We start from the raw sequence: 56,783 nt of genomic DNA, 5'->3' as shown, positions 1-56,783 counted from the left end.
CTCTCCGGCCTCGCGCTGACCGCGGCGACGGCCTATGCCGCCTCCGAACCCCGGCCGAGCTCGGCCTCGATCCGGACGCCGGACTTCGACGAGAGCGTGCAATGGTACCGGGACAATCTGGGCTTCCGGCTGATCGGCAGCCAGAGCCTCGTTCCTGGGCGGCGGGCCGTTCTGGAGCGAAGCGGCTTCCTTCTGGAGATCAACGAGACGGACCACGTCCTGCAGCCGGAGCCCGACAGCACGGCCGCCGTTCAGCCCACGAGGGCGCCTGTCGTCAGCATCCTCGTTCCCGACGTGGACCGGGAGGTCGCCCGCCTGCGCCGCACCGGCGTCGACATTCTCCAGCTTCCCGAGGATGAGCTCGACGGCACCTACCGGACGGCCCAGATCCAGGACAACGGCCGCCATCGGATCGAACTGCGCGAGCCCCTCGACCCTGTGGCGGGCTTCAACGCCAGCGGACGGTGAGGGCGCGAAAGAATTCTCATGGGGGAGGGAATAGGGCTCCCTGCCGGGTGTCTTTTGGAAGCGGTCACAATCGACCTCAGGAGGATACCCATGAAAGAGTTACTACGCCCCGTCATCCTGGCCGGAGCCCTCGTCGCGGCATCCGTCGCGTTCGCTCAAACGGCGGCTCCCGCGAAGGTGGCGGATACGAGCAAGGGCAAGGCTCTCGTCGATGCCAAGGGCATGACGCTCTACACCTTCGACCGTGACGCGGGCGGCAAGTCGGCCTGCAACGGCCAATGCGCCCAGAACTGGCCGCCGCTGATGGCGGCTGCAGGTGCTGCGGCCTCCGGCGACTGGAGCGTCGTCACCCGCGACGACGGGTCCAAGCAATGGGCCTACAAGAGCAAGCCGCTCTATCTCTGGGTGAAGGACACCAAGCCGGGCGAGGTCACGGGCGATGGCGTCAACAATGTCTGGCACATCGCGATGCCGTAGAATATCGGCCTTGCAGAGGCTGGCGGCCCGTCGTTGAATGGGTCGGCAACCGAGGACAGACCTTGGACGAGATCGCCTCCCTTCTCGAACCGCAGATTCCGGCATTGAGACGCTATGCCTGGGCCCTGCTGCGGGATGACGAGGGCGCGGACGATCTCGTCCAGGATACCCTGGAACGGGCCATCGGCCGCTGGGGCCAGCGTCGCGACGGGGACCTGAGGGCCTGGCTTTTCGCCATTCAGCGCAACCTGTTCCTCAACGGCCTGCGCCAGCGCCGCTCGCGCGGCGCCCATGTGAGCGACGAGGCCCTGAACGATCTTCCGGCGCCCGGCATCAGCCCGGAAAGTCATGCCGGGTTGCGCGACATTCTGATGGGCCTCGACGCGCTGCCTGAGGAGCAGCGCTCGATCCTGCTCCTGGTCGGCGTCGAGGACCTGTCCTACGAGCAGGCCGCAAAGGTGCTGGACGTTCCCATCGGCACCGTGATGTCGCGCCTGAGCCGGGCGCGGGCACGCTTGAGGGATTTCATGGATAACGGGCGTAGTGCCGTCTTGAGGAGAGTGAAGTGACGGGCGAGCGACCCATCGGAGAGGACGACCTGCAGGCCTTCGTCGACGGCAGGCTCCCGTCCGCCCGGTTCGAGGCGATCAAGGTCTATCTGGCGGACCAGCCGTCCCTTGCCGAACAGGTGGAGCGCGAGATCGAGCTGCGCGACGCCCTGCGCGCGAGGCTGGCCTTCAAGGCGCAGGAGCCCGTTCCCTCGCGCCTGCGGGTCGCCAACATCCTCGCATCCCGGCGCCGTGCGCCGATGGTTCGTCCAGCCGTTGCCGCGGCAATCGCCTGGCTCGCGATCGGCGGCGTTCTGGGCGGTTTCGGGGGCGTGTGGTGGGCTTCCGCGTCGCGCGGGCAGGACGAGATGGCGAATGCCGCTGGCACGGCCATCGCCGCCCACCGCATCTATGTGAGCGAGCGGCTGCATCCGGTCGAGGTGGCCGCCGATCAGGAAGCCCATCTCGTGCAGTGGCTGTCGCGCCGGGTCGGCAAGCCGCTCGTGGCACCGAACCTCAATCCCCAGGGCTACCGGCTCATCGGCGGGCGGCTCCTGCCCGCGGGCAACGAGGCCGCGGCGCTCTTCATGTACGAGAATGCCGCCGGCGGCCGCCTGACGCTTTATACGCGCTCGGGCGGAAGTGAACCGCACACGGCATTCCGGTTCGAAACGCAGGATGGCGTCTCCGCCTTCTCCTGGATCGACAACGGGTTGTCCTATGTAGTCACGGCGAAGGTCGACCGCGGAGAGCTCCTGCCCATCGCCGAGACGATCTACAAGCAGTTCGAGGCTACGAACGACGCCGCGAAGAGTCGTTCGTAGCCGTCGCCGTCAGGCGAAGACGGCCGGGTTGGGGCCGACGCGGCCGCCCGCATCGTCGAGCCGCTCGATCGCGCTCACGTCCTCCGCATCGAGCTTGAAGCCGAACACGTCGAGATTCTCGCGGATGCGCGAAGGCGTCACGGATTTCGGAATTGCGATGAGGCCCTGGTCCAGATGCCAGCGAAGGATCACCTGCGCCGGCGTCCTGCCGTGCTTGCGCGCGATTCCGGCGATTGCCTCGTTCTCGAAAAGCGTGCCTTGTCCGAGCGGGCTCCAGGATTCCGTCGCGATTCCGTTCGCCTTGTGGAACGCCCGCAGCTCCTTCTGCTGGAAGAACGGATGCAGCTCGATCTGGTTGACGGACGGCGTCACGCCGGTCTCGTCGATCAACCGCTGCAGGTTCGGAATCATGAAGTTCGACACGCCGATCGATTTCGCGCGGCCCTCTTCCTTCAGCTTGATCAGCGCGCGCCAGGTGTCGCGATAGGCTTCGCTGCCCGCCACCGGCCAGTGGATGAGGTAGAGATCGACATTGTCGAGCTTGAGGCGGGCAAGGCTCTCGTCGAAAGCGCGCAGCGTCTCGTCGTAGCCGTGACGGTCGTTCCAGACCTTGGTGGTGATGAAGAGTTCGTCACGGGACACGGGGGCTGCCGCAATGGCTTCTCCGACGCCCTCCTCGTTGCCGTAGATGGACGCGGTATCGATCGAGCGGTAGCCCGCTTTGATCGCTTCGCCGACCGTGCTCGCGGCTTCCTCGTTGGTCACCCGCCAGACGCCGTAGCCCAGTTGCGGCATCGCATTGCCGTCGTTCAGGCGGATCGTGGGAATGGTCGACATAGGCTGCTCCATGGAAGTTGCGGCAGAACGGTCGCGATGACGCGGGATTAGCAGATAGTGACTGGGCGAGGCCGGCGCCATGCCGGAACCGGCATGGACACCCTGCGTTGCAAGCTTAACGGCCGGCCACTCTCACATAGGAGCTCTTCTTGCACATTCCAGACGCGCGGAAGGGCACGCCCGACCCGACCCTCGACGAGGCTGAGTTCCGCAGGCGGTTTCTGCAGCAGTTCCAGGATCCGGCCTACGAGCCGCTGGGAAGCGAGCTCAAGCGCATTGCCGATGCGGCCTGGGATGCCTACAGCCATCACCGCAAGAGCCCGAAGACCCGCAAGGCCGGCCCGGGCTTCGCCGATCCGGATTACGATCTCGCCGTCGACTGGATCGCTGCAAAAGACGCGATCGACCTTGCGCAGACACGACACGAGGATCCGAGCGGCCCGGCCCGCTTCCTGCTAGTCTCGGCTTCGTCGCGCAGCGAGCATACCTGTCCCGGCGAGATGTCGAAAAGCTATCGCCTGGTGGAGATCGCCAAAGAGGTTCTCGCAAACGCGGAGAACACGGAAGTCGAGGTGCTCGAGCTGAGCCGCCTCGCGGCGGAGTACGGGCGCCACATCCATCCTTGCAAGGCCTGCTTCTCGACCGCGGCGGCTCTGTGTCATTGGCCGTGCTCCTGCTATCCGAACTACTCGCTCGGGCAGACGCACGATTGGATGAACGAGATCTATCCCAGCTGGGTCGCGGCGCACGGCGTCATGATCGTTACGCCGGTCAATTGGTATCAGGTGACGTCGCCCCTGAAGCTGATGATGGATCGGCTCGTCTGCGCCGATGGCGGCAACCCGGATCCGACATCGACGCAGGGCAAGAAGACGGATATCGCCAAGGAGATGGAACTGAAGGGTTGGGATTACCCCAAGCATCTTGCCGGCCGGCTGTTCTCCGTCGTCGTGCACGGCGATACCGAGGGCGCGGAAAGCGTCCGCCGCAGCCTGTCCGACTGGCTGCGCGCCATGGATCTCGTGCCGGCCGGGACAGCGGCGGAGATCGACCGCTATATCGGCTACTGGCAGCCTTACGCGACGAGCCATGAGGAACTCGACCGGGATCGGGCGATTCAGGACGAGGTGCGCAACGCGGCCCTGGCCCTTCTGGAGGCGGTGAAAGCCAAACGGACGGGGCAACTGGTGACAGCCGGGGAGGACTTGAAAGAGCCGCGACAGAAGTAATCGTTGTGTCGGCTTCCCGACAGGAAAATCGGGGGTATCGGCTCGATCCTCCCTGAAACAATAGTTCAGATCAGGTAAATATTCAGGTAACGTTTCATCCGCGCCATTTAAAAAGCGCTCCGAGACGTGAAGCGATCCCAAGGAAAGGTCGTAGAGTAAGGGGGCGTTCCATGCAGACTGCTTTGCTCTCTGGCCGACAGAAAGCCAGCAGCCCTTTCGCGGAGCTGAACGATCAGAACTGCCGCACGCTGATCGAGCTAAGTCCCGATGCTTTGATCGTTCATGACGGCGAGGTGGTCGTCCTCGCCAATCTCGCGACCGCCCATCTCGTCGGCGCCCATTCCATGGATGAGGTCATCGGCTATCCGATCCTGGAGTTCGTGGCGGCGCGCTCTCGAAGCTTCGTGGAAGAGCGCATCCATCAGATGCATCGGACAGGCTATGCGCCGCTGGTCGACGAGACATGGCATCGTCTCGACGGGTCGGAGGTTGAGGTCGAAGTTGCTGCGAGGCATATGCCCTGGCTCGCGCCGAAGGCCGCCATGGTCATAGCGCGGGATGTGACCGAGCGGCGGCGATGGGAAGCCGAGCGCGAGAAGCTTCTGGCGGAGAAGGAACTCCTGATGCGCGAGGTGCATCATCGCGTCGCCAACAGCCTGCAGCTGGTTCGCAGCATGCTGAACCTTCAAGCCCGCGGCTCCGACAACGAGGCGGTCAAAATTCAGTTGAGCGAAGCCTCGGCCCGCATCGGAACCATCGGCATTCTCCATTCGCGTCTCCAGCAGGACAGCTCCGTCGTGGAAGGGGAGGTTCAGCCTTACATCGAAGGGGTCATGACGGATCTGCGCAGCTCGCTGGGCGAGACATACCAGCGGCCGATCATCCTGGATCCCGGAGAGATGCCCCCGCTGACCCTGAAGGCGGACGTGCTCGTCGCGCTCGGTCTCATCACCACGGAGGCAGTCACGAACTCGATCAAATACGGATCGGGAAACATCAAGGTGCGGCTGGCGAAGACCGATGCCTGCCTGGAAATCAGCGTCGAGGACGAGGGCAAGGGTTTCCCGAAGGATTTCGATGCGGCGAAGGATGGGCGCGGGCTCGGCATGCGCATGATCGCAACGCTCGCGAGGTCCCGTGGTGGCAGCGTCACGTTCGGCTCGGGCCTGGCTGAGGCCGGAGTTTCGTCGAGCCGCATCGCCGCGACGATTCCGCTCTGAAGGTTTGACGTCCTGCAGTGCAGAGGACGAAAGCCGACAATGAGCCGGCCCGAACGGGCCGGCTCGGTAGTGTGGCTCTACTTGGGAGCCGACTTGATCTCGGCATCCCATTTTTTGAGCAGTCGTGTGCGTTCGGCGACGGAGCCGTATTTGGCGGTGTCGTAATTGATCAGCTTCATCTCGGACAGCTTCGGTGCATCGGCTGAGACGGGGGCGTTCTTGTTGGATGCGATCGAGTAGATCTTCAGGTCCGCGCCGACGAGCTTCTGTGCGTCGGCCGAGAGGGCCCAGTCCACGAACTTCTGAGCCGTTTCGATATTCTTGCCGCCCTTCACAACCGAGATCGAGCCCGTTTCGTAGCCGGTGCCCTCGCAGGGCGCGAGGGTTTTGACGGGCGCTCCGTCGGCGATCATCGTCACCATGTCGTGCATGAAGGCGATGGCGATCCCCGTCTCGCCGAGCGCCACGGCCTTGACGGGAGCAGCGCCCGACTTGGTGTACTGATTGACGTTCCTGTGCAGGCTCTTCAGGTAGTCGAAGGCCTTGTCCTCACCCATCAGCTGCACGAGCGAGGCCAGGAAGACATAGGCAGTGCCGGACGAGTTCGGATCCGAGACCTGCACCTCGTCGCGGTATTTCGGATCGAGCAGATCGGCCCAGCATTTGGGCTCGGGAAGCCCGCGGCTCTGGAGCACCTTCGTGTTGTAGCCGATGCCGAGCGCGCCGAGATAGGTGCCTGTCGCCCGATAGCCCGATTGTTCCGCAAAGCGTTGCGCCCAGTCGTGCAGCTCAGGAAGTTTCGGCGACTTGTATTCCACCGTCAGCCCTTCCTCGGCCGCCTGGATGTGGGAATCGCCCGGTCCGCCCCACCAGATATCGGCGCGCGGGTTGGCGGCTTCCGCCCGGATTTGCGCCAGGGTCTCGCCGGTGCTCTTGCGCACCATCGTTGCCTTGGCGCCGGTCGCCTTCTCGAAGGCGGCGACGCCGACGCGGCACTGCTCTTCGAGAATGGAGCAATAGATGGTGATCGGCGCCTGAGCCTGCGCCGCGAAGGGCGCGGCGCAGACCGCCGCAGTCAGGGCAAGGCCCATCCATGAGAGTCGCATAAGTTTCCTCCTTGAGGCCGGCATTCCTGTGCCGTGCCTCTTGTCGTCACGAAAGACGATGCGATGGGAAACTTAGCCGGCTTCTTTGTCAAGGTGCGGGCTGATGTCGAAGCGCGCCGCCGCCGGACGAACAAAAGGCCGGGCGTTGGCCCGGCCTCAAAGTCTGGTCGATCAATCTCGCCCTCATCCTGAGGGGCTGGCTCATAAATCTCTCCCTGATCCTTCGAGACGCCGCCTCCGGCGGCCCTCAGGATGAGGGCTTAGGGGAGGCCGAATACTGAGCCCGCCTCGAGGAAGGGGAGGGATCCAGCGCTTTCAATTACCCATAGATTTGCGCCCCAATCCTAGCGCCGAGTTCGATATCCATCAGGCGGGATAGTCCTCTCCACATGACGGTGTTTCCTGGCGGAGGATCATGGCCACGGGCAAGGTAGCCGCCCATGCGGGCGATCTTAGTTAAATAGTAGGCGAGCGTCTTGCTCCGCAGCAGCACCTGGCCCTTGTCTCGCACCAGCTCGTCGAGCAGGTCCATTTCCAAGTCCGTCAAGGCCAGCCGCGGCGGCACGTCCGGAACAACACGATTGAGCATCGTCATCCAGAAGATCCGCCAGCTCAGGATGCAGTAGATGCTGAGCAGGTTCACCAGGCGCTCGGCCGTTCTCAGCTTGGTCTCCTCCGCTCGGCACCCGGACTTGAGGATCTTGTGGAACAGCTCGACCTTCCAGCGCATGGCGTACCAGTCGAGCATCTGGATCGCGTCCGCGCGGGATCGTACCGGCAGATCCGTGATCAGCTTCCAGTCGATCCGCGCCCGGTCTTTGGGTGGATGACGCTCCTGTGCGTGGATCACCGTCAGGCTCAGGGCTGGATAGCGCTTCTGCTTGCCGATCGGAGGCAGGATGTGGATCCGGCGGTATTTGAGCTCTACGGTGGCAAGGCTCACATCGCCTTTCGGGCTGCGAACTTCGACCTGATGCCGTCCTTTGACCTTCACCTCTGCCATCTCGTCCGCGATGGTGTGCTGGCCATCGCCCGCCAACCGATCCACGCAGGTTCGGACCAGGAAGTGCGTGCTCAGAGCCTGAGCCGTGCAGAAGAACTCGTCGATGTCGTTCTCCCGGTCGCCGATATGGATGCAGCGCTCAGGAGCACCGAACAGCGCCACGGACTGCCTCATGCACTCCAGCCAGCGGATACTCTCCTTCTGATCGATGGGCACCCGGGTCGGGTTGATCTTGCGTTTGAGCGTCCGGGCGCCCTTGAACTGAGGCCTCGTCCAAAACTTGATCGCCGAAAGCCCCAGCGGCAGCCCATCCGCGGTCACAGCCAGGCAAGAGTGCATGAGCAGCCCGCAGACCGTGTGCATCCTGGAGCGACCTTCCTTGTCCCGGCCGCTGTTGACCCGGCGGGTCGCACCAATCCGTTCAGGCTGTGCTCTTTCGTAGGACAGTTCGGTTGTGTCCTGAATGACCAAGATAGGGCCACCGAAGGCGGCAAAGCGGGTTCGGGTGGCTTGGAAATGGCCCTGAAGGATCTCATGGTCGGAAACTTTGGGATTGGACAGGAAGCGGTAGGCCGCTTTGGTGTTAGCCCAATCCTGGCAGGCCAGCGGAAGGCTGCCGCCAATGGCACCGGCCATGTGGGTCAGGAGCTTGCGCAGGCGCTGGCCGAGACGATTGTCCCGAAAGCGGCACCCAGCGAGTTCCTGATCGACCCAGGAAATAACATTGGCTGCCTCTCCCAGAGGATGCGTCGGAAGAGACGTCTTTGTCATGGCCCAGCTCCCGCGCCGCCTCGTGGGAGCGAATAGGAGGCCGTCCGGCGTATGCCCGGCGCGCAGAGATCAGCGAGATCACGGGAAAGCCGAGACAGAGCCCTGTCCATGGGACACCTCTCACAGATGAGGAGATGCTCACCAAGGAATCACGCTTGGTGCTGGTCAGGCAAGCACTGCTGCTAAGTCAGAAATGTGGGTAATTGAAAGGATCCAGCGGCGCTTACCAGCTGGTGAGCACCGAGCCCTTGAACTTCTCCTCGATGAACGCCTTCACCTCGGGGGTGTGGTAGGACTCGACGAGGGCCTTCACCCACGGCTTGTTCTTGTCCTCGCTACGCACTGCGATGAGGTTCACGTAGGGACCCTTCGGGTTCTCGCGGGCGATCGGATCCTTTACCGGATCGAGGCCGCCGGATGTCGCATAATTGGTGTTGATGATGGCGGCATCGACGTCGGCGAGCACACGCGGTCCCTGGGCGGCTTCGATTTCGACGAACTTCAGCTTCTTGGTGTTCTCGGTCACGTCGAGGGGCGTCGGCTTGTAGCCCGTGCCGTCCTTCAGCTTGATCAGTCCCTTGTCCTGCAGCAGCAGAAGCGCGCGGCCGCCATTGGTGGGATCGTTGGGGATCGAGATCGTCGCGCCGCTCGGCAGGGCGTCGAGGCTCTTGTGCTTCTTCGAGTAGATGCCGATCGGGAAGTTCACGGTGAGCCCGACGCTCTCGATCTTGAAGCCGCGGTCGGCGACCTGGTTGTCGAGATAGGGCTGGTTCTGGAACGAGTTCGCCTCGATGTCGCCGCCGGCGAGCGCCGTGTTCGGCACCACGTAGTCGGAGAACTCGACGATCTTTATGTCGAGGCCCTTCTTGGCCGCGATCGGCTTTACGGCTTCGAGGATCTGCGCATGCGGGCCGGGCGTGGCGCCGATGCGGACGGTCTGCGTCTGCTGCGCGAGAGCGGGCAGGGCGGCGAGAGAGAGGACGGCGGCAAGGCCGAGTTTCTTCAGGGACATTCTTGTTACTCCTTGTGCGATGCTTTTTGTGGATGTCAGGCGTGGCGGATGCGCTTGTTGAGGTGGCGCGCGAGCCGGTCGCCGATGCTCTGCACCGCCTGGACGAGGACGATCAGCACGACCACCACGGCGAGCATCATCTCGGGCATGAAACGCTGGTAGCCGTAGCGGATGCCGAGATCGCCCAAGCCTCCGCCGCCCACCGCGCCGACCATGGCCGAGAAGCCGAGGAGAGACACGACGGCAAGCGTGAGGCCGAGCACGATGCCGGGCAGGGCTTCGGGGATCAGCACCTTGCGCACGATCTGGATCGGCGTGGCGCCGAAGGCGCGGGCGGCTTCGATCAGGCCCTGGTCCACCTCACGGATCGCGCCTTCGATGAGGCGCGCGATGAAGGGTGTTGCGGCAATGGTCAGCGGCACGATGGCGGCATTGGTGCCGATGGAGGTGCCGGCGATCAGGCGGGTGAAGGGAATGATCGCGACGACGAGAATGATGAAAGGCGTCGAGCGGGTCGCGTTGACGATCACGCCCATGACGCGGTTGACCCACGGCGCCGCGAAGAGCTCGCCCTTGCCGGAGGTGGCGAGGAACACGCCGAGGGGCAGGCCTAAGGCCGTGGCGATGAGCGCCGCCACGGCGACCATGTAGAGCGTTTCGCCGGTGGAATTGGCGATGAGGTTGATCATCTCAGGCGACATGGCCGAGAACCTCCGTATCGAGACCGTGCTTGTTCAGGAAATCGAGGGTGACGGCGAGGGATTGCTCCGGCACGCCGACCACGAGAGTGCCGAAGGGGCGGCCTGCGATCTCGTCCACCGAGCCGGAGAGGATGTTCGTCTCGATGTTGAGATCGCGTGCAAGCCGCGACAGGACCGGGTCCGTGGCATGCGGGCCGCGGAAGCCGATGCGGATGACCGCCTGGCTGCCGGGCGTCGCCTCGTGCGTGAGCCGGTTCTGGACGTAAGGCGGCAGGGCACGGCCGGATTCGTCGGCGAGGAAGGAGCGGGTCACCTCGTGGTGCGGACGGGTGAAGACCTCGAACACGTCGCCCTGCTCGACGATCCGCCCGCCCTCGATCACCGCGACCTCGCGGGCGATGTTGCGGATCACCGCCATCTCGTGGGTGATGAGCAGGATCGTCAGGCCGAGCTCGTCGTTGATGCGTGCGAGCAGGTCAAGGATCGAGCGGGTGGTTTCCGGGTCGAGGGCCGAGGTCGCCTCGTCGGAGAGAAGAACCTTGGGCTTGGTGGCGAGCGCACGGGCAATGCCGACGCGCTGCTTCTGGCCGCCGGAAAGTTCCGACGGGTAGCGATTGCGCTTGTCGGTGAGGCCGACGAGGGCGAGAAGCTCCTCGACCCGCGTCCTGATCTCCGCCTTGTCATAGCCCGCGACCTCGAGCGGCAGGGCGATGTTCTGAGCCGCCGTGCGCGAGGAGAGCAGGTTGAAGTGCTGGAAGATCATGCCGATGGAGCGGCGGGCGTGGCGAAGAGCCGCCTCGGGAAGGGCCGCGATGTCGGCACCGTCGACGATGACCTTGCCGGAGGAGGGCTTTTCCAGGCCGTTGACCAGGCGGATCAGGGTCGACTTGCCCGCGCCCGACCGGCCGATCACGCCCAGGATCGAGCCCTGGGGCACGGTGAGATCGATATCCTGCAGCGCCGTTACGGGCTGGCCGTCACGGCCGGGAAAGGTTTTCGAGGCCTTTTCCAGGCGCACGATGGTCTCCGCCGGCACAAGGCGCTGGGCGTGCTGGTCGCCGAGATATCCGAGATGGGCGTTCATAAGGTCGCCTTTTCGTGACGTTCAGGAGCATCTTGAGGACTCATGAGACATCGCGTTCTCTAAGTCAACCTTTTCGTTCGTTAAACAGGACAGTTTGTTTTGCAGAACGCTTCGGTGTTCTATCGGCCTGTCGCTCTCCTCACAAGACTGCTATCGCTTCTAATGTGGGGGAGTTCCTCCTTTTTTTTGCCACAAGGGCGCTTGATCCGGCTGTTCCAGGTTTCACGGGCCGAGCCGGATCTCGGTAGGAGATGTGTATGATCAAGGCGAGCATTGTGCTGGCACTCATAGGGTTGTGCGTTCTGGCAGCCTCCCTGTCGGGCGCGGTCGGGGTTCCGTTCTACCTGCCCCTCTCGACCCTGGTGCTTGCCGGGATCGTGTTCGCCGGGAGGGACATCCCGAAATTCCTGCGCATCTTCCTCGTGATGCTGTCGGGGACGCATCTCGTGCTCGTGGCGCTCATCCTCGGGGCCACCGCGGGCGCCATCACGGGCGACTATACCGGCTACGTCCCGCCGCCCTCCGCAGCGCTCGGCGCAACGGCCTTCGGGGCGATCATCTTCGGGCTCTCCTACGTCCCGGTCGTGCGCACCATCTGCCGCATCGCCGACCGCTATCTCGATTCCCAGGCCGACAGCGTCATCCGCATCCCCTTCATCGGCCTCGTGCGGGCACGCGAGGGCACCATCGGCACCTGGATGATCGGCATCCTCATTGCGATCAACCTCGTCCAGGTCGCCCTCAACGTCCGCCTCAGCTTCTTCTCGCGCGACATGTTCAATGCGCTCGAAGCCAAGGATGCCGCGGCCTTCTGGTATCAGCTCTTCGTCATCTTCACGCCCCTGGCGGGTGTGTTCGTGGCCATCGCCCTGACCGAAGTGCTGCTGCAGAACGTGCTCACCATCCGCTGGCGCACCTTTCTCAACACCTATTACGTGGGCGAGTGGCTCGGCGACGGCACGCATTACCGGATGCAGATCATGGGCCGGGGCGCCGACAACCCGGATCAGCGCATCTCGGAAGACCTGCGCAAATTCGTCGAGAGCACCTATTCCCTGTCCGTCGGCCTGATGAACCAGGCCGCGACCCTCGTCTCCTTCGTCGCGATCCTCTGGACCATCTCTGCCGGCTTCACCTTCCCCGGCACGAGCATGGAGATTCCCGGCCTGCTGGTCTGGGTCTGTGCGGGCTACGCGATCCTCGGCACATGGGTCACGCACCTGATCGGCCGTCCCCTGATCGCCCTCAACTTCGAGCAGGAGCGGGTCGAGGCGAACTATCGCTTCTCGCTCGCGCGCCTGCGCGAATATTCGGAGCAGGTCGCGCTCCTCTCCGGCGAGGCGGCCGAGCGCGAGGGCCTCAGGCGGCGCTTCGGTCAGATCGTCGACAACTACATGCGGATCGTGTTCCGCCTCATCAAGCTCAACACCTTCACCTCGGCCTATTTCCAGGCCAACGTGGTGGTGCCCTACATCCTGACCGCGCCCTACTATTTCATCGGCAAGATCTCGCTCGGCCAGATGCAGCAGGTGGTCGGCGCGTTCAGCCGAGTGGAATCGGCGCTCACCTATTTCATCACCATCTATACGACGCTCGCCGACTACAAGGCCGTGCTCGACCGTCTCACCACCTTCGAGGGCGCCATCGCTTCGGCGCAGCGCGTCGGCGGCGAGAGCAAGCTGGCGGTGAGGGAAGTTCCCGGCGATGACCTCCGCCTGAAGGATCTCGACGTGCGCCTGCCCGACGGCAGCGTCCTCATGCACACCGATGGCCTGAGCTTCCATCCGGGCGAACGCACGCTGATGACCGGTCCGTCGGGCTCCGGCAAGTCCACGCTGTTCCGCGCCATCGCCGGTATCTGGCCTTTCGGAGAAGGGCAGGTGCTCGTGCCGGAAGGCCAGACCATGATGCTCCTGCCGCAGCGGCCCTACATCCCGATCGGAACACTGCGCGATGCCGTGACCTATCCCGGCGAGGTGGATGCCTACACGGATGCCGAGATGGCGGAGGCCCTGCGCACCGCCAAGCTGCCGCAGATCGCGGATCGCCTCGACGAGGAGCGGGCATGGAGCCAGACCCTGTCGCTCGGCGAGCAGCAGCGCCTGGCGCTCGCCCGCGCGCTCCTGACCAAGCCCGACTGGCTGTTCCTCGACGAGGCGACCGCGGCTCTCGACGAGCCGACCGAGGAGGAAGTCTACCGCATCATCAGGGAGAAGCTGCCGAACACCACCGTCGTGTCCATCGGCCACCGCTCGACCCTGACCGCCTATCACGACCGGCGCATCGACATGAAGAAGACGGAGGGCGGCCTCTCCACCCCCGTCGACATGCGTCAGGCCGAGCCCGCGGAGTAACATAAAGTGTTATCCCGGGGCTGCGCAGCAGAACCCGGGATCGCGAGCAGGATGCGGCGCTGAAACCTCGACTGTCATTCCCGCGCAGGCGGGAATCCATAAACACCGAAGATGCAGATTGAAGCACTGTCGTGGTTATGGATCCCGGCCTTCGCCGGGATGACAGTGCTTTACTCGTCCAGCGATCCCGAATCTCCGCTCCGCTCCGCTCGTCCGGGACGACCGCGATACACAAAAACGAAAAAGGCCGGCGTGAAGCCGGCCTTTTCTATCCAAGCGAAGCGAATGACTTAGAGCGAGCGCTCGAGACGCAGCTCGCCGCCGTTCTGGGTCTGGATGATTAGGTTGCGGCCCTGGATGTCCCATTTGGCCGAAGAGCGGAGCGCCACGAGAAAAGCCTGCTCGATCGCCATGACGGTTTTGTCGCAGCTTCTCTTCGTCAGCGCGAAGGGGCCGACCGCCAGTCCCTGCTCGCGAAGGGGATAGGCTGCGGTGGCATAGGTGTTGCAGCCGGAAAAGCCCGTGGCCCTCAGCTGATCGTCGAGCTTGAAGCTCGGGCGCTCGCCGGTGAAGGGCTTGCCGTTCAGGCTCACGGCGACCCAGGACGAGCCGAGCGGAAAGATCTTGCCGTTCTGGCCGGGCTGCGGAACCTTGGGATCCACCTGCCGGGTCGGGCCGGCCGGCCGGCCGAGCGTGGCTGCGGCCGATTGGGCATAAGCTCCGGAAGCGGCGGCGGCCAGGGCCGCGAGACATGTCGCAAGTCGAAGCGCGTTCATAGGAACCTCGTCATCGGAAAAACGCCCGGACCATAAGGGGCCTTGGCCATTGAGGCAACGGTCAAGGGTGACGTTGTCTTATCTCTTAGATGTTTGAGCACACGAAACCTGAAACCTTCATGAAAGCGGCTCAAGATTCACCCGATCCGCCGCAGGAGCCGCTCTGTCAGGGCGTTCGTCGGACGGAACAGGTAATCGAAGGCGCGGACGGAGATTTCCTGCGCGCCGATCCCCTGCAGGGCCGCCACGATCTCGAACACCTTTGCGGCGCGGCAATGGAGCACGACCTCGCGGCCGAGCGCATGGCCGTAGGGCAGGGTGGCCCCGTGATCCCGCGCCAGCGACAGGAGGGCCGAGGCCCGCGCCGGATCGAGCGCCGCGCGCACCTCGCGGCTCGTGCGCGCCTCTTCTTCCGCGGCAATGCGGGTCAGCACGGCGGTGGCCGCCGCTTTTGCGCGATCGGTCCAGGGCGCGCGGGCGGAGGCGACGAGATTGGCCTCGGAGCGCAGCATGATGCCGTCGTCGAGGATTTTTAAGGCGTTGGCGGCAAGGGTCGCGCCGGTTGTGGTGATGTCCACGATCAGCTCGGCGGAGCCCGCGCCGGGCGCGCCCTCGGTGGCGCCCAGGCTCTCGACGATCCGGTAATCGGCCACGCCCTTCTCGGCGAAGAAGCGGCGGGTCAGGTTCACGTATTTGGTCGCGACCCGCATCTTGGTGCCATGGCGGGCGCGAAGATCGGCTGCGACCTCGTCGAGATCGGCCATGCTTCGCACGTCGATCCAGGCCTGCGGCACGGCGACGACCACATTGGCATGGCCGAAGCCGAGCGGGGTCAGCATTTCCACCGCCTCGTCCGCATCCGCGATCTGCTCGCGCACCAGGTCCTCGCCGGTGATGCCGAGATGCGCCGTGCCGCTGGCCAGCTGGCTGACGATCTCGGAGGCCGACAGGAAGGCGACCTCGACATCGGGCACGCCGGCGAGCGTGCCGCGGTAATCGCGGGCGCCGCGGGATTGGGTGAAGACGAGGCCGGCCCGGGCGAAGAACGCGGCGGCGTTCTCCTGCAGGCGCCCCTTGGAGGGAACGGCCAGGATGAGAGGAGAATCGGTCATCAGGGCCTCCCCACGATGCGGTCGAGCCAGAAGGAGCAGCCGACCGCCGGGATCGGGGCCTCGGCGCCCAGGTGTTCCAGGAGTCGGTCGTAGCGGCCGCCGCCCACCACGGGCTTGCCGTCGCTGCGGCGCGGGTCCTGCACCTCGAAGATGAAGCCGGTATAGTAGTCGAGATTGCGGGCGAAGGTGGCGGAGAAGGAGAAGGCGCCCACATCGAGCCCGCGCGCGGCCATGAAGCCGGTGCGCTCCTCGAACGCGCAGAGCGCGCCGTTGAGGTCGAGGCCCGCATCCTTCGCAAGGCTCCTGACCGCATGGGCCGCCTGGTCCGGATCGCCGGTAATGGTGAGGTAGCGCTCCAGCACCTGCCGCGCCTCGTCGGGAAGGCCGGTGCGGTTCGCGGCCCGGGCGAGGAATCGCTCGGCGATCTCGCCGGCGCTGCGCCCGCCGACCCGGGCGATGCCCGCGATCGAGAGGATGTCCTCCACGAAGGCCTTGGCCGCCTGGGGCGCCTGGCCTTCGATGGCGGCGAGGAGACCGGCATGCTCCTGGGCACCCGTCCCGTCCTGTTCGGCGAGGCTCGCCAGGCCCTGTCCCGAGACGATGGCCCGGATCACCCGACGCTTGGCAGCAGGCGCAATCCCGAGAGCATCGATCAGGGCATGAAGCAGGCCCATATCGCCGAGCTTCACGATGGGCGCGGGGCCGCCGAACTGTTTCAGGCCGTCAAGCGCCAGGGCCAGGATCTCGGCATCCACGGCCGAGACGTCTGGGCGCCCGATGGATTCGAGGCCCGCCTGGAGGAACTCGCCGCTCTCGCCCGTGCGCATGCGGAAGACCGGTCCGCCATAGGAATAGCCGGAGGGCTGGGCACCGTGGCGTTCGAGATGCTGAAGGCAGACGGGGATCGTGTATTCGGGCCTGAGGCACAGCTCCATGCCGGCCGCATCCTGCGTCACGAACATGCGCCGCCGGATATCCTCGCCCGAGAGGTCGATGAACACGTCCGCCGGCTGCAGCACCGGCGGCTCGATCCGCGCATAGCCCTCGCGCTCGAACAGCGCGATCAGCGCAACAATGGCATCCGTCTCCGTCACTGGCCCTGCCCAATCCTTGTGTCGGCATGCTCTCTAGCAATGCCGGGCCGGGAAGGCGATTGTTTTTGGCGGGAAGGGTGAATGGGAGCGGGAAGGCTGTCATCCCGGACGCCGCAGGCGGTCCGGGATCGTGTGCAGGATGTGACGCTAATTCCCTCCCCCTTGCGGGGAGGGGTAGGGGTGGGGGTGGTTCGACTGGGTGAGCGGTCAGGTAAGAACGGCGCTGTATTGACCTCATGCTTCCATGATGAGGCGCAGTATCCCGACTTTCCGACCCCCACCCTCAATCCCTCCCCGCAAGGGAGAGGGAAGAGTGCGCGTCATTCCGCACGCGATCCCGGGTTCTGCTCCGCAGCCCCGGGATGACGATCAGCTAGAAGTAATCAGTTCTTCTCGGCCGTCGCGGCTTTGGTGGTCTTGGCCTTCGTCGTCTTGCGCTTGCTGTGATCGCTCGAGCGCTGGACGTACTTCACCTTCTTCGGCTCGGACTTGGCGGTTGCTCCGGACTCGCTCTCTTCGCCGACGAGGCTCGGGGGCAGGAAGTGGCGGGCAGCTTCCGTTACGACGCCGGCGACGGCGCCCGCGGCGGTCTGAGCCAGGTCGGGGGTCTGGGCGCTCGCGGCGGCAACGCCTGTCTTCTTGGCCGCGCGGGACTTGGTGAGGGCGGCTGCGGCCGCAGCCGCTCCGGCGATCAGGGCGTCCGCCAGAATCTCGCGGCCGAGAGACGAATTGAGCAGATCCATGAAGCCGGACTTCTTCACGGTTTTCGTCAGCTTCGAGCTCGAGCTCTTGCCCGAGGCCTTCTTCGCTTTACCGCTACTCTTCTTATCCTTGTCCTTCGGCATCTTCATCTCCTGATGGTCAAGCTTTCTGGACAACCCCGATGAAAGCATAGGGGTTCCCAAAAGGCCAAGGTTATCCGAAGTGACGGCTCAGGACGTCGCGGACGGCCTCGACGAGCTTGTCCTGGGACACGGAGAACTGCGCCGGGCGGGCGGCCTTCCATTCCTCGTTGGAAGCGATGGCCCCTGCTGCCTTGGCGCCTTCGATCAGGTCCTTGATCTCGACCTCGCCGCGCTCGCGCTCGTTCGAGCCCTGGATGACGACGCAGGGGCTCTGGCGCCGGTCGGCATATTTCATCTGCGCCTTCATGCCTGAGGAGCCGAGATAGAGCTCGGCCCGGATGCCCTCCTGGCGCAGGGTCGAGACCATGCGCTGGTAGGCAGCGATCTGGTCCTTGTCCATTACCAGCACCACCACGGGCCCGGGCTTCTCGGCTCCCGACACGATTGGGCTTTTCACCATCTGCAGAGCCGAGAGAAGGCGCGACACGCCGATGGAGAAGCCGGTCGCCGGAACGGGCTCGGAGCGGAAGCGGCCCACGAGGCCGTCATAGCGCCCACCGCCGCCGACCGAGCCGAAGCGGACGGGGCGTCCGTCCTCGTCCTGCACCTGGAAGGTCAGCTCGGCCTCGTAGACCGGGCCGGTGTAGTATTCGAGGCCGCGCACGACGGAGGGGTCGATCCGGATGCGATCCGGACCGTATCCTGCGCTGCAGAATAGGCGGTGCATGGTTTCAATTTCCGCAAGACCTTCGCCCAGCCGCTCGTTAGCGCCCAGGAACTGCAATCCCTCCCGGATATAGCCGTACATTTTCTCGACAGAGTCAGGATTGTCCTGAAGCCTAAATGCCTCAGGGTAATATGCGTCAGCCATACGCCCTGCGAACTCTAGAAAGCGTTTCAAATCATAGATTTGATTGCTGTTAAGGCCTGCCCCTTTAGTGAAATCTCCGCTTTCATCTTTACGGCCTTGGCCTAAAAGAAGTTCAACACCCTCAATTCCAAACTTATCTAGCTTGTCAATCGAGCGGAAAACATCGAGCCTTTGTCCTGCTTTGTCGTCACCGCCTAGGCCAATAGCTTCAAGCACGCCGTCTAAGATCTTGCGATTGTTGATCTTGATGATGTAATCGCCGCGCTTGAGCCCGAGCCGCTCCATCGTGTCGGCGGCCATCATGCAGATTTCCGCATCCGCGGCGACGGAGGCCGCACCCACCGTATCGGCGTCGAACTGCATGAACTGGCGGAAGCGGCCCGGTCCCGGCTTCTCGTTGCGGAACACCCAGCCGACGCGATAGCTGCGATAGGGCTTGGGCAGGGCATCGAAGTTCTCGGCCACGTAGCGGGCGAGCGGCGCGGTCAGGTCGTAGCGCAGGGACAGCCACTGCTCGTCGTCGTCCTGGAACGAGAATACGCCTTCGTTCGGGCGGTCCTGGTCGGGCAGGAACTTGCCCAGTGAGTCCGTGTATTCGACGAACGGCGTCTCGACGCCCTCGAAGCCGTAGAGCTCATAAGAGTCGCGGATCGCCGCGAGCATGCGCTCGGTGGCGGAAAGATCGGCGGGAGTGCGATCGGCAAAGCCGCGCGGCGCGCGGGCCTTGATCTTGTCGGCCTTGGACATGGTTCTTACAGCAGCCGTTGGATTGGGAAAACGTGCTGCGGTCCTACTCCCTGCGGCGGGGAGGGGCAAGGGTTGTCGCGATTTCCCGCAACCACAGCCGCCATCCCGGACGGCGAAGCCGATCCGGGATCGCTGGATGAGGGTGGCGCTGGAACTCTCCTCCCCCTTGTGGGGAGGAGTTGGAGGTGGGGGTGTGAGCGCTAGCCTATGACGCTCTGGCGCCGGCACCCCCACCCTGGCCCTCCCCACAGGGGGGAGGGAAACACGCGCTCCATCCTGCAAACGATCCCGGATCGGCTTGCGCCGTCCGGGACGACGTTGCTTGGAAAGGGCTTTTAAGCCACCGCCTTGATCACCTTGGTAAGCTTGTCGACGATCTCGCCGATCTGCTCTTCGGTGACGATCAGCGGCGGGGAGAGGGCGATGGTGTCGCCGGTGATGCGCACCATCAGGCCGAATTCCTGGAAGCCGCGGTCCATGGCCTCGAAGGCCCGCTTGCCGACGGCGTCGGGACGCGAGGCGAGGTCGATGGCGCCGACGAGGCCGATGGTGCGGATGTCGAGCACGTTCGGCAGGCCCTTCAGGGAATGGATCGCATCGGCCCAGACCGGCTCCAGGGTTTTGGCCCGCTCGAACAGCTTCTCGTCGCGGTAGATGTCCTGGCTTGCGAGCGCCGCCGCGCAGGCGAGCGGGTGGCCGGAATAGGTGTAGCCGTGAAAGAGCTCGATCACGTGCTCGGGGCCGTTCATGAAGGCATCGTAGAGGCCCTCGCGCACCAGCACGCCGCCCATGGGCACGGTGCCGGAATTCACGCCCTTCGCGAAGGTGATCATGTCCGGAACGACGCCGTAGCGCTCGGCGGCAAAGGCGGTGCCGAGGCGGCCGAAGCCGGTGATGACCTCATCGAAGATGAGCAGAATGTTGTGCTTGTCGCAGAGCTGGCGCAGGCGCTGGAGATAGCCCTTCGGCGGCGCAAGAACGCCCGTGGATCCGGACATGGGCTCGACGATCACGGCGGCGATGGTGGAGGCGTCGTGGAGCGTGACGATGCGCTCCAGCTCGTCGGCGAGATGCGCGCCCCATTCCGGCTCGCCGCGGGAGAAGGCCTGTTCGGCGCGGTTATAGGTGTGGGGCAGATGGTCGACGCCCGCCAGCAATGAGCCGAAGAACTGGCGGTTCTTGACGATGCCGCCCACCGAGATGCCGCCGAAGCCGACGCCGTGATAGCCGCGCTCGCGGCCGATCAGGCGCGTCTTGCTGCCCTGGCCCTTCACGTTCCAATAGGCCAGCGCCACCTTGAGGGCCGTATCCACGGCCTCGGAGCCCGAGTTGCAGAAGAAGACGTGGTTCAGGTCGCCCGGGGCGAGCTGGGCGAGGCGCGAGGCGAGGGTGAAGCCGCCCGCATGGCCGAACTGGAACGCCGGCGAATAGTCGAGCTCCTGCGCCTGGGCCTGGATGGCGGCCGTGATCTCGTCCCGGTTGTGGCCCGCATTGCAGCACCACAGGCCGGCGGCGCCGTCGATCACCTCGCGGCCGTCCGGGGTGTAGTAGTACATGCCCTTGGCGCGGGCGATCATCCGGGGGTGCTGCTTGAACGAGCGGTTCGCCGTGAACGGAAGCCACCAGGCCTCCAGATCGTTGGGCGCGGAAAGATCGTTGGCGGCTCTGGACGTCTGGGCAGTCATGGCAATCCCCAGTATTGGCTGTCGGTGCGGACCCTAGCAGCGCTTATCCGTGGTCGCAAAAGAACTTTTTGCACGATGCGCTAGCCGGTCATCGCGCGGGCCTCGTAGCCGGCGGCATCCAGCACCTGGGCCACCTCGACGCTCTGGGCGCAGGTGGTGACATGAACGCGTCCGTGTTCCAGGTCCACCTCGACCGTGGCGGCGGGATCCAGGCGCCGGATCGCCTTGGTGACCGAGGCGACGCAGCCGTCGCAGGTCATGCCATCGACCTGCATCAGCAGGTCCTTACGGGGTTCTTCCATCGAAAATGCCTTTCCGTTCAAGGGAGCACGGGCCGAAGCTGTGGCCGGGGAACGCCGGACGGCGAGAAAATGTCCATTGCGGGAATGCGAAACTTGCAGGGCGATTCGCGCTGATTCAATGTCTGTTAACAAACTGATTCGCGCATATTCGCCGAGCCAGGGGGAGCGGGGGCACCCATGGTGACGACCAACAACAAGATTCCAGTCTCGAGAGACAGGAAGGCGACATTGTTCGCCTTCGCACCGGCCGTCCTGACGGCGGCCGCACCGACCTATCTTCCAATCGATGCCGGCCTCGTCATGCCGTTGCTCGGCTTGCTGTCTTTGACCGTCGTCTTCGGTCTTGCCGTCCTGTGGCGGCAGTCGGAAGCGGGGCGGCAGATCCTCTCAGCGCAGCTGCCCGGGACGGCAGCGAACCAGGCGACTCCGCTGATCCTGCGCAAGCCCGTGCGGGCGGAGGGACCGGCTAGCCTCCTGCGGGACCTCGCCAGGACCGCCGGGGAACAGGATGGCGTCGGGACCGGCGCTTCGACGGTGTTTGGACCGAGGCTCGCCCTTGTGCACCAGGTGCCGCCGGCACGCTTTCCCGAGCCGTCCCTGCTGCCGTCGATGCGCCGGCCCTCGGCCGAGGAGGCCGGCTGCGTGCGTCTCGTTCTCCAGGCCTTCGAGGCCGACCGGATCGAACTGCATCTCCAACCCATCGTCTCGCTGCCGCACACCAAGATCCGCTTCTACGAGGCCCTGGCCCGGCTGCGTCTCGCGGACGGGACCCTGCTCGGGCCCTCGGAGTTCCTGCACATCCTTGAATGTGCGGGCCGCGCATCGGCTTTCGACCGGCGGATCGTGACCCGCGCCATGGCGCTGGCGCGCCATCTCGTGGAGCGGGGCAGCGAGGCCATCGTCGGCGTGAACCTCACCGCTCAATCCATCGCCGAGCCAGGCTTCCTGTGGTCGCTCGCAGGCCTGATCGATGCCGATCCGGACATTCTCGGCAAGATCGTCCTGGAGCTTCCCCAGCACAGCTGGCGGCATCTCGATGCCGATCACCGGGCGGCCCTTGCGGCCCTGCGCGAGCGGGGCGTGCCGTTCTCCCTCGACCGCGCCGCCGATCTGCGCTTCGACGCCGAGGCGCTGGCGGATCTCGGCCTGCGCTTCATGAAGCTGCCCGCCGATCTCATGATCGAGGCCGCCGAGCGGGCGGACGGGCGTTATGCCGGTCCGGAACTCGACGTGCGCGACTTTGCCTCGACCCTGCGGCGTCAGGGCATTCGGCTGATCGCCGAACGGGTCGATCGCGACGAGATGGTGCCGGCCCTCTGCGATCTCGGCGTGCCGCTCGCGCAGGGCTTCGTCTTCGCCGCTCCGCGCCCTGTCAGGCCGGAGATTTTCGGCGAGCTGCCGCAGCCCTTCAGCCTGGACGAGGAACCGATGCGGCTGCGCCGCGCCGGTTGACTTAAGGAGCGCAAGGGCCTACCCGCCCGGGTTCAAAAAAGTGAGAACCCATGACCGCTTTGTCCCGCCCCGTTCACGTCGAGGGCCTGCAATCTCTCGCCGAACGCTACGATCTTGTCCTCTGCGACGTCTGGGGCGTGCTGCACAACGGCGTCAAAGCCTATGAGGCGGCAAGCGACACCCTGACCCGCTTCCGCGCCAAGGGCGGGCAGGTGGTCCTCGTCTCCAACGCGCCGCGCCCCGGCGCTTCGGTCGGAACGCAGCTCGACGGTTTCGGTGTGCCGCGCTCGGCCTATGATGCCATCGTCACCTCCGGCGACCTGACCCGGCTCGCCATCGAGGAGCGCATCCGGCAGATCGTCCATCACATCGGCCCGCCCCGCGACATGCCGATCTACGATGGGCTCGACGTGCGCTTCGGCTCGATTGACGAGGCCGATTACGTGGTCTGCTCCGGCTTCGACGACGACGAGAACGAGACCGTCGAGAATTACCGGGCGCGGCTCGAGGCCATGCGCCGGCGCAATCTCCTGATGGTCTGCGCCAATCCCGACCTCATCGTCGAGCGCGGCCACATGATCCTGCCCTGCGCCGGCACTATCGGTCTCGCCTACGAGGAGATGGGCGGCGAGGTTCTCTATGCGGGAAAGCCGCATGCCCCGGTCTATGACAGGGCGCTTGCGGTAGCCGCCGACATCGCAGGCCATCCGATCCCGAAGGACAGGGTGCTCGCCGTCGGCGATGCGATCCGTACCGATATCGCCGGCGCCGCGGGCTACGGCATCGATTCCCTGATGATCGCACGCGGCATCCATTCCGAGGAGCTGGGTCTGCACAAGGGCGATCTCGTCTCGGACAACGTGCAGGATTGGGTCGACCGTCAGCCGGTCCGGCCGACGGCTTTTACGGAAGTGCTGTCCTGGTAGGGCGTGGCTAGACCCCCTCGTGTCATCACCGGCCTCGTGCCGGTGATCCCGATGCGAGAGGCGCGGCGCTCTTCGAGTCGGGATGGCCGGCACAAGGCCGGCCATGACGTGAGAGGCTGTTGTCGTCGCCCGAGAATGATGTTGGAGCGGGTCGCTGACGCCGCCTCCCTTGACCCAGGGGTCGGATTTCGACAGGGTCCCGCCCGCACCCTATCCGCAAAGATGAGTCCCGAGGTTTCTCCCACGATGCACCCACCGTTCGCGATCTGCCGCGATGGCGAGCCCGTGCCCGAGAGCCTCGAGGGAGCGCTCGCCGCCATCGGCAATTTCGACGGCGTGCATCGCGGGCATCAGCATCTTCTCAAGATGACACTGGACTCGGGCCGTCCGGCCGCCGTCGTCACGTTCGAGCCGCATCCGCGCACCTTCTTCCAGCCCGACAGGCCGCTGTTCCGCCTCACGCCGGAGCCCGTCAAGCTCAAGATCTTCTCGCGGCTTGGGCTTGCGGGCGTTTTCCAGCGCCGGTTCAACGGCAGCCTCGCCGCGCTGACGGCTGCCGGCTTCGTGGACCTGCTGGCACATGATCTGCGCCTCTCCGGCGTGGTGATCGGCCACGACTTCCATTTCGGCCGCAGCCGCGAGGGCAATCCGGCCCGCATGGCCGAGCTCTGCCGCGAGCGGGGGCTCGACTGCCTCGTTGCGCCGGCCATCGTCGAGGGAACGGAGCCGGTGTCTTCGAGCGCGATCCGGTCGGCCCTGGAGGCGGGCGACATCGCCGCGGCCAACCGGCTTCTCGGCTTTCGCTGGTTCGTGCAGGCGGAAGTCCGCCATGGCGACAAGCGCGGCCGGGTGCTCGGCTATCCCACGGCCAATATGCGCTTAGCCAGCGATTGCCGTCTCCGGCACGGCATCTACGCGGTCAGGGCGTCCGTGGGCGGCAGGCCGGTCGACGGCGTCGCGAATTTCGGCCGGCGGCCCACCTTCGACAACGGCGCGCCGCTGCTCGAAGTGCATCTCTTCGACTTCGCCGGCGATCTCTACGGGCAGACATTGGATGTGGAATTCATCGGCTGGATCCGCGGCGAGGAACGCTTCGACAGCGTCGAGGCACTGATCGCGCAGATGGATCGAGACTCGGTCAAGGCGAAGAGGATGCTTGCCGAAGATAAGACGGTTTCGATGATCGGCTGATCCCCTCAGGTGTCATCCCGGACGAAGCGCAGCGAAGATCCGGGGTCGCTTTTAGAATAAAGCGCTGTCATTCCGGGGCCGCGCAGCGGAGCCCGGGATCCATAACCACCGCCGATGTAGAATTAGAAAGGCGGGGGCTGCTGCGTCTTTCCCCCAAATGCCGTGTTTATAGATCCCCGCCTTCACGGGGATGACAGTGCTGAGGTTTCGGCGCCTCGTCCTGAAGACGATCCCGGATCTCGCTTCGCTCGTCCGGGATGACACCCTTTTCACGCCACCGGCTTCAGCGCCCGTGCGGCCATGGCGTAGCCGCCCATGGCGCCGTCGACGAAATGGATGTGGTCGGCCCGGGTGGGCGAGGGCACGAAGCAGGTCATGAGGGCGGCGTCCTGCCGGTGCAGTCCGGAGCGCGCGATCCCTTTCTGCTCAGCGTCCTGCACCAGCGCCTCCAGCCGGTCGGCGAGGGCGGGAGTGCAGTCGAGCGTCATGCGCAGGCCATCGTCGAATTTGCGGAAGTCGGTGTTCTGGACGAGCTGGTGCCGGTAGCGGGCCGGATCGAACCGGCCGACCGTCAGGCCGAACCGGAAGACCAGGAAGGCGACGACGCGCATGAACGCCATCTCCGCGAGCCTACCGAGACCCGGCCCGTTCTTCCGGACGGTCTTGGCCTCGATGGCGAAGCCCTTGAACGGCGAGGGCACGGGCGGCCCGTCATCAGGGACGGGGCGCCCGGCTTCATGACCTTCAGCCAGGGCCAGAACCTGGTTGACGAGGGCGTTGAAGGCCTCTGAGTTGGCTTCGGCGTTGGGCAGGATGATCAGGGACAGAATGACCCCTCGCTGCGGCGTGATTTCGTCGAAGCGGCAGGTGAGGCCGGAGAGGTCGGGCAGGGTCCCCGGCGGCGCCGGCGGGATGGCGAAGGCGCCTTCCTTCATCCGCCGCTCTGCATAGGCGAGGCCGCCGCCGGAGAACATGGCGTAGGACACGTCCGGCGAGGCGGCGAAGCGGGCGATGCGCACATCGTGGCCCTGCGCCCGGATCTCGGAGACCGGAATGAGCGCAACGCGCAGCTCGAAGTCGAACGAGTCCCGCACCCAGGCCGCTACCGCCGCGAGGACCTCCCGCGCCACATCGGATTGCGAGGCCGGCAGGGCGAAGCTCGCCCCATCCCCGCCGAACACGAAGGGAAACTCGCTCGTGCCGAGCGTGTTGGAAACGGCCGCGATGACGGAGGCCGCCGCCGTGTTGACCTCCTTATAACGCCCTTCGGCGATGGCGGCGGTCGAGCGCACGATGTCGCTCAAGCCCAGCACCCAATCGTCCGGAGCGGGCATGTAGAGCTCGGGATCGGTCAGCTGGGAAAAATGATCGAAGACGGGCAGGCGGTCGTAAAAGTCCGCTTCCTCCCTGCTGCCCGTCTCGGGTCTCTTGGCGTCCATGGTGCGGCTTCAGCCTACCGCTTCACCCTCCGGCGCCCCTCGTCCCAACTCGTCCGGCAGCGGATCGCCCTCGGCGACGAAGCGCAGGGAGACGGAGTTCATGCAGTAGCGCTCGCCGGTCGGGGGCGGGCCGTCGTTGAACACATGGCCGAGATGGCCATCGCAGCGGGCGCAGCGGATCTCAATGCGCACCATGCCGTAGCTGGTGTCGCGCACGAAGGCGATATGATCGCGGTCGATGGGGTCGAAGAAGCTCGGCCAGCCGGTGCCGGACTCGAACTTGGTGCCCGCATTGAACAGGGGCAGCCCGCAGAGGCGGCAGCAATAGGTGCCCTTCTCCTTGGCCTCGTTGAAGATGCCGCAGAACGGCCGCTCCGTGCCGTGCTCGAGCAGTACGCGGCGCTCCTCGTCGTCGAGATTGGCGACGAGGGCGTGCAGTTGCTCGGGGCTTGGCGGGTTGAGGTCGAAACCGGCTTTCGAGCGCCGCTTGTCGTCCACGGGGGAGGGGGCCATGGGTCTTCCTCTTAAATGTTTGAGGAACCTCTACACCGGAATCGCATCCAGCGTCTTCGGCTCCTCGATCACGTGCCCGTTATGGGCCGCTCTGAACGCGGCGGAAGCCTCGTAAGCCTTCCGGCGCAGACGCATGATCACGCCCAGGGGTCGATGCGCGGCAAGGCCATGCCAGGGACTGAAGGACAGGCCTTCGTCGATGGCGGCAACTTTGTCCTCGCTCCATGCCTCCTGAGGCGCAATCGTGATGCGACCCACGGAAATATAGGGACTCTCCTCCTCAGGCCACAAGACGGAGGCATCCTCTACCGGCATGGTTTCGAGATCGGTGCAGAGCTGGACCCGGATCTCCCATTCGCCCCCGTGCCGGTGAAAGAAATCGACCACCGCCTCGCGGATGCCGTCGGGCTTGCCCTTCAGGTCGAGGGGCGCGTCCTTGAGCTCCTTCAACTCCAAGCTCACCGGAGCGACCGAGACCTTCGCGATGTAATCGCCATAGCGGATGGGAGCCTGGGAAAAGAAGGTCTCGCCAAGGATATGCGTTTCCGGGTGCCCGCCCAGCGCCTTCAGCTTCGCGCTCTCTCCGCCGAAGGCCTCTATCAGGCTCTCCAGGCCGCGGGAGACCGTCGAGACGACCTTCTTGGTGCGATCGAGCCGGTCGGTGGTCTTTTCGAGAAGCTTCAGGTTCTGCGCGAAGGTTTTGGGGCTCGACTGGAAGGCAGGCCCGTTCACCAGCACGAAATCCTGGGTCGTGGCGCCCTCCGAGCCGGGCAGGCGCTCACCTTCGACGTCGGAGACCTTGATCGACACGCCGCGCGGGGTGGAAATGCTGTCGTCGAGAATGTCGCCGGGCGTCGTGGAGAGCCTCATGACGACCGGATACGTGCCTGGCCTCGCGAAGAGCCCCTGGGCCAGAACCGGCGGCAGGCCAGGGGGGACATGGAGCTTGCCTTTGAGAACGCCGTGGCTCTTGGCGTGGACGCTGCGCACGGCGTGGCCGTAATCCTCAAACGTCTTCTCCCGGACCTTGCGCATGGAATCGAGGATGCTCGCCCCGATCTCCGCCTCCTGCGGATGGAGCGTCTCGACCGAGGGATCGTAGCGGACGGGCGAGGGGGGCGGCAGGCGATCGGCTTCGGACAAGGGGGGCTCCATGGTGAAAGGTCGCGCCCTGTTCGGGCATCCGGGCAAAGCCTGATCCCGGCAATGGTTCCGCCGGGCCGCAGAGGTCCCGGGCCCGCAAAACTCTCTCGCGTCTGTGCTTTATTATCCGGCCATGCGCTGCTAAAAGGCTCCTCATGCCCATGGTTTCTCAGGATCTGCCGGCGGCCCGCATAGGCGCTGCGCGAATTATCGGCCCGGCTTTCGCATGACCTGCGAAGGTCCGGGATCCTAGCCGTTCGCCCCTGACAGAAGCCGATGCGCCCGCCTGACTTGCGGGCCACACAAGACCGATTGACCGTGATGACCGATAAGCTTGAGAGCGCCGCCCGCGACTATTCCGAAACCCTGTTCCTACCCCAGACCGAGTTCCCCATGCGGGCCGGCCTGCCGCAGCGCGAGCCGCAGCTCCTGCAGCGCTGGAACGAGAACCAACTCTACGAACGCCTGCGCGAGGTCCAGAAGGGCCGTCCGCGCTTCGTGCTGCACGACGGCCCTCCCTATGCCAACGGCAACATCCATATCGGCCATGCGCTCAACAAAATCCTGAAGGACATGGTCGTCCGCTCGCAGGGCATGCTCGGCTTCGATTCCAACTACGTGCCGGGCTGGGACTGCCACGGCCTGCCGATCGAGTGGAAGATCGAGGAGGAATATCGCGCCAAGGGCAAGAACAAGGACGATGTGAACATCGTCGAGTTCCGCCGCGAGTGCCGCGCCTTCGCCGAGAAGTGGATCGACGTGCAGCGCGAGGAGTTCAAGCGCCTCGGCGTCGAGGGCGACTGGACGAACCCGTACCAGACCATGTCCTACGACGCGGAAGCGCAGATCGCCCGCGAGATCATGAAGTTCGCCGTGAGCGACCAGCTCTATCGCGGCTCGAAGCCGGTCATGTGGTCGTCGGTCGAGAAGACCGCGCTCGCCGAAGCGGAGGTCGAATATCACGAGAAGACCTCGCCCACGATCTGGGTGAAGTTCAAGATCACCAACACGCTGGACGGCGATCTCGACGGCGCGTCGGTGGTCATCTGGACGACGACGCCTTGGACGATCCCGGCCAACCGCGCCATCGCCTATGGCGAAAACATCGCCTACGGCCTCTATGAGGTTACGGAGGCCGCCGAAGACAACTGGGCCAAGGTGGGCGACCGGTTCGTTCTTGCCGACAAGCTCGCGGCCGACGTGTTCGCGGCGGCGCGCGTCGCCGAGTACGAGCGCGTGAAGGACGTGCTGCCGGTGATGCTCGAGCGCTGCGCGCATCCGTTCCGCGGGCTCGAGGGCGCCAACGGCTATTGGGATTTCGGCGTGCCGGTGCTGCCCGCCGATTACGTGACCGACGATGCGGGCACGGGCTTCGTGCACACCGCTCCCGGCCATGGCGCGGACGACTACAACACCTACGTGAAGCACCGCGACGTGTTCGCCGCCTGCGGCACCAAAGAGGTGCCGCATACGGTCTCGCCTGACTCATCGTATTTCCCCGACGTGCCGTTCTTCGCGGGCGAGCGCATCTATGACGACAAGGGCAAGGATGCGGGCGCCAACGAGGCGGTGATCAGGAAGCTCGTCGAGGTCGGCGCGCTCATCGCGCGCGGGCGCCTGAAGCACCAATATCCGCATTCGTGGCGCTCGAAGGGTCCGCTGATCTTCCGCAACACGCCGCAATGGTTCATCTCCATGGACAAGCCGCTCGACGACAAGGGTGACACCCTCCGTCAGCGCGCGCTCCATGGCATCAAGACCGTCGAGTGGGTGCCGGAGACCGGTGAGAACCGCATCACCGGCATGATCGAGAACCGCCCCGACTGGGTGGTCTCGCGCCAGCGCGCCTGGGGCGTGCCGATCGCCGTCTTCGTGAAGAAGGGCACCAACGAGATCCTCAAGGACGAACGCGTCAACGACGCCATCGCCGACGCCTTCGAGAAGGAGGGCGCGGATGCATGGTATGCGGATGACGGATCGCGTTTCCTGAAGGCCAGCGGCTACGACCTGAACGATTTCGACAAGATCAACGACATCCTCGACGTGTGGTTCGATTCCGGCTGCACTCACGCCTTCGCGCTCGAGAAGCGCGAGGACCTGAAGGTGAAGCGCAAGGTGGATGGTGGGCCTGATCAGGTCATGTACCTCGAGGGCTCGGACCAGCATCGCGGCTGGTTCCACTCGTCGCTGCTCGAGAGCTGCGGCACACGCGGCCGCGCGCCTTACGACATCGTCCTGACCCACGGCTTCGTCCTCGACGAGAAGGGCCAGAAGATGTCGAAGTCGCTCGGCAACGTGGTCGCGCCGCAGAAGGTGATCCAGGATTCCGGCGCCGACATCCTGCGCCTGTGGGTGGCGGCCTCCGACTACTCCGACGATCTGCGCATCGGCCCGGAAATTCTGAAGACCTTCGTCGAGACCTATCGCAAGCTACGCAACACGATCCGCTGGATGCTGGGCTCGCTCGCGCATTTCCGCGAAGTCGACAAGGTTGCGGTGAGCGAGATGCCGGAGCTCGAGCGCTTCGTTCTCCATCGCCTCGCCGAGCTCGACGGCGAGATGCGCGAGGCTTACAGCACCTTCGACTACAAGCGGGTGATCGCGCTTCTGAACTCGTTCATGACCACGGACCTGTCGGCCTTCTATTTCGACATCCGCAAGGACGCGCTCTATTGCGACCCGATCTCGGGCAAGGTGCGCAAGAGCGCGCTCACCGTGATCGATCAGGTCTTCCGCTGTGTGGCGACTTGGATCGCTCCGATCCTCGCCTTCACGGCGGAGGAAGCCTGGCTCGCGCGCTATCCGGAGGCCGAGTCCGTGCACCTCGAAACCTTCCCGCAAGTGCCGTCGGAATGGCGCGACGCGGCGCTGGCCGAGCGCTGGGCGAAGGTGCGCCGCGTGCGCCGTGTCGTCACCGGCGCGCTCGAGATCGAGCGTGCGCAAAAGCGCATCGGTGCGAGCCTGGAGGCCGCGCCTGTGGTGCACATCGCCGACGAGAGCCTGTTCAAGGCCGTCGACGGTCTCGACCTCGCCGAGATCTGCATCACCTCCGGCATCCGGGTGGTGCAGGGCGAGGGCCCGGCCGATGCCTTCCGTCTCGACGATGTGAAGGGCGTGGCGGTCGTGCCAGCTCTGGCGACGGGGCGTAAATGCGCTCGCTCCTGGAAGGTGACGCCTGATGTCGGCGCCGACCCCGACTACCCGGACGTGACGCCCCGCGACGCGGCGGCGCTGCGCGAATGGGATCAGCTCAGGGCGGCCGCCGAATGAGCAAGCCAGACGAAACCGGCGCACCGCTGACCGATGCAGCGGCGCAGCGCCCGCGTGCCGCGAGCCGGCCGCGCGGCGCGAGGGGCAGGGCACGTCCTGCCGCGAAGGGCTTCTCCATGGCTGCGATCCTGGGCTTCTCCACGGCCTTGATCACCCTCGTCCTCGATCAGGTCACGAAGCTCTACACGTTGTTCGTCTACGACCTGCCGGTGAAGGAGCCGGTGGAGTTCGCCCCCTTCATCAACCTCATCGTGGTCTGGAACCGGGGCATTTCCTATGGCCTGTTCCAGCAGAATTCCGAGCTCGGGCGCTGGGGGTTGATCGTCATCTCGATCCTCGCCGCCATCGGCCTGTCGGTCTGGATCCGCCGCACCAATGCCAAGCTTCTGGCGGTCTCACTCGGCCTGATCGTGGGCGGGGCCGTCGGCAATGTGATCGACCGGCTGGCCTATGGCGCCGTGTTCGATTTCATCCAGTTCCACATAGGCTCTTGGTCCTGGTACGTCTTCAATGTGGCCGATGCCGCTATCGTTGCGGGGGTGGTCGGTTTGCTCTATGACTCCTTCGTCCTGGAAGGGCGGCGGGCAAAATAACGATATTTTATGGCGCCTGCTGCCATATGTTCGCCAGAATGAGCGATCAGGCCTTCCGGCCACAATGAGAAACGAATGGTGGGTGCCATGAAGGGAATGAGAATCATAGGCCATGCGGGGGCCTTGGCGCTTATGGTCGCCGCCACCGGCGCATCGGCGCAGGAAGGCGAAGCGGTTAAGAGCATCCTCGGCGCCATCGGCATCATTCCCAAGGAAAAGGCTCCCATCACCTACAATGAGCGTGCTCCGCTCGTCCTTCCGCCCAAGATGGACCTGCCGGCTCCGGCCGCGGGCGGCGGCGCCGAGGCACGCAACGGCAACTGGCCCAAGGATCCGGACGTGGCCGCCCGGCGCAAGGCCGCAGCAGAGGCCCGCACGCCCTATACCAGCTCCGAGCTCTACAAGAATACCGAAGGCCATCGCCTCTCCATCGAGGAAATGCGTGCCGGCCGCAACCCGAACAACATCGTGACGACCGCCCCGACCAAGGTCGACCGTCAGGCCGAAATCAGCCGCATGTCGCCCGACGAGCTGCGCGCCTTTTCCAAGGATGAGAAGCCGGAGCTGCAGGGCAACGGCCTCGACCGCCGCTATCTCAGCGACCCTCCGGGCGATCTGCTCAAGGCCCAGGGCGGGCGCCGCCTCAAGGCTTCCTCCGATCCGGCCCCGATGGGCGATCCCGACAGCCCGTCGGCCTATCTCCGCCAGCAACAGAGCAGGCAGTAGACCTTGTCTCTTCCCAATTCCTTCAGGCGAACGGGTTCACCCGCTTCGCCTGAAAACGTTATGGGGGCTGTGAAAAGCCAAGCCTGGGCCGCCTGTCTGCGCGGATTACCCATACCGGAAAAGATGCGCTGCTCCGCTTGCCTAGCCGCCTAATTTGACTATCCCCGTAGGAGCCATCCTGCGAAATGATTTGTTGTCGCCAAGGTTGAAACGTCATGGACACTGCTTCAAAGCCCCTACTTCGCGCCGACGCCGCCTCCTTCGGGCGAACGGAGGGCAGCGGTCCGAGCCTGTCGTCCTTCACCCTCGACAACGGTCTTGACGTCGTCGTCATTCCCGATCGCCGCGTTCCCGTCGTCACTCACATGGTCTGGTATCGCAACGGTTCGGCAGACGATCCGCTCGGGCAATCGGGCATCGCGCATTTTCTCGAGCATCTGATGTTCAAGGGCACGGAGAAGCACCCGGCAGGCGAGTTCTCGAAGGTGGTCTCGGGCCTCGGCGGTCAGGAGAACGCCTTCACCTCGTTCGACTACACGGCCTATTTCCAGCGCGTCGCGCGCGAGAATCTCAAGACGATGATGGAGTTCGAGGCCGACCGCATGACGAACCTCCTGCTGGAGGAAGCCGTCATCGCTCCCGAGCGCGATGTGGTGCTTGAAGAGCGCCGCATGCGCGTCGAGACGGATCCGTCGGCACAGCTCTCGGAGGCGATGGCGGCTTCGCTCTTCGTGCATCATCCTTACGGCATTCCGATCATCGGCTGGATGCACGAGATCGAAACATTGAATCGCGACAACGCGCTCGACTACTACCGTCGCTTCTACACGCCCGAGAACGGCATTTTGGTGGTCGCCGGCGACGTGACCGAGGATGAGGTGCGCCGCCTCGCCGATGCCACCTACGGCCGCATCGCGCCGCAGGGCAAGCGCCCGGTGCGCCAGCGTCCGCGCGAGCCGGAGCCGGTGGCGGCACGTCACATCACGGTGGCCGATCCCAAGGTCGAGCAGCCGACCCTGCAGCGGCTCTATCTCGTGCCGTCCTGCCGCACGGCCTCGCAGCGCGATTGCTATTCGCTCGAGCTTCTCGCCGAGGTGATCGGCGGCGGGCCGACATCCTATCTCTACCGCAAGCTCGTCATGGAGCGCGGCATCGCGGTGAATGCCGGCGCCTGGTACATGTCATCCGCCATGGAAGACACGCGATTCTGCGTCTATGCGGTTCCGGCCGAGGGCGTCTCGCTGCAGGCCCTGGAAGAGGCGGTGGATCAGGTGCTCAGGACCGCACCCGCCGAGGCGCTGGATGCGGATTCCATCGAGCGCGCCAAGACGCGCCTCGTCGCCGAGACGATCTATTCCACCGACAGCCAATCCTCGCTCGCCCGCATCTACGGCTCGGCGCTCGCCATCGGCGAGACCATCGAGGAAGTGCGCCGCTGGCCCATCGAGATCGAGACCGTCATGAAGGACGATCTCGCCTCCGCGGCCGAGCGCTATCTCACCCCCCGCCGTTCCGTGACGGGCTATCTGCAGAAGTCGGCTTCCTGATCGCCTGCACAAGAACTGAGGTCACCATGACAGCTTCTGTCGAAACCCTGTCTTCGTCGCCCACGATTGTGAAGGCGCTGACATCTCCGGGCGGTGTCGAGGCGTGGCACGTCGAATCCGACGTGGTGCCGCTGATCGCCGTCTCCTTCATCTTCGAAGGCGGATCCGCGCACGATCCCGAGGACAAGCCGGGCGTGGCGCAGATGCTCGCCCGCCTGCTCGACGAAGGCGCGGGCGACTACGATTCCGATGCGTTCCAGGAGCGTCTCGCTGCGCGCGCCATCGAGCTCTCCTTCAACGCTGGCAACGATGCGCTCGGCGGTTCGCTGAAGACCCTTGTGAAGCATGCGGACGAGGCTTTCGAGCTGCTGCGTCTTGCGCTCGCCGAGCCGCGCTTAGATCAGGATGCCATCGAGCGCGTGCGCGCGCAGACCATCGCGGGCCTGAAATACCAGCAGAACGATCCCGGCGTCATGGCGACGCGCCGCTTCTTCGAGGAAGGCTTCGCCGGCCATCCTTATGGCCGTCCGACGTCGGGCACGCCCGAGAGCGTGGCGGCGATCACGCGCGACGATCTCGTCGCCATGCATCGGGCGATCATCGCCCGCGGTCGCGTCAAGATCGCGGTCGTCGGCGCCATCGGCAGCGACAATCTCGCCAACCTGCTCGACAAGGTGTTCGGCGGCCTGCCGGAGGCGAAGCCTCTCAGCGTCATCGAGCACGCGACGCTGCAGAAGCTCGGTTCGCGCATCGTGGTCGACCTCGACGTGCCGCAATCGGTCATTCGCTTCGGCATGAACGGCCTCGCCTGGCGCGATCCCAGCTTCATCCCGGCCTATGTGCTCAACCACATCCTCGGCGGCGGCGCCTTCACGTCGCGCCTGTTCCAGGAAGTGCGCGAGAAGCGCGGTCTCGCCTACAGCGTCGGCACGTCGCTGGTGAGCTATCGCTCGGCCGCCATGACCTGGGGCTATACGGCGACGAAGAACGAGCGCGTCGTCGAGGCGCTCGACGTGATCGCCGACGAGATGGCGAAGCTGACGAGCGAAGGTCCGTCCGACGAAGAGCTGCAGAAGGCCAAGGATTACCTCATCGGCTCCTATGCGCTGGGCTTCGACACATCGACCAAGATCGCCCACACGCTCGCGCAGATCGCCTTCGAGGGTCTCGGCATAGACTATATAGGCCGCCGCAACGGCCTCGTCGCCGCCGTCACCCAAGCCGATATCCGCAGGGCCGCCGAGCGCGTCTTCGGCGATGGACAGATGTTGACGGTGATCGCGGGACGGCCGACGGGAGTGTGATCGTCGGCGGCTGTGATGGCTGGAACGCCTCATGCACGACTGGGGATGTCATTCTCAACCCTAGCCTCCGCCGCCTCTCTGCCCTAATCTTTCGCTCCCGCTTTGAACGAGTCGGAGTACGCATATGGCCCTGCAGCAATCGATCGATCTTGCCCTTGACGCCAATATCGGGGCAGGCGGCCTGTCTCAGGTGGCGGTCGACGATGCGTTGGGGCTTGTCGGCGAGGCCATGAAGCGGCTTGCCGAGGACGATGCTTCGGGCCGGCTGCCGCTGCTGCACATGCCGCGCACCACGGACGATCTGGAGAGCATCCGCGAAGCGGCCGCCTTCCTGCGCAACGATGCGACCGATGTGGTCGTCCTCGGCGTCGGCGGGTCGAGTCTCGGCGGGCAGACGCTGGCGCAGCTGAAGGATTATGCGGTGCCCGGCACCGGTCGCTTCGCCGAGAGCCCGCGCATCCACTTCCTCGACAATCTCGACCCCATCACCTTCGACCGCATCTTGCACAAGCTGCCGCTCTCCTCGACCAAGTTCGTGTCGATCTCGAAATCCGGCGGCACGGGCGAAACCCTGATGCAGACCATCGCGGTGCTCACCGCCCTGGAAAAGGCCGGTCTGCGCTCTCACCCCAACGACCTGTTCCTCGGCATTTCCGAGCCGCGCAGGGACGGGGTCAAGAATGCGCTGCGCGATCTTCTGGAGCCCGAGGGTGTGCGCTTCCTGGAGCACCATACGGGCATCGGCGGGCGCTATTCGGTTCTGACCAATGTGGGCCTTCTGCCGGCGGCTGCGCTCGGCCTCGACGTTCAGGCCATCCGGCAGGGCGCCGCGGATGCCTATGAGCCCTTCCGCAACGGCGCTGCGGCCAAGGATGCGCCGGCGGCTTTGGGCGCTGCGCTCAACATCGCGGCGGCGAAGGCCGGCAAGGGCATCGCCGTGACGATGGCCTATGCCGACAGGCTCGAACGCTTCACCCGCTGGTGGGTGCAGCTCTGGGCCGAGAGCGTGGGCAAGGACGGCAAGGGCACGCAGCCCGTCGCCGCCATTGGGCCCGTGGACCAGCACAGCCAGCAGCAGCTCTATCTCGCCGGCCCCAACGACAAGCTCTTCACCGTGCTGACCACCGGCGTTGCCGGCAAGGGCCCTGTCATGGATGCGGCCCTGGCCAAGCGCTCGGGCCAGGCGGGCTTTGCCGGCAAGACCATCGGCGACCTTGTCGCCGCCCAGGGCCGCGCCATGGCCGACACATTCGCCAAGAACAGCCGCCCGACCCGGCAGATCCACATCGAGACCCTGAACGAGCGCGCGCTCGGCGAGCTTCTCATGCATTTCATGCTGGAGACGATCCTGGCCGGCTACGCCATGGGCGTCGACCCGTTCGACCAGCCCGCCGTGGAAGAGGCGAAGATCCTGGCGAAGGAATATCTGGAGCAGAGTTGAGCCGAGGTGTCGTTTCGGACGGCGCAGGCGATCCGGGATGCTTGGACGGATAAAGCACTGTCATCCCGGGGCCGCGTAGCGGAGCCCGGGATCCATAAGCGCTGACGATGCAGAACGATGCGCGACGTGGATCGCCTCGTCCTGAGACGTCGTGGTTCTGGATCCCCGCCTGCGCGGGGATGACAGTGTCGAGGTGCCCGCGCTTTATTCTGCACCCGATCCCGGATCCGCTTCTCCGTCCGGGATGACGATGGAAGAGAGCAGGGGAATAACGTCGCGCGTTCTGGTTTCCGCCGCCTTCAGCCCCTATCTTCTCCTCTCCGAATCTGAAGGTCCGACGTTCTCATGCATGTCCGCCGCCTCGATCCCATCCTCGTCGACCGCATCGCTGCGGGCGAGGTCGTCGAGCGTCCGGCGGCCGCCGTGAAGGAACTGGTCGAGAACGCCGTCGATGCGGGCGCGACGTCCATCGAGATCGCCGTGGAAGCGGGCGGGCGGCGACTGATCCGCATCGTCGACGACGGCCGGGGCATGACGCCTGAGGATCTGGAACTCGCAGTCGAGCGCCACGCCACCTCCAAGCTGCCCGATGGCGACCTGTTTTCGATCAACACCCTCGGCTTTCGCGGCGAGGCCCTGCCGTCCATCGGCGCGGTGGCGCGTCTCTCCATCGTTACCCGTACGGCGGAGGCCGAGACCGGTTCCTCCATCGTCGTTGAGGCGGGCGTGAAAGGCCCCGTGCGCCCCGCGCCTGCGCCGAAGGGCACCCGCGTCGAGGTGACCGATCTCTTTGCCGCGACGCCGGCGCGTCTGAAGTTCCTGAAGAGCGACCGCTCGGAGGCGCAAGCCGTGGCGGAGATCGTCAAGCGGCTTGCCATCGCGCACCCCACCATCCGCTTCACCCTGTCGGGCGAGCACATCACCGCTTTTACCTATCCGCCGGAGGAGCGCGGCGAGCACGGCTTCCTGCGCCGACTCTCGCGGGTGCTCGGCGCGGAGTTCCACGAGAACGCCATGAGCATCGGCGTCGAGCGCGAGGGCGTGCGGCTCACCGGCTTTGCGAGTCTCCCGACCTATCATCGCGGCACCGGAACCTCGATCCATTTCGTCGTCAACGGGCGGCCTGTGCGCGACAAGCTGCTGCTCGGCGCGGTGCGCGGCGCCTACGCGGATGTGATGGCCTCCGACCGGCATCCGGTGCTCGCCATCATGATCGATCTCGATCCGCGTGCGGTGGATGTGAATGTGCATCCCGCCAAGACAGAAGTGCGTTTCCGCGATCCCGCTTTCGTGCGCGGCTTCGTGGTCGGTGCGCTGAAGGAGGCGATCACGCGCTATGCCTTCCGCGCGTCGTCGACCGGCGGCACGCGCACGCTCGAGAGCCTGCGTCCGCAAGGCGCGATGCCGCTGCGCCCAGCCTATCCGCACCGCACGCACGCGATCCGTCCCACCAGCGCCTTCGCCAATTGGCAGTCGCCGCTCGATGCACAGGAACGATCCTATGCATCGGGCCTCGCGGAGAGGCAGGGAAGCCTCTCCGATCTTGCGGCACCGTCCGCCGACAGCCGTGCCAGCTTGCATGATGCCGAGCCGGAAACGGATGAGGCGCCGCTCGGCGCTGCCCGTGCGCAGCTGCACGGCACCTATATCGTCGCGCAGACGCTGGACGGAATCGTCATCGTCGATCAACACGCGGCCCATGAGCGCCTAGTCTACGAGCGCCTGAAGCGCGAGCGCGCCGCCTCCGGCATCGGGCGGCAATTGCTGCTGATTCCGGAAGTGGTCGATCTCGATCCCGTCGATGCGGATCGCGTGCTCGCCGAGGCTTCCGCTCTTGAAAGCCTCGGCCTCGTCGTGGAGCCATTCGGCCATGGTGCGCTGCTGGTGCGCGAGGTGCCGTCCGCGCTCGCGAGCGGGCGCATCAAGGCGCTGGTGCAGGATGTGGCCGATGCCTTGGCCGAATGGGGGCAGGGCGCTTCGAACCCGCTCGAGGAGCGGCTCGATGCCGTGCTCTCCCGCATGTCCTGCCACGGTTCGATCCGCGCGGGGCGGCGTATGCGGCCGGAGGAGATGAACGCGCTTCTGCGAGAGATGGAAGCGACGCCGCTCTCGGGCCAGTGCAACCATGGCAGGCCCACTTACGTCGAGCTCAAGCTGACGGATATCGAGCGGCTGTTCGGGCGGCGCTAACTCTAGAGCCGAGATTAGGCGGTCTGATAAATCTTGAGGCGCTTGCGGGCCGGAGCTGCCGCAAGATGGGTGGGCATGGCAGCCTGCTCGAGGCAGACCTCGAACGGCGACAACTCGGGCGCCGCCAGCGCCTGCGCGGCTTCCGTCTCGTCAAGGCTGAAGGCGATGCCGGCATAGCCGTCCTTGCGCCAGCACACCCGCGCCCTGCGGACCTGCAGGTCGTGAGCCGCGATGAACAGCTCGAAAGTCTCGGGCAGATCCATCTGCGGCTTCAGCGCGATCCTGGCACCCCCGGTCGAGATGTCCTTCACCGTGCAGGGGATCATCGCCTCCGGGCCCAGCAGGATCTGCGCCGGATGATGGGCAGAAAAGCGCCTGGCTTGCCGGCGGTTGTCGTAGGCGAGGCTCGAAACCATGGACGCGACCCGGGTTACAATGGTCAATGAAGCTGAGCATTAACTCTTTATTAACCGGCTTCTCAAGTCCCTCCGAAGGGGTATCTCCGAAAGTCTAAGGCTGATTTCACTTCCGCGAAATCAGCCTTCCTGTCCGGCTCGTCGCATTTTTTGACGGCGAACCGGATCCGCTTCGTCGAAAACGCTCTTGGGATCGTCGACGTCAGCGCGAAGGTCCCTTCCGCTCCGCCGAGGAGGCCCAGATGTTGAGGTTTCCCTCGCCGGCGAACCTGTCGATTTCGGCAAGCTCCTCCGGCGTGAACGAGAGGTTTTTGATCGCGCCGATGCAATCGACGACCTGTTCGGGCCGGCTGGCGCCGATCAGCGCCGAGGTCACGCGCCCGCCGCGCAGCACCCAGGCGAGAGCCATCTGCGCCAGCGTCTGCCCGCGCCGTTCGGCGATGCCGTTGAGGCCACGGATGCGCGCGAGGTTGTCCTCGCTGAGGAAGCTCGTGCGCAGGGACTTGCCCTGGGCGGCGCGGCTCTCGTCGGGAATGCCGTTTAAGTATTTCGTCGTCAGCATGCCCTGCGCCAGCGGCGAGAACACGATGGAGCCGAGGCCCAGATCGGCGAGCGTGTCGAGCAAGCCATCCTCCTCGACCCAACGGTTGAGCATGGAATAGCTCGGCTGGTGGATGATGCAGGGTGTTCCGAGCTCGCGCAGGATGGCAACCGCCTCGCGGGTGCGCTGGCTGTTGTAGGAGGACAGACCCACATAGAGCGCCTTGCCCTGCCGCACCGCCGAATCGAGCGCCAGCATGGTTTCTTCCAGCGGCGTGTTCGGATCGAAGCGGTGGGAGTAGAAGATGTCGACGTAATCGAGCCCCATGCGCTTGAGGCTCTGGTCGAGGCTGGAGAGCAGATATTTGCGGCTGCCCCACTCGCCGTAAGGCCCCGGCCACATGCGGTAGCCGGCCTTGGTGGAGATCACCAGCTCGTCGCGCAGGTCGTGGAAATCGTTGCGCAGGATCTCGCCGAACAGCGTCTCGGCGGAGCCGGGAGGCGGGCCGTAATTGTTGGCGAGGTCGAAATGCGTGACGCCGAGGTCGAACGCCGTGCGGCAGATCTCGCGCGCGGTCGCCGCCGACTTGTCCTCGCCGAAATTGTGCCAGAGCCCGAGCGAGATCGCCGGCAGCATCAGGCCGCTGCGGCCGCACCGGTTGTAGAGCATCTCGTCATAGCGATTCTCGGCGGGCAGATAGGCCATCGTTTCCTCCAGGATTTTCAGATCCGGTCGATCAAGCAAAGCGCGTAATGACGCCGATGCCAAGTCCTTCGAATGCATCCATGGCCATCAGCGCCGCGGGCGCCTCGTCGAGGCTCAGATGCTTGCCGACGAGCTTTTGCGGCGCGAGCCTGCCGGTGCGGATCATTTCCATCATGTCTCCATAGCGGAAGGCCTGCATGCCGTGGCTGCCGTAGATCTCGAGCTCATGCGCGATGACCTGCGCCATCGGCACCGGGGCGCGGGCATGATCGCCTACCATCAGGCCGACCTGCACATGGCGCCCGCGCCGGCGCAGGTTAGCGACTGAGTTGAAGCAAGTCACGGGGCTGCCGAGCGCGTCGATGGAGACATGGGCACCGCCCCCGGTGATCTCCTTGACAGTGCCGACCACATCGGGAACCTCGCGTGCATTGACGGTCGCCACTGCGCCCATCTCGCGCGCGAAGGCGAGCTTTTCTTCCGTCAGGTCGACGGCGATCACGTTCGCACCCATGGCGGTCGCGATCATGATGGCCGAGAGCCCGACACCGCCGCAGCCATGGACCGCGACCCACTCGCCGGGCTTCACGCGGCCCTGATCGACGATGGCGCGGAAGGAGGTGACAAAGCGGCAGCCGAGGCTCGCAGCGGTGACAAAATCGAGTTCCTCGGGCAGCGCAACGAGGTTCGTGTCGGCGTAGTCCACCGCCACATATTCCGCGAACGAGCCCCAGGCCGTGAAGCCGGGCTGGAACTGCTGCTCGCAGACCTGATGATTGCCGGAATGGCATTCATGGCAATGTCCGCATCCGCCGACGAACGGCACCGTGACGCGGTCGCCCTTCTTCCAGCGTGTGACGTGCTTTCCGGTCGCAAGCACGGTGCCCGCGAGCTCGTGGCCCGGCACATGCGGCAGCACCACATCAGGGTCGTGCCCCATCCAGCCATGCCAGTCGCTCCGGCACAAACCCGTCGCCTCGACCTTGATCACCACGCCTTCTACCGAGGGCGTCGGATCCGGCACGTTCTGCACGCGCGGCGGCTGGCCGAACTGCTCGAAGAGAACCGCTTTCATGATGGCCTTTCCCCCGGGAAGACGGGTATCGAGGCGGTATAGCGCTTGGCTGAGGGCAGAGCAAATGCGGGGGGACGTTGGCGGCTTTCGTCGTGCTCTTCGGTTCCCGCTGTCATCCCGCGCAGGCGGGGATCGATAAACACGACGGTTCAGGAAAGAGTGAGCAGCGTTACGCCGCATCCTGCGTCGTCAGCGGTTATGGATCCCGGGCTCCGCTTTAGCGGCCCCGGGATGACAGTGCGGGAACGTGAGAAGCGCCGCTCAGATGACGAAGAAGTCGCTGTAAGTCAGCTTGAGGTTCTTGTTGAGCGTGGCGATCTTCACCTGCGCTTTCGAGCCCACGCCATCCTGATCGTAGTAAAGCGCGCCCGTCTTGTTGTCGTAGACGATGCGGTCTTCCTTGTCCTTGGCAGATGTGCCCTTCACGAACATATCGGACTTGAACTTCATCGGCTTGGAGGGCGCGCCCTTGCCGAGCTTGGTGAAGATGGCGTTCTCCAGCCAGATCGCGTCATACTTGGGATTGAAGTCATAGATCCGGTCGACATTGGTGCTCTTGTTCGTCTTGGTGTCGAACACGAAAACGTCTCGGCCTGTGCCGGATCCGCCATAGAGCCGATCGTTGCCGGTTCCGCCATGAATCGTGTCGCTTCCGCCATCGCCGTAAATGCGGTCATCGCCGGAGAATGCCTTGATCAGGTCGTTTCCGCTCAAGCCCTTGAGGGTATTCGTCCCCGCATGCCCGATGATCTCGTTATCGATGTTGGAACCGGTGAGATGAGCTGAGATCTTCGACGAGATGCCTTCGAGCCGGAGCACTTCGATCTGCGCGTCCAAGGCCAATGTGTGGGAAGAACCGACGATCACCGTATCCCGGCCCTCATTGGCGGCCTCCTCGAACACATCGCCGGCCTTGATGGAGTAGGTGTCGTTGCCGCCCCGACCCTTCAGGATCGCGGAACCATTGCCGATGAGAATATCGTCGAAGGACGAGCCAAGCAGGCCTTCGATGGAGACATAAGTATCGCCTGCCGCATCGCCGCCGGTGCCGTTCGAAAGGCTTGCCGTCACGCCGGCCTTTGCATTCACGAAGGAGACGACATCGATGCCTGCGCCGCCATCGATCCTGTCCGCGCCCGCACTCCCATCGAAGGTATCGTTGAAGGCCGTGCCGATGTAGTGATCGCTGCCTGCGGTCCCTTTCAGAAAAACCGCTTCGCTGCGTGCATCGACGATCTGAATCCCGTTCGAGAGATGCGCCGCGAGGCGCCCATCAGCCAATACGGATAATCCCTGAAGCGAGAACTCGCCTTCTGCGGCTGGCCTGCTCACGAGCAGCTTGTCGCTCACGCGTTCTCCCGTTGCCGTAAAGGTCGCTAATCGGACCTCCGACCTGCTCGGGAAAGTGCCTGTGACGACTTGAGCAGCAAGGGCGAATCCGCCGCCGGGAAGGGCGACAACATCCGGCGTGCCGACGGCGGCAGCCTCTGCGACGCTTGTGTAGAATGCGAGAGGCTCACTTCTGATGGGTGTCCCGTCCACGCTGTAGATTTGGAATCTCACTGTCACGACCGGCTCAGATTGCGATCCGTCAATTGCGCCGCTCTCGGCCCACGTCACGACGAATCCGCCGCCTTCAAGGGCGGTCACCTCAAGCGACTTCATTCCCGGCGGGGCGACGATCGGAACGGAGATTTCTTTTAAGACAGTGGGGCCGCCGGCAGCCGCGGGATCGAGGATGTAGATCTTGTTTTCGCTTCCGCTCGTACGGACCGCAGCGGCCACTTTGCCATTTGCGAGAGCTGCAAGATCGATGTGGGACTCGAAGTCGGAGTAACGGTCGGACGGAAGCGTCGACCCGAGGCTCAACGGCGACGAGAGGGATCCATCGGCCTCCAGGATACGCAAAAACGCCTGGCCACCCTCACTGCGATAGGTGGCGACGACACGCCCGTCGGTAAGCGCAAGAGCATCGTCGGCCTTGAAGATTCCCCCCTGGCTCTGGCTGTCGCCGTAGAGTCCTGCAACAGGCTTAAGATCTCCAGCCGACCGCAAATCGCTGCCATAGATTCCGAGCCATGACAGGAACTGTCCGCCTAGTTCGCTGACGGCCAGCGACCAGGTAAGAGCAATGCGTCCATCTGGAAGTTCCACCGCAAATGGATTGGATGAATGTCTCGCCAAGTAGTCCGCAGGAAACTGACTGTAGGCCGGCGTTTCGAGGACCTTTTCCTCCTTCAGCGAGCCATCGGCATCGTAGATCCAGGCTTTGAGAGCGACGTCTTCCGAGGGCGTCCCGACCTTGCCGACCACCAGGAAGGTGCCGTTCCTGAGCGCGGCCATATGGGAGTCGGAGATGCCTGCGGGAAGATCGATCCGGGAGCCCCAGAGAAACGGCGCAGACATGACAACCTCTATCGCAAATCGGAACGCTAGCGCGGAGGCGAAATGTTATTCAGAAATGACGATAGGACAACCTTCTTTTTGTTAGGAGGACATTGCCGGTCACCCCTTAAACCGCCCGAACACCACCTTCGTCTCCCCATAATCCCGCCGCTCGATCTCCTCGAAGCGCTCGGGCAGCGTGACCTCGACGCCCTGCGCCTCTTCCACGATCACGAGCGCGTCGGGCACGAGCCAGCCGCCCTCGGCGCAGGAGCGCAGGGCTTTTGGGGCGAGGTCCTTGCCGTAGGGCGGGTCGCAGAACACGAGGGAGAAGGGGGCGTTGGGTGCGGCCTCGCCCATGCGGGTGGCGTCGCGGCGGAAGAGGCGTGTGGCGCCGCCGGCGCCGAGCGCTTCCACGTTCTCGCGGATGATGCCGCGGGACTGCGCGCCGTCGTCGACGAAGAGCGCGAAGGCGGCGCCGCGCGAGAGCGCTTCCAGCCCCAGGGCGCCGGTGCCGGCGAAGAGGTCGAGCACGCGTGCGCCCTCGATAGGGTCGTCATAGCCGTGCTGGAGAATGTTGAAGAGTGTCTCGCGCAGGCGGTCCGAGGTCGGGCGGATCGCGTCCGAGCTCGGCCCCTTGAGCGAGCGGCCGCGCCAGCGCCCGCCCACGATTCTCATGATCTGAACCTCACTGAGAGAATCTTGCAAAGCTTACATTAAGCCTCATCCTGAGGAGGTCGCACAGTGACCGTCTCGAAGGAGGATCCAGTGCTCTCTGGAAGCTCCTTCGAGACGCAGACTTACGTCTGCTCCTCAGGATGAGGTCGGTATTTGTTCATGGGGTTCTACCGGCGACCGCGCGGGCCGCCCTTGGAACCGCCGCCTTTGAAGCCGCCCTTCGAGGCACCGCCCTTGGATGCGCCCCTGGGGCCGCTCTTGAAGCCGCCGCCGGCACCGCCTCTCGGCCCGCTGCGCGACGGTCCATCGCCGCGCGGAGGTCCACGACGCGGCCGGTCGTCGTCGCCGCGGGCGCGGAACGGGCGCTCGCCCTGCGGCTTGCGCGGACGGTCGTCGCCTCCCTCGCGGGAGCGGAACGGGCGTTCGCCCTGGCGAGCGCGCGGACGATCCTCGGCTCCCTCGGAGCGCGCACGGAAGGGCCGGTCGCCGGCTGGGCGACGCGGGCGGTCGTCGTCACGGCGCGGGCGGGCTTCGGCGTCGCGGTCGCGACGGGGCGGCGCATCGCGGTCGTCACGGCGGCGCGGGCGATCCTCGCCACGGGCCGCGCCACGGCCTCGGCTCGGAGCAGGCGCTTCCTCTTCCTGCGGCTGGCGCACGAGGCGCTCCACCACGACCTTGCGCCCTTCCGCCGATGCGATCGCGCCGACACGCTCGCGCTGACGCTCTCCGGCAGCGGCGCGGGCCTCGCGCGGATCGGCGCCGCGGCGGGGCATTTTCTTGCGCGGCGCATCCTCGTCGGTCTCGCCGGCGCGCCACACGCTCCGTTTCGGATCGAGGCGGGAGGGGCGCTTCTGCGGCTCCTCCTCGTCGCGGCCGCGGCGCTCGCCGTCGCGGGCGCGGAACGGCCGCTCGTCGTCGTCGCGACGGCGGCGCGGGCGCTCCTGGTCGCGGTCGCGGCTGACGCGGGCCGGACGCTCGCTGCGTTCTTCGCGGTCCTGGCGGTCATTCTTCTTCGTGGAGCCGAAGGGCGCGATGGGCTCACGCACCGGGCTTTCGAAATCGACGCCGGCCTCGATCGCGAGCGCTTCGCCGAGCTGGTCCCTCAGCACCTTCGTGCGCACTTCCTCCACGAGCCCGTCTTCAAGGTCGCCGAGCTGGAACGGGCCGAAGGACATGCGGATCAGGCGGTTCACCTGAACGCCCATATGCTCGAGGATGCGCTTGATCTCGCGGTTCTTGCCCTCGCGCAGGCCCATCGTGATCCAGGCGTTGTCGCCCTGCACGCGATCGAGGCGCGCCTCGATCGGGCCGTAATCGATGCCGTCGATGGAGATGCCGTCACGCAGGCGGTCGAGATCGGCCTGGTTGATCTCGCCATGGGCGCGCACCTTGTAGCGGCGCAGCCAGCCGGTGTCCGGATGGGCGATGACGCGGGCGAGCCCCCCGTCATTGGTGAGCAGCAGCAGGCCTTCGGTGTTGATGTCGAGCCGGCCAACCGCCACCACACGGGGCAGATCCTCGGGCAGGTTGTCGAAGACCGTGGGACGGCCTTCAGGGTCGCGGGCCGTGGTCACGAGGCCGCGCGGCTTGTGATAGAGCCACAGGCGCGTGCGCTCCTTGGCGGGGAGGGGCTCGCCATCGACGGTGATCCTGTCGGCGGCGGTCACGTTGATGGCGGGGCTTTCCAGCACCTGGCCGTTGAGGGTCACGCGGCCCTCCGCGATCATCGCCTCCGCATCGCGGCGGGAAGCGATGCCGGCGCGGGCGATCACCTTGGCGATGCGGTCCTCGACCGGTTCCTGCGGCTCGGCCGGGACGGCAGGGCGCTCCTCGCGGGCGCGATGGGGCTTCTCGCCGTCACGGTCGAAGCGGCGCGGACGCTCGTCTCCGGCACGGCCGCGGAAGGGGCGGTCGCCTTCGTCGCGGCGCGGACGGAAAGGCTTGTCCCCGGTGCTGCGGGCGCGGAACGGCTTGTCGCCTCCCTCGCCACGGTGGCGGAAGGGCTTCTTGTCGCCGCTCTCGAAGCGGCGGGGACGCTCGTCGTTGTCGCGGCTGCGGAAAGGCTTGTCGCCGGCCTCGCGGGGCTTGCGCGGGCGGTCGTCGCCGCCGCGGGCGCGGAAGGGGCGTTCGCCGCCCTCGCGGGATTTGCGGAAGGGCCGGTCACCGGAAGTGCGGCCGCGGTCGGAGCGTCCTGGAGGACGGCCCCTGCGATTATCGTCGTTGCTGTCGGTCATGGGAGCCTGATAGCAGAGGAGTGTTGGAGAAGCGAGAGATAAGGAACAAACGCGCTTGACGGACAACGCCGGTTCAAACCCATTCGATCCTCAAGGGAGAGATCCCATGAGCGTGGCCTTCGACGAGGCCCGCGCATCCGCCGCGCGCGGTGAGGTGCCGGTGGGTGCCGTCATCGTCAAGGATGGGGGCATCGTCGCCTGTGCCGGCAACCGCCCGCGGGAGCTGCGCGACCCCTCGGCCCATGCGGAAATGCTCGCCATTCGCCAGGCTTGTGAGGCGCTCGACGACGAGCGGCTGTCAGGCTGCGATCTCTACGTGACGCTGGAGCCCTGCACCATGTGCGCGGCCGCCATCTCCTTCGCCCGCATCCGGCGCGTGTACTATGCAGCTTATGACCCGAAGGGCGGCGCGGTCGACAACGGCGTGCGCTTCTTCGACCAGCCGACCTGCCACCACACGCCGGAGGTCTATGGCGGCCTTCGGGAGAGCGAGGCGGCGGCCTTGCTGCGGGAGTTTTTCGAAGGTCGGCGCTAGAGCGCCTAACCCTTCAAAAACCCCTGCAGCGCCTCGAGCGTCGCGCTCGGGTTCTCCTCGGCCACGAAATGGCCTGAGGTCACGCCGATCCCGGTGGCCTCGGGGGCGAAGCTCCGGTGCCAGATCTCGAGCGGCTGCTTGCGGTCGCCGACGGGGCCGCTGACGAGGTAATAGTCGCTCCAGATCACGTAGGTCGGGCACTGGATCGTCTTGCCGGCGGCGAGATCGGCTTCGTCGGCCTCGATGTCCCGGGTCGCGCCGGCCCGGTAATCCTCGCAGAAGGCGTGGATGCGGGCGGGCTCGTTGCAGCTCTGCCAAAGGGCATGGAGCGCACGGTGATCGAAAGCGCTGAGATCGCCGGCGGCGGACCATTGCCGCATCAAGCCCTCGAAATAGGGGATCGGATCGCGCCCGATCTCCTCCTCCGGCTTCGGATAGGCCTGAGACAGGTAGCCCCAATGCACCTCCGGAATCGTACCCGCCCGCATCTGCCCCCACACGTGATAGGTCGGCAGGATGTCGAGGAGGGCGAGCCGCTCGACGCGGCCCGGATGGTCGAGTGCGAGCCGATACGCCACGCGGGCGCCGCGATCATGCCCGACGACGGCGAAATGCACATGGCCGAGCGCTTCCATGACCTGGATCACGTCGCGGCCCATGGCGCGCTTGGAATAGGTCTCGTGCTTCGGATCGCCCTTCGGCGCGGACGACCAGCCATAGCCGCGCAGATCCATGCAGACGACGCGATGGGTCTCGGCCAGCGTCGGCGCGAGGTGGTGCCACATGGCATGGGTCTGCGGAAACCCATGCAGAAGAACCAACGGCTTGCCGGTTCCTTTCGAACGGGCAAAGACACGCCCGACCTCCGTGTCGATCCAGTGGCTTTCGAAACCGGGAAAGAGATCGTCGCTCATGGCGCGCCGCTCGCAGGTTGCAATGAGAAGGCTCTCAGAAAGCTAGCGTCCTTGCAACGGAAGTGAAATGCGCGGATTGGGAGAAAAGAGAGTACAACGGAAAATAGTGCAACTTCCGTAACGTCATCACTCTCTTGACGTAGGGCGTCTCAGGCCCGCTCGCGCTCCACGGCGCGCCAGCCGATGTCCCGGCGGCAGAAGCCCTCGGACCAATCGATCGCATCGACGGCTTTGTAGGCTTTCTCCTTCGCCTCCGAGATCGTGCGTCCGAGCGCGGTGACGTTGAGCACGCGCCCGCCATTGGCGAGGATCCTGTCGCCGTCCTGCTTCGTGCCGGCATGGAAGACGATGACGTCGGCCATTGCTTCCGCCCTGTCGATGTCCTTGATCTCCGATCCCTTCTCGACCGCGCCGGGATAGCCCTTCGCCGCCATGACAACGGTGAGCGCTGACGCGTCCGACCATTGCAGGGAGATGCTGTCGAGAACGCCGTCGCAGGCGGCGAGCAGCGCGATGACGAGATCGGATTTCAGGCGCGGCAGCAGCACCTGCGTTTCCGGATCGCCGAGGCGGGCGTTGTATTCGATGAGCTGCGGCCCGTCCTTGGTGAGCATCAGGCCCGCATAGAGAATGCCGGTATAGGGCGTGCCGCGCGCGCGCATGCCGGCGAGCGTCGGTTCGATGATCTCACGCATGGCGCGGGCCTGGAGTTCGGGCGTCAACACGGCGGCGGGCGAATAGGCGCCCATGCCGCCGGTGTTCGGACCCTCGTCGCCGTCGAAGACGCGCTTGTGGTCCTGCGCCGTGCCGAAGGGAATCGCGTGCGTGCCGTCGCACAGTGCGAAGAAGCTCGCTTCCTCGCCTTCGAGAAAGGCCTCGATCACCACCTCAGCGCCGGCGGCACCCAGTCCGCCACCGATCATCATGTCGATGGCGCTCTCCGCATCCTCGAAGGAGGTGGCGACCACCACGCCCTTGCCGGCGGCAAGCCCATCCGCCTTCACGACGATCGGCACGCCGTAATTGCGCACATAGATCTTGGCTACCTCTGCATCGGTGAAGCGGCGGTAGGCGGCGGTGGGAATGCCGAACTCGGCGCAGAGATCCTTGGTGAAGGCCTTCGAGCCTTCGAGCTGCGCTGCGGCCTTGCTCGGTCCGAAGGCCTTGACGCCGGCCGCCTTCAGATCGTCGACGAGGCCGACGACGAGGGGGGCTTCAGGGCCGACCACGACGAAATCGATCTTCATCACCCGGCAGAAATCGATCACCGCTCGGTGATCCGTCACGTCGAGCGCCACATTGGTGCCGTGCTGCGCGGTGCCGGGATTGCCGGGAGCGATGAGAAGCTCGTCGCAGAGCGCGCTCGCCGAGAGGCTGCGGGCCAGAGCATGTTCCCGTCCGCCGGACCCGATGAGAAGAATGTTCATGGCCTCAGCCCTCCGTGAAGTGCTTGGGCTATTAAAGGTAGATCGCGCCTTCGCCTACCCGGAAACTGCATGGCTCCTGAACGTCTGGCCTATCGAACTCTGCTCTCATCCTGAGAGTCTGCTTATAAATCAATATCCGTAGGCGACTAGGTGCCGGCGCGTTCTCCCTCCCCCTTGAGGGGAGGGATTAAGGGTGGGGGTGCCGGCGCCAGAGCGTCATAGGTATCGCTCACACCCCCACCTCCAACTCCGCCCCACAAGGGGGAGGAGGGCCCAGGGATCGGACAGCATGATGGGCCGGACTGTCAGGCCGGCGCGGCGAAATGCATAGGGGATAGCTTGCCATTGTGAACGGCCTGTTGCGCCGCCGCCCTTGGCAGGTCCAGGGCGGGCGGATTAGGTTCGCGTCATGTTCGCTCAGAAAGCTCCCTCGAATGCCCAGGAATGGTCGGTCTCCGATCTCGCGGGCGCTCTCAAGCGCACCCTGGAGGATGCGTTCGGCCATGTGCGCCTGCGGGGTGAGGTGTCGGGCTATCGTGGGCCGCATTCGTCGGGCCACGCCTATTTCTGCCTGAAGGACCAGAACGCCCGTATCGATGCGGTGATCTGGAAGGGCTCCTTCGCCAAGCTGAAGATCCGCCCCGAGGAGGGGATGGAGGTCATCGCCACCGGGCGCATCAGCACCTTTCCGGGCTCGTCCAAGTACCAGATCGTCGTCGAGACGCTCGAGCCCGCCGGAATCGGTGCGCTCATGGCGCTTCTCGAGGAGCGCCGCCGCAAGCTCCAGGCGGAAGGGCTGTTCGCCGCCGAGCGCAAGCGCCGCCTGCCGTTCCTGCCGCGGGTGATCGGCGTCGTCACCTCGCCGACGGGCGCGGTGATCCGCGACATCCTCCATCGCCTCGAGGACCGCTTCCCGCGCCGGGTGCTGGTCTGGCCCGTGCGCGTGCAGGGCGAAACCAGCGCGGCGGAGGTCGCCGCCGCCATCCGCGGCTTCAACGCGCTGGAGCCGGGCGGCCCGATTCCACGGCCCGATGTGCTCATCGTCGCCCGCGGCGGCGGGTCCATCGAGGACCTTTGGGGCTTCAACGAGGAGATCGTGGTGCGCGCCGCGGCCGAGAGCGCGATCCCGCTCGTCTCGGCGGTGGGCCACGAAACCGACACCACGCTCATCGACTACGCCGCCGACATGCGCGCCCCGACCCCGACCGGCGCCGCCGAAATGGTGGTGCCGGTGCGGGTCGAGCTCATGGCGGCGATCAACGACCTCGCGCGCCGCCATGTCGAGGCTGCCCTTCGCCTGGTGGAGCGGCGCCGTTCGGACCTGCGCGCCACGGCCCGCGCGCTGCCGAGCCCCGACGCCCTGATCTCGCCCAAGCGCCAGCGCCTCGATCTCGCGGCCACGCGCCTCTATCCCGCGCTCGCCCGCAACGCCCGCGGCCATGAGGAGCGGCTTCTCAAGGTGGCGCGCCAGCTCGCCCATGTGTCGCCGGTGGCCAATGTCGCCCGCATGCGCGCAAGGCTCGATGCGGTTGGCCCGCGCCCCTACAACGCCGTCTGCCGCTCCATCCTGCTGCGTGAGGAAAGCCTGAAGCAGATCGCCCGTCGCCTCGTGGTGTCCCGCGAGACGCTGCTGCGGGCCGAGCGCACGCGGCTCGCCCAGGCGCACGAGCTCACCCAGCGGGTCGCCGAGCGCCTCGGCCCCGCCCTGCAGGGCCAGTTCGCGCGCAAGGCCGACCGTCTGGAATCGGTGACGAAGCTCTTCGACAGCCTGAACTACAAATCGGTGCTCAAGCGCGGCTTCGCCCTCGTCCGCGATGCGGACGGGCAACCGCTGAACTCGGCCGATGCCGTTCTGGACGGCCAAGCTCTCGTGCTCGAATTCGCCGACGGCAAGGCCGATGCCACCGGCGGGCGGATCGGGACCCGGCCACGGCCGGCGGCGAAGCCGAAGCTGGCTGTGGCGGACGAGCAGGGAGCGCTTTTCTAGCGTATCGTGCGGACCCAGAGGGCCGCGTCCAAAGATGCGCTCTTCAAAGATGCTCTAACGCCGTGTTGGAAATCCTGGCCGACCTCCCTTATGTGAGAGACAGCGCAACGCATTCCATTCGATGTCACCCATGTTGAACAAGATCGAACGCAGCGGCGGCGAGGCCGTCGTGCAATATCTCGACAGCAACCTTCGGGTCCTGAAGCCAGGGGCCTATGTGCGCTGCGCGATCACGGGCACCGAAATTCCCCTCGACGAGCTGAAGTACTGGAGCGTCGAGCGGCAGGAGGCCTATTCCTCGCCCGAGGCCGTGATGATGCGCATCGCCAGACAGGCCATGTCCCACCCATAGAGGTCAGGCGACCCGCAGCCGCCGCTCGTTGATGTGGCGCAGGATCAGGTTGCGAAACCCTGTCTCGTTCTCGATCCGCAGCCGCACCGGCAGCACGGTCAGGTTCGGCCAGGGCTCCGCGTCCTTCACGGCGGCGATCCGTGCAAAATCCTTTTCCGTGGTGATCGGCAGAAGGCCGCGTGTCTCGGAATCCTGCCGCAGGGCCGCCAGCTCGGATGCGGTATAGGGATGATGATCGGGAAAGGGTCGCGCGACCTCCACGGTGGCGCCGCAGGCTTTCAGGGTCTCGAAGAACTTTTCGGGCCGGCCGATCCCCGCAAAGGCCAGAACCTTCCGGCCTTCCAAGGCCCGTGCGGCTTCGGTCGGTCCAAGCCATGCCTGGAACACGCGCTTGCCGCGCCGCTCGGCTTCTTCGGTGACCTCCTGCCCGGGCCCGCCCTCTCCGATCACGAGCACCGCATCGACGGCGGGCCATTGCACATCCATCGGCGCGCGCAGCGGACCGGCAGGCAGGGACAGGCCGTTGCCGATGCCGGTGGCACCATCCACGACGGCGACGGCGCAATCCTTGATCAGCGAAGGGTTCTGGAGACCGTCATCCATGATGACGACGGTCGCGCCCATCTCGTAGGAGAGCCGGGCTCCAGCCGGGCGGTCGCGGGAGATGATGGTCCGGGCAGTCTTCGAGAGAAGAATGGGCTCGTCGCCCACATCGGACGCGGTGTGCTTCAGCCGCACCTGCACCGGCCCGCGCAGGCGCCCGCCATAGCCGCGCGACAGGAAAGCGGGGCTCTCGCCCGCCGCATCGAGCATCCTGGCGACGGCAAGCGCGGTCGGCGTCTTGCCGGCGCCGCCCATGGTGAAGTTGCCGATGCAGATGACGGGAAGGTCCGCCTTCTCGCCGCGCCGCCGCATCCGTTGTGCGGCGATGGAGGTGTAGAGGATGCCGGCCGGGCGCAGCAGATGCGCCTGCAGCGAGGGAGAGGATTGCCACCAGAAGCGCGGCGCGCGCATCAGCGCCGCGCCCCCAGCTTGGCTTGAACGATGAACGGGTCGACGGATTGCATGGTGCGGTCCACCGCGCCGCCGAGGGCCTGCACCGCCTCGCCGGCCGCACGCGCCATGTCGCGGGTGAGCGCCGTGTTGCTCAGCAATTCGCTGACCGCCCGCGCGAGCGTGGCGCTGTCCTTCACCATCGCGGCGCCGCGCGCCCGGTCGAGGGCCTCGTAGATCTCCGTGGCGGTGTGGACATGAGGCCCGTGCAGGATGGCCGCGCCGAGCTTCGCCGGCTCGATGGGATTGTGCCCGCCGATCGGAACCAGCGTGCCGCCCATCAGCACGATGGGCGAGAGCCGGTAGAAGAGCCCCATCTCGCCCACGGTATCGACCACATAGACATCGGTCGCGCGGTCGGGGTGGATACCCTCCGAACGCCGGCCCGACCTCAGGCCGGCCTGCCCGGCGATAGCCGCAACCTCCGGCCCGCGATGGGGATGCCGGGGCGCGATGATGGTGAGCAGATTCGGATGGCGCTTCGCCAGGGCGCGGTGCACGGCGACGATCGCGGTTTCCTCGCCGGGATGCGTGCTCGCTGCAAGCCAGACCGGCCGGCCGGCGATCAGGCCGGAGAGCTGGGCCACGACCCGCGGGTCTGCCGGCGGAGGTGCCGCATCGAACTTGATGTTGCCGGTGACGATGACGCGGGGCGCGCCGAGCCGGGCGAGGCGCGCGGCATCCTCGGAGGTCTGGGCGAGGCACAGGGCGAAGCGTTCGAGCAGGCCCCCGATGATGCGGGGCATCTTCTGCCAGCGCTGGTACGACCGGTCCGACATGCGCCCGTTGACCATCACGAGAGGGATATCACGCTCGCTCAGCGCCATGATCGTGTTCGGCCAGATTTCGGATTCCGCAATGAGGGCCACGTCGGGCTGCCAGTGGTCGAGGAAACGCCTTATATAACGTGGCACGTCGAGCGGGACAAACTGATGCACGGCTCCCGGCGGCAGGCGCCGGGCGATCAGGGAGGCGGAGGTCCGGGTGCCGGAGGTGACCAGCACAGCGAGGCCCCGCTGGGCCATGCGTTCCACCACCGGCAGAAGGGAGAGGGTCTCGCCGATGCTGGCGCCATGGACCCAGATCAGGTGGCCCTTGGGCCGCTGCCGGCTCGGATAGCCCTGCCGCTCGCCGAGGCGCGTCTTGTCCTCACGCCCTTTGCGCTGGCGCCAGTAGAGGAGGCCCAGAACTGCAGGCTCCATCGCCGAGACGACGAGGCGGTACGTTCTGAAAAGGATCGGGAAGCTCATGCGCGGGAATCCCTCATGAGCACCTGGTGAGGCTTGGTGCCTGGATCCTTGGCGCCTGGATCCTTGGATCCCACAAGCGCATAGGCGCGCTCGTGCACCCGGTCGAGCTCCCGCTCGACGGTTCTGCGCAGACGCTCCATGGCCTCGTCGCCCGCCTCGCGCGGCACGTGAACCGGATCGCCGAGCACGATCGCGCCCCGGCCGAAGGGGAGGCCGATGCTCGCCTTGTCCCAGCTGTCGAAATCGATGCGGCGGCTCGTGACCACCGCGACCGGCACGATCGGCCGTCCGGACAATTGTGCGAGCGTGACGATGCCCTGGCCGCAGACCCGCGCGATCTTCGGAATGTCGGCGGTCATCACCACCATTTCCCCGTCGCTCAGCGCCTTGAGCATCGCGCGCAGCGCCTGAACGCCGCCCTTCTTCCGGATATCGCGGCCGCGGGCGCCCGAGCCGCGGATGGCGCGAACACCGAGATGCCGCAGGGCGATGGCGTTGAACTCTCCGTCGCCCGAGCGAGAGACGAGGCTTGCCGCCCGGTCCTGCGGCCGCTTGGCGAAATGAATCATGAAGTGCTGCCCGTGCCACATGGCGGCGATCACGGGCATTTCGATCCGGTCATAGGCATCCGCCGGTTCCATGACGAACCGGTTCGTGCGCTGCACGAGCTTCAGGTAACCCGCGACGAGAAAGCCGAGGGTTTCCTGAACCGGCCGCGAGCGGGTGATGCGCTTGACGAGATCCATCGCGATCCCGGAATCAGCCGTTCTGCGGGTCGAGCAGGCGGTGAAGGTGCACGACGAAGTAGCGCATCTGCGCATTGTCCACCGTCGCTTGCGCCTTGGCCTTCCACGCCGCATGGGCGGCGGCATAGTTCGGGTAGATTCCGACGATATCGAGCTTGGAAAGATCCTTGAAGTCGACGGATTCGAGGCTGTTAAGCTCGCCGCCGAAAACCAGATGCAGGAGTTGCTTGCCAGGCATGTCGGTCATGATGGTGGGACTCTTCTGACGAGGGTTGTAAGGATAGAGGCTTGCGTGGAGCCAGCGCCGTTCAGGCTCTCATGGCTCCAATAGCACGAGGATGCAACCGTGACGAAACGGCAATCATCTCGACGTGCGAGGGAACGGGCCTGTTATAGACGGGGGTCGAACCGTCGAGACCCGTCAGCAGAGCTCCCGCCTCATGCAGCATGAGGTCGGCTGCCGCAATATCCCAGTCTTGAGCGTTGGCCGAGACGAGGCCGATATCGATGGAGCCTTCGGCCACCCGCGCCAGCCTGAGCGCCAGGGACGGCACCTTGGGCAGGCGCTCGATCTGCCCGAAGCTCCGCTCGAGGCGGTCGACGAGAGGCTTCGGACCGGCAACCTTGGCTGCAGGGAGAGCGTCGGCCGTGGAGACCTGCATCCTCTCGCCGTTGCACCATGCCCCGTCGCCGAGCCTCGCCTCGTAGAGGCGGTCGTGGATAGGGGCATAAAGGACGCCGAGAACTGGCCTGCCGTCCCTGACCAGGGCGATGGAAATCGCCCAGTCGGGATGACCCGAGGCGAAGGCCCGGGTGCCGTCGATGGGATCGACGATCCAGACATGGCTCTGCCCGAGGCGGGCCGGATCGTCCGCCGTCTCCTCGGAAAGCCAGCCGGCCTGGGGAAGCAGTTCGGCGAGATGGCCTTTCAGGAAAGTATCGAGGGCGATGTCGGCCTCGGTCACCGGGGAACTCTGTCCCTTGTACCAGAGCTTGGCGGCCGTCTGGGCGCCGGCGCGGAAATAGGGCAGTGCCAGATCACCCGCCCGGCGGGCTGCATCGCACACGGCTGGGGCGAGGGACGGCAATGAGGGTGTTGCGGGGGACAGCATCGGACCTGAGATAGGGGCGATGCCACGGAGATACCATAGCTCTCCGAAGCCGATCCTGCCTTTTCGGCAGGGGCGGGTGCGGTATTTTGGGACGGCGTCGGACGGCCGAGATCAGAGCAGGCAATCGAGGATCATCGCCGCGAACAGGATCAGCCCCGCATCCCGGTTGGAACGGAAGAGGCGCAGGGCTCCCGCGCCGTCCTCCCGGTCGATGCGGGCCACCTGCCAGCCCAGGTGAAGGGCGAAAGCGCTCAAACCCATAAAGGACGGCACGCCCGCACCGGCCAGGAACAGGGAGGCGGTGATGAGGACGATGGCGATGGCATAGCAGATGCCGACGCCGAGCCTCACGTTCTCGCCGAAGAAGCGGGCCGAGGACTTGATCCCGACGATCTCGTCATCCTCGATATCCTGCAGGGCATAGATGGTGTCGTAGCCCACCACCCAGGCGATGCTGCCGGCATAGAGAAGCAGCGGTGCCAGGCTCAGCGAGCCGAAGACGGCTGCCCAACCCATCAGAGCGCCCCAGGCGAAGGCGAGGCCGAGCACGATCTGCGGCATCCAGAAGAAGC

General features: G+C 65.5%; 50 protein-coding genes (2 of these 50 cut by a window edge). 20 read left to right on the top strand and 30 right to left on the bottom strand.

Going from position 1 to position 56,783, the window contains the following annotated elements; genetic code table 11:
• The 4 genes from BB934_RS06910 to BB934_RS06895 all read left to right on the top strand — a co-directional run.
• Window positions 1-468 carry the 3' portion of a VOC family protein gene (locus BB934_RS06910; protein ID WP_157934068.1) on the top strand. Its footprint begins 75 nt before the window's first position, so the window shows 468 of its 543 coding nt (coding positions 76-543); the start codon falls outside the window, past its left edge; the stop codon is at window positions 466-468.
• A gap of 90 nt (window positions 469-558) precedes the next feature.
• Window positions 559-945 (top strand): COG4315 family predicted lipoprotein, encoded by a 387-nt coding sequence (locus tag BB934_RS06905; RefSeq protein WP_099508977.1) that lies wholly within the window; start codon window positions 559-561, stop codon window positions 943-945.
• A gap of 62 nt (window positions 946-1,007) precedes the next feature.
• Window positions 1,008-1,514, top strand: coding sequence for a sigma-70 family RNA polymerase sigma factor (locus tag BB934_RS06900; RefSeq protein ID WP_099508976.1), 507 nt, complete (start codon window positions 1,008-1,010; stop codon window positions 1,512-1,514).
• The gene (locus tag BB934_RS06895) at window positions 1,511-2,317 is read left to right on the top strand and encodes an anti-sigma factor family protein (RefSeq protein WP_099508975.1); all 807 of its coding nucleotides are present in this window, start codon (window positions 1,511-1,513) and stop codon (window positions 2,315-2,317) included. Before BB934_RS06900 ends, BB934_RS06895 begins: the two co-directional genes overlap by 4 nt.
• 9 nt (window positions 2,318-2,326) lie before the next feature.
• On the opposite strand, the gene BB934_RS06890 is transcribed toward BB934_RS06895, so the two are convergent.
• On the bottom strand, window positions 2,327-3,154 hold the full coding sequence (locus tag BB934_RS06890) for an aldo/keto reductase (protein WP_099508974.1): 828 nt from the start codon (window positions 3,152-3,154) through the stop codon (window positions 2,327-2,329).
• Between the two features lie 149 nt (window positions 3,155-3,303).
• Between BB934_RS06890 and BB934_RS06885 the strand changes: the two genes are divergently transcribed.
• The gene (locus tag BB934_RS06885; RefSeq protein WP_099508973.1) at window positions 3,304-4,383 is read left to right on the top strand and encodes a flavodoxin family protein; all 1,080 of its coding nucleotides are present in this window, start codon (window positions 3,304-3,306) and stop codon (window positions 4,381-4,383) included.
• 170 nt (window positions 4,384-4,553) lie between these two features.
• Window positions 4,554-5,603, top strand: coding sequence for a sensor histidine kinase (locus BB934_RS06880; RefSeq protein ID WP_099508972.1), 1,050 nt, complete (start codon window positions 4,554-4,556; stop codon window positions 5,601-5,603).
• Between the two features lie 77 nt (window positions 5,604-5,680).
• Here BB934_RS06880 and BB934_RS06875 read toward each other — a convergent pair whose 3' ends face one another.
• The 5 genes from BB934_RS06875 to BB934_RS06855 all read right to left on the bottom strand — a co-directional run bounded on the left by BB934_RS06875 (window position 5,681) and on the right by BB934_RS06855 (window position 11,280).
• Entirely contained in the window at window positions 5,681-6,709 is a 1,029-nt protein-coding gene (locus tag BB934_RS06875; RefSeq protein ID WP_099508971.1) for an ABC transporter substrate-binding protein, read from the bottom strand.
• A gap of 319 nt (window positions 6,710-7,028) precedes the next feature.
• Window positions 7,029-8,483, bottom strand: a complete 1,455-nt coding sequence (locus BB934_RS06870; RefSeq protein WP_099508970.1) for an IS4 family transposase — start codon at window positions 8,481-8,483, stop codon at window positions 7,029-7,031.
• Window positions 8,484-8,706: 223 nt separating this feature from the next.
• On the bottom strand, window positions 8,707-9,495 hold the full coding sequence (locus tag BB934_RS06865) for a MetQ/NlpA family ABC transporter substrate-binding protein (protein ID WP_099508969.1): 789 nt from the start codon (window positions 9,493-9,495) through the stop codon (window positions 8,707-8,709).
• A gap of 35 nt (window positions 9,496-9,530) precedes the next feature.
• Window positions 9,531-10,196, bottom strand: coding sequence for a methionine ABC transporter permease (locus BB934_RS06860; RefSeq protein ID WP_099508968.1), 666 nt, complete (start codon window positions 10,194-10,196; stop codon window positions 9,531-9,533).
• Window positions 10,186-11,280, bottom strand: a complete 1,095-nt coding sequence (locus tag BB934_RS06855) for a methionine ABC transporter ATP-binding protein (RefSeq protein ID WP_099508967.1) — start codon at window positions 11,278-11,280, stop codon at window positions 10,186-10,188. The genes BB934_RS06860 and BB934_RS06855 overlap by 11 nt, the downstream gene beginning before the upstream one ends.
• 257 nt (window positions 11,281-11,537) lie before the next feature.
• Between BB934_RS06855 and BB934_RS06850 the strand changes: the two genes are divergently transcribed.
• Complete coding sequence (locus BB934_RS06850; RefSeq protein WP_099508966.1) at window positions 11,538-13,634, top strand: ABC transporter ATP-binding protein/permease; 2,097 nt, start codon at window positions 11,538-11,540, stop codon at window positions 13,632-13,634.
• A 290-nt stretch (window positions 13,635-13,924) separates the two neighbouring features.
• Here the strand turns inward: BB934_RS06850 and BB934_RS06845 are convergent, their stop codons facing one another.
• From BB934_RS06845 to BB934_RS06815, 7 genes are all read right to left on the bottom strand, one after another.
• Window positions 13,925-14,410, bottom strand: a complete 486-nt coding sequence (locus BB934_RS06845; protein WP_099508965.1) for an META domain-containing protein — start codon at window positions 14,408-14,410, stop codon at window positions 13,925-13,927.
• Between the two features lie 137 nt (window positions 14,411-14,547).
• Window positions 14,548-15,522, bottom strand: coding sequence for an ATP phosphoribosyltransferase (gene hisG / locus BB934_RS06840; RefSeq protein WP_099508964.1), 975 nt, complete (start codon window positions 15,520-15,522; stop codon window positions 14,548-14,550).
• Entirely contained in the window at window positions 15,522-16,616 is a 1,095-nt protein-coding gene (locus BB934_RS06835; protein ID WP_099508963.1) for an ATP phosphoribosyltransferase regulatory subunit, read from the bottom strand. The genes hisG and BB934_RS06835 overlap by 1 nt, the downstream gene beginning before the upstream one ends.
• A gap of 383 nt (window positions 16,617-16,999) precedes the next feature.
• Window positions 17,000-17,461, bottom strand: coding sequence for a hypothetical protein (locus BB934_RS06830; RefSeq protein ID WP_099508962.1), 462 nt, complete (start codon window positions 17,459-17,461; stop codon window positions 17,000-17,002).
• Between the two features lie 70 nt (window positions 17,462-17,531).
• Window positions 17,532-19,079 carry a histidine--tRNA ligase gene (gene hisS, locus BB934_RS06825; protein WP_099508961.1) on the bottom strand — a complete coding sequence of 516 codons (1,548 nt, stop codon included), beginning with the start codon at window positions 19,077-19,079 and terminating at the stop codon, window positions 17,532-17,534.
• A 335-nt stretch (window positions 19,080-19,414) separates the two neighbouring features.
• Window positions 19,415-20,764, bottom strand: coding sequence for an omega-aminotransferase AptA (gene aptA / locus BB934_RS06820; RefSeq protein ID WP_099508960.1), 1,350 nt, complete (start codon window positions 20,762-20,764; stop codon window positions 19,415-19,417).
• An 80-nt stretch (window positions 20,765-20,844) separates the two neighbouring features.
• A complete protein-coding gene (locus tag BB934_RS06815; protein WP_099508959.1) occupies window positions 20,845-21,066 on the bottom strand; it encodes a heavy-metal-associated domain-containing protein in 222 nt (73 codons plus the stop codon).
• A 177-nt stretch (window positions 21,067-21,243) separates the two neighbouring features.
• On the opposite strand from BB934_RS06815, the gene BB934_RS06810 reads away from it, so the two are divergent.
• The 3 genes from BB934_RS06810 (at window position 21,244) to BB934_RS06800 (ending at window position 24,635) form a co-directional block, all read left to right on the top strand.
• Window positions 21,244-22,518, top strand: coding sequence for an EAL domain-containing protein (locus BB934_RS06810; RefSeq protein ID WP_099508958.1), 1,275 nt, complete (start codon window positions 21,244-21,246; stop codon window positions 22,516-22,518).
• Window positions 22,519-22,568: 50 nt separating this feature from the next.
• Window positions 22,569-23,444 (top strand): TIGR01459 family HAD-type hydrolase, encoded by an 876-nt coding sequence (locus tag BB934_RS06805; protein WP_099508957.1) that lies wholly within the window; start codon window positions 22,569-22,571, stop codon window positions 23,442-23,444.
• Window positions 23,445-23,690: 246 nt separating this feature from the next.
• Window positions 23,691-24,635 carry a bifunctional riboflavin kinase/FAD synthetase gene (locus tag BB934_RS06800; RefSeq protein ID WP_173909430.1) on the top strand — a complete coding sequence of 315 codons (945 nt, stop codon included), beginning with the start codon at window positions 23,691-23,693 and terminating at the stop codon, window positions 24,633-24,635.
• A gap of 269 nt (window positions 24,636-24,904) precedes the next feature.
• Here the strand turns inward: BB934_RS06800 and BB934_RS06795 are convergent, their stop codons facing one another.
• Genes BB934_RS06795 through BB934_RS06785 form a run of 3 tightly spaced genes read right to left on the bottom strand, consistent with a single transcriptional unit; the run spans window position 24,905 to window position 27,712 of the window.
• Window positions 24,905-26,074: a DUF3095 domain-containing protein gene (locus tag BB934_RS06795; protein ID WP_099508955.1), complete on the bottom strand. Its 1,170-nt coding sequence runs from the start codon at window positions 26,072-26,074 to the stop codon at window positions 24,905-24,907.
• Window positions 26,075-26,083: 9 nt separating this feature from the next.
• On the bottom strand, window positions 26,084-26,587 hold the full coding sequence (msrB, locus tag BB934_RS06790) for a peptide-methionine (R)-S-oxide reductase MsrB (protein WP_099508954.1): 504 nt from the start codon (window positions 26,585-26,587) through the stop codon (window positions 26,084-26,086).
• Between the two features lie 30 nt (window positions 26,588-26,617).
• A complete protein-coding gene (locus BB934_RS06785) occupies window positions 26,618-27,712 on the bottom strand; it encodes a catalase family protein (protein WP_099512670.1) in 1,095 nt (364 codons plus the stop codon).
• A 339-nt stretch (window positions 27,713-28,051) separates the two neighbouring features.
• Here BB934_RS06785 and ileS point away from each other — a divergent pair, with 339 nt between their 5' ends.
• From ileS to mutL, 7 genes are all read left to right on the top strand, one after another.
• The gene (ileS, locus tag BB934_RS06780; RefSeq protein ID WP_099512669.1) at window positions 28,052-31,000 is read left to right on the top strand and encodes an isoleucine--tRNA ligase; all 2,949 of its coding nucleotides are present in this window, start codon (window positions 28,052-28,054) and stop codon (window positions 30,998-31,000) included.
• A gap of 116 nt (window positions 31,001-31,116) precedes the next feature.
• Window positions 31,117-31,593, top strand: coding sequence for a signal peptidase II (gene lspA / locus BB934_RS06775; RefSeq protein ID WP_099512668.1), 477 nt, complete (start codon window positions 31,117-31,119; stop codon window positions 31,591-31,593).
• Between the two features lie 87 nt (window positions 31,594-31,680).
• Complete coding sequence (locus BB934_RS06770; protein ID WP_157934067.1) at window positions 31,681-32,319, top strand: hypothetical protein; 639 nt, start codon at window positions 31,681-31,683, stop codon at window positions 32,317-32,319.
• A gap of 215 nt (window positions 32,320-32,534) precedes the next feature.
• Window positions 32,535-33,866 (top strand): M16 family metallopeptidase, encoded by a 1,332-nt coding sequence (locus BB934_RS06765; protein WP_099508952.1) that lies wholly within the window; start codon window positions 32,535-32,537, stop codon window positions 33,864-33,866.
• Between the two features lie 26 nt (window positions 33,867-33,892).
• Entirely contained in the window at window positions 33,893-35,170 is a 1,278-nt protein-coding gene (locus BB934_RS06760; RefSeq protein WP_099508951.1) for a M16 family metallopeptidase, read from the top strand.
• Window positions 35,171-35,294: 124 nt separating this feature from the next.
• Complete coding sequence (locus tag BB934_RS06755) at window positions 35,295-36,611, top strand: glucose-6-phosphate isomerase (RefSeq protein ID WP_099508950.1); 1,317 nt, start codon at window positions 35,295-35,297, stop codon at window positions 36,609-36,611.
• Window positions 36,612-36,956: 345 nt separating this feature from the next.
• Window positions 36,957-38,801 (top strand): DNA mismatch repair endonuclease MutL, encoded by a 1,845-nt coding sequence (gene mutL / locus BB934_RS06750; RefSeq protein ID WP_099508949.1) that lies wholly within the window; start codon window positions 36,957-36,959, stop codon window positions 38,799-38,801.
• Between the two features lie 14 nt (window positions 38,802-38,815).
• Here mutL and BB934_RS06745 read toward each other — a convergent pair whose 3' ends face one another.
• From BB934_RS06745 to BB934_RS06720, 6 genes are all read right to left on the bottom strand, one after another.
• Window positions 38,816-39,217 carry a PilZ domain-containing protein gene (locus BB934_RS06745; RefSeq protein WP_157934066.1) on the bottom strand — a complete coding sequence of 134 codons (402 nt, stop codon included), beginning with the start codon at window positions 39,215-39,217 and terminating at the stop codon, window positions 38,816-38,818.
• Between the two features lie 202 nt (window positions 39,218-39,419).
• Window positions 39,420-40,463 carry an L-glyceraldehyde 3-phosphate reductase gene (mgrA, locus tag BB934_RS06740; protein WP_099508947.1) on the bottom strand — a complete coding sequence of 348 codons (1,044 nt, stop codon included), beginning with the start codon at window positions 40,461-40,463 and terminating at the stop codon, window positions 39,420-39,422.
• A gap of 31 nt (window positions 40,464-40,494) precedes the next feature.
• Complete coding sequence (locus tag BB934_RS06735; RefSeq protein ID WP_099508946.1) at window positions 40,495-41,538, bottom strand: zinc-dependent alcohol dehydrogenase family protein; 1,044 nt, start codon at window positions 41,536-41,538, stop codon at window positions 40,495-40,497.
• A gap of 261 nt (window positions 41,539-41,799) precedes the next feature.
• Window positions 41,800-43,944, bottom strand: coding sequence for a calcium-binding protein (locus tag BB934_RS50445; RefSeq protein ID WP_099508945.1), 2,145 nt, complete (start codon window positions 43,942-43,944; stop codon window positions 41,800-41,802).
• Window positions 43,945-44,043: 99 nt separating this feature from the next.
• A complete protein-coding gene (rsmD, locus tag BB934_RS06725; protein WP_099508944.1) occupies window positions 44,044-44,601 on the bottom strand; it encodes a 16S rRNA (guanine(966)-N(2))-methyltransferase RsmD in 558 nt (185 codons plus the stop codon).
• A gap of 167 nt (window positions 44,602-44,768) precedes the next feature.
• A complete protein-coding gene (locus BB934_RS06720) occupies window positions 44,769-46,835 on the bottom strand; it encodes a pseudouridine synthase (RefSeq protein WP_157934065.1) in 2,067 nt (688 codons plus the stop codon).
• A 106-nt stretch (window positions 46,836-46,941) separates the two neighbouring features.
• Here BB934_RS06720 and BB934_RS06715 point away from each other — a divergent pair, with 106 nt between their 5' ends.
• Complete coding sequence (locus BB934_RS06715) at window positions 46,942-47,370, top strand: nucleoside deaminase (protein WP_099508943.1); 429 nt, start codon at window positions 46,942-46,944, stop codon at window positions 47,368-47,370.
• A gap of 5 nt (window positions 47,371-47,375) precedes the next feature.
• Here the strand turns inward: BB934_RS06715 and BB934_RS06710 are convergent, their stop codons facing one another.
• Together BB934_RS06710 and purD are read right to left on the bottom strand one after the other, a co-directional pair.
• Window positions 47,376-48,284 carry an alpha/beta fold hydrolase gene (locus BB934_RS06710; RefSeq protein ID WP_099508942.1) on the bottom strand — a complete coding sequence of 303 codons (909 nt, stop codon included), beginning with the start codon at window positions 48,282-48,284 and terminating at the stop codon, window positions 47,376-47,378.
• A 149-nt stretch (window positions 48,285-48,433) separates the two neighbouring features.
• Window positions 48,434-49,711, bottom strand: coding sequence for a phosphoribosylamine--glycine ligase (gene purD, locus BB934_RS06705; RefSeq protein ID WP_099508941.1), 1,278 nt, complete (start codon window positions 49,709-49,711; stop codon window positions 48,434-48,436).
• A 409-nt stretch (window positions 49,712-50,120) separates the two neighbouring features.
• On the opposite strand from purD, the gene xseA reads away from it, so the two are divergent.
• Complete coding sequence (xseA, locus tag BB934_RS06700; protein ID WP_099508940.1) at window positions 50,121-51,698, top strand: exodeoxyribonuclease VII large subunit; 1,578 nt, start codon at window positions 50,121-50,123, stop codon at window positions 51,696-51,698.
• 130 nt (window positions 51,699-51,828) lie between these two features.
• A complete protein-coding gene (locus BB934_RS06695; RefSeq protein ID WP_099508939.1) occupies window positions 51,829-52,050 on the top strand; it encodes a DUF2093 domain-containing protein in 222 nt (73 codons plus the stop codon).
• Window positions 52,051-52,053: 3 nt separating this feature from the next.
• Here BB934_RS06695 and lpxK read toward each other — a convergent pair whose 3' ends face one another.
• The 6 genes from lpxK to ubiA form a co-directional block, all read right to left on the bottom strand.
• Window positions 52,054-53,064: a tetraacyldisaccharide 4'-kinase gene (lpxK, locus tag BB934_RS06690; RefSeq protein WP_099508938.1), complete on the bottom strand. Its 1,011-nt coding sequence runs from the start codon at window positions 53,062-53,064 to the stop codon at window positions 52,054-52,056.
• Entirely contained in the window at window positions 53,064-54,353 is a 1,290-nt protein-coding gene (locus tag BB934_RS06685; RefSeq protein ID WP_099508937.1) for a 3-deoxy-D-manno-octulosonic acid transferase, read from the bottom strand. Before BB934_RS06685 ends, lpxK begins: the two co-directional genes overlap by 1 nt.
• Window positions 54,350-55,099 carry a lysophospholipid acyltransferase family protein gene (locus BB934_RS06680; RefSeq protein WP_099508936.1) on the bottom strand — a complete coding sequence of 250 codons (750 nt, stop codon included), beginning with the start codon at window positions 55,097-55,099 and terminating at the stop codon, window positions 54,350-54,352. Before BB934_RS06680 ends, BB934_RS06685 begins: the two co-directional genes overlap by 4 nt.
• A gap of 13 nt (window positions 55,100-55,112) precedes the next feature.
• Window positions 55,113-55,346, bottom strand: a complete 234-nt coding sequence (locus tag BB934_RS06675; protein WP_099508935.1) for a DUF4170 domain-containing protein — start codon at window positions 55,344-55,346, stop codon at window positions 55,113-55,115.
• 61 nt (window positions 55,347-55,407) lie between these two features.
• Window positions 55,408-56,211 (bottom strand): inositol monophosphatase family protein, encoded by an 804-nt coding sequence (locus BB934_RS06670; protein WP_173909429.1) that lies wholly within the window; start codon window positions 56,209-56,211, stop codon window positions 55,408-55,410.
• A gap of 111 nt (window positions 56,212-56,322) precedes the next feature.
• Window positions 56,323-56,783: the end of a 4-hydroxybenzoate octaprenyltransferase gene (gene ubiA, locus BB934_RS06665; RefSeq protein WP_099508934.1), read on the bottom strand. Its footprint extends 469 nt past the window's final position; only the last 461 of its 930 coding nucleotides appear in the window; its start codon lies off the right edge, out of view — the gene reads right to left on this strand; the stop codon is at window positions 56,323-56,325.

It is taken from the genome of Microvirga ossetica, from assembly GCF_002741015.1.
Classification (GTDB): Bacteria; Pseudomonadota; Alphaproteobacteria; order Rhizobiales; family Beijerinckiaceae; genus Microvirga; species Microvirga ossetica.
Note: the sequence above shows the minus strand (reverse complement) of the source record. Positions and strands in the feature narration are given on the sequence as shown.

What these genes read in the sequence shown, in the direction of transcription:
- BB934_RS06905 (WP_099508977.1), top strand. Translation starts at nt 559, where the DNA reads ATGAAAGAGTTACTACGCCCCGTCATCCTGGCCGGAGCCCTCGTCGCG.
- BB934_RS06680 (WP_099508936.1), bottom strand. Translation starts at nt 55,099, where the DNA reads ATGGATCTCGTCAAGCGCATCACCCGCTCGCGGCCGGTTCAGGAAACC.
- BB934_RS06800 (WP_173909430.1), top strand. Translation starts at nt 23,691, where the DNA reads ATGCACCCACCGTTCGCGATCTGCCGCGATGGCGAGCCCGTGCCCGAG.
- BB934_RS06760 (WP_099508951.1), top strand. Translation starts at nt 33,893, where the DNA reads ATGACAGCTTCTGTCGAAACCCTGTCTTCGTCGCCCACGATTGTGAAG.
- BB934_RS06755 (WP_099508950.1), top strand. Translation starts at nt 35,295, where the DNA reads ATGGCCCTGCAGCAATCGATCGATCTTGCCCTTGACGCCAATATCGGG.
- hisS (WP_099508961.1), bottom strand. Translation starts at nt 19,079, where the DNA reads ATGTCCAAGGCCGACAAGATCAAGGCCCGCGCGCCGCGCGGCTTTGCC.
- BB934_RS06675 (WP_099508935.1), bottom strand. Translation starts at nt 55,346, where the DNA reads ATGACCGACATGCCTGGCAAGCAACTCCTGCATCTGGTTTTCGGCGGC.
- BB934_RS06765 (WP_099508952.1), top strand. Translation starts at nt 32,535, where the DNA reads ATGGACACTGCTTCAAAGCCCCTACTTCGCGCCGACGCCGCCTCCTTC.
- BB934_RS06865 (WP_099508969.1), bottom strand. Translation starts at nt 9,495, where the DNA reads ATGTCCCTGAAGAAACTCGGCCTTGCCGCCGTCCTCTCTCTCGCCGCC.
- BB934_RS06770 (WP_157934067.1), top strand. Translation starts at nt 31,681, where the DNA reads ATGAAGGGAATGAGAATCATAGGCCATGCGGGGGCCTTGGCGCTTATG.
- xseA (WP_099508940.1), top strand. Translation starts at nt 50,121, where the DNA reads ATGTTCGCTCAGAAAGCTCCCTCGAATGCCCAGGAATGGTCGGTCTCC.
- BB934_RS06875 (WP_099508971.1), bottom strand. Translation starts at nt 6,709, where the DNA reads ATGCGACTCTCATGGATGGGCCTTGCCCTGACTGCGGCGGTCTGCGCC.
- BB934_RS06830 (WP_099508962.1), bottom strand. Translation starts at nt 17,461, where the DNA reads ATGCCGAAGGACAAGGATAAGAAGAGTAGCGGTAAAGCGAAGAAGGCC.
- msrB (WP_099508954.1), bottom strand. Translation starts at nt 26,587, where the DNA reads ATGGCCCCCTCCCCCGTGGACGACAAGCGGCGCTCGAAAGCCGGTTTC.
- BB934_RS06745 (WP_157934066.1), bottom strand. Translation starts at nt 39,217, where the DNA reads ATGGTTTCGAGCCTCGCCTACGACAACCGCCGGCAAGCCAGGCGCTTT.
- rsmD (WP_099508944.1), bottom strand. Translation starts at nt 44,601, where the DNA reads ATGAGAATCGTGGGCGGGCGCTGGCGCGGCCGCTCGCTCAAGGGGCCG.
- BB934_RS06890 (WP_099508974.1), bottom strand. Translation starts at nt 3,154, where the DNA reads ATGTCGACCATTCCCACGATCCGCCTGAACGACGGCAATGCGATGCCG.
- mgrA (WP_099508947.1), bottom strand. Translation starts at nt 40,463, where the DNA reads ATGGCCTATCTGCCCGCCGAGAATCGCTATGACGAGATGCTCTACAAC.
- BB934_RS06795 (WP_099508955.1), bottom strand. Translation starts at nt 26,074, where the DNA reads ATGGACGCCAAGAGACCCGAGACGGGCAGCAGGGAGGAAGCGGACTTT.
- BB934_RS06845 (WP_099508965.1), bottom strand. Translation starts at nt 14,410, where the DNA reads ATGAACGCGCTTCGACTTGCGACATGTCTCGCGGCCCTGGCCGCCGCC.
- aptA (WP_099508960.1), bottom strand. Translation starts at nt 20,764, where the DNA reads ATGACTGCCCAGACGTCCAGAGCCGCCAACGATCTTTCCGCGCCCAAC.
- BB934_RS06670 (WP_173909429.1), bottom strand. Translation starts at nt 56,211, where the DNA reads ATGCTGTCCCCCGCAACACCCTCATTGCCGTCCCTCGCCCCAGCCGTG.
- BB934_RS06880 (WP_099508972.1), top strand. Translation starts at nt 4,554, where the DNA reads ATGCAGACTGCTTTGCTCTCTGGCCGACAGAAAGCCAGCAGCCCTTTC.
- mutL (WP_099508949.1), top strand. Translation starts at nt 36,957, where the DNA reads ATGCATGTCCGCCGCCTCGATCCCATCCTCGTCGACCGCATCGCTGCG.
- BB934_RS06805 (WP_099508957.1), top strand. Translation starts at nt 22,569, where the DNA reads ATGACCGCTTTGTCCCGCCCCGTTCACGTCGAGGGCCTGCAATCTCTC.
- BB934_RS06715 (WP_099508943.1), top strand. Translation starts at nt 46,942, where the DNA reads ATGAGCGTGGCCTTCGACGAGGCCCGCGCATCCGCCGCGCGCGGTGAG.
- BB934_RS06810 (WP_099508958.1), top strand. Translation starts at nt 21,244, where the DNA reads ATGGTGACGACCAACAACAAGATTCCAGTCTCGAGAGACAGGAAGGCG.
- BB934_RS06870 (WP_099508970.1), bottom strand. Translation starts at nt 8,483, where the DNA reads ATGACAAAGACGTCTCTTCCGACGCATCCTCTGGGAGAGGCAGCCAAT.
- BB934_RS06815 (WP_099508959.1), bottom strand. Translation starts at nt 21,066, where the DNA reads ATGGAAGAACCCCGTAAGGACCTGCTGATGCAGGTCGATGGCATGACC.
- BB934_RS06695 (WP_099508939.1), top strand. Translation starts at nt 51,829, where the DNA reads ATGTTGAACAAGATCGAACGCAGCGGCGGCGAGGCCGTCGTGCAATAT.
- lpxK (WP_099508938.1), bottom strand. Translation starts at nt 53,064, where the DNA reads ATGCGCGCGCCGCGCTTCTGGTGGCAATCCTCTCCCTCGCTGCAGGCG.
- BB934_RS06850 (WP_099508966.1), top strand. Translation starts at nt 11,538, where the DNA reads ATGATCAAGGCGAGCATTGTGCTGGCACTCATAGGGTTGTGCGTTCTG.
- BB934_RS06735 (WP_099508946.1), bottom strand. Translation starts at nt 41,538, where the DNA reads ATGAAAGCGGTTCTCTTCGAGCAGTTCGGCCAGCCGCCGCGCGTGCAG.
- ileS (WP_099512669.1), top strand. Translation starts at nt 28,052, where the DNA reads ATGACCGATAAGCTTGAGAGCGCCGCCCGCGACTATTCCGAAACCCTG.
- BB934_RS06855 (WP_099508967.1), bottom strand. Translation starts at nt 11,280, where the DNA reads ATGAACGCCCATCTCGGATATCTCGGCGACCAGCACGCCCAGCGCCTT.
- lspA (WP_099512668.1), top strand. Translation starts at nt 31,117, where the DNA reads ATGGCTGCGATCCTGGGCTTCTCCACGGCCTTGATCACCCTCGTCCTC.
- purD (WP_099508941.1), bottom strand. Translation starts at nt 49,711, where the DNA reads ATGAACATTCTTCTCATCGGGTCCGGCGGACGGGAACATGCTCTGGCC.
- hisG (WP_099508964.1), bottom strand. Translation starts at nt 15,522, where the DNA reads ATGACCGATTCTCCTCTCATCCTGGCCGTTCCCTCCAAGGGGCGCCTG.
- BB934_RS06710 (WP_099508942.1), bottom strand. Translation starts at nt 48,284, where the DNA reads ATGAGCGACGATCTCTTTCCCGGTTTCGAAAGCCACTGGATCGACACG.
- BB934_RS06685 (WP_099508937.1), bottom strand. Translation starts at nt 54,353, where the DNA reads ATGAGCTTCCCGATCCTTTTCAGAACGTACCGCCTCGTCGTCTCGGCG.
- BB934_RS50445 (WP_099508945.1), bottom strand. Translation starts at nt 43,944, where the DNA reads ATGTCTGCGCCGTTTCTCTGGGGCTCCCGGATCGATCTTCCCGCAGGC.
- BB934_RS06860 (WP_099508968.1), bottom strand. Translation starts at nt 10,196, where the DNA reads ATGTCGCCTGAGATGATCAACCTCATCGCCAATTCCACCGGCGAAACG.
- BB934_RS06720 (WP_157934065.1), bottom strand. Translation starts at nt 46,835, where the DNA reads ATGACCGACAGCAACGACGATAATCGCAGGGGCCGTCCTCCAGGACGC.